This window comes from Cobetia sp. 2AS (genome assembly GCF_029846355.1).
Lineage (GTDB): Bacteria > Pseudomonadota > Gammaproteobacteria > Pseudomonadales > Halomonadaceae > Cobetia > Cobetia amphilecti.
Genome location: NZ_JARWKQ010000002.1, coordinates 173,015 through 230,685, shown reverse-complemented (window position 1 = coordinate 230,685; position 57,671 = coordinate 173,015). Strand labels below are relative to the sequence as shown.

48 protein-coding genes (2 of these 48 running past the window's edge) are annotated in these 57,671 nt (G+C 60.7%); 15 read left to right on the top strand and 33 right to left on the bottom strand.

Going from position 1 to position 57,671, the window contains the following annotated elements:
* The 3 genes from QD356_RS06170 to QD356_RS06160 form a co-directional block, all read left to right on the top strand.
* Window positions 1–544 carry the 3' portion of an MBL fold metallo-hydrolase gene (locus QD356_RS06170; protein WP_192838911.1) on the top strand. It extends 347 nt beyond the left edge of the window, so only the last 544 of its 891 coding nucleotides appear in the window; the start codon falls outside the window, past its left edge; its stop codon occupies window positions 542–544.
* Between the two features lie 106 nt (window positions 545–650).
* Complete coding sequence (locus QD356_RS06165; protein WP_192838910.1) at window positions 651–2,006, top strand: FAD/NAD(P)-binding oxidoreductase; 1,356 nt, start codon at window positions 651–653, stop codon at window positions 2,004–2,006.
* Complete coding sequence (locus QD356_RS06160; protein ID WP_192838909.1) at window positions 1,999–3,843, top strand: SulP family inorganic anion transporter; 1,845 nt, start codon at window positions 1,999–2,001, stop codon at window positions 3,841–3,843. Before QD356_RS06165 ends, QD356_RS06160 begins: the two co-directional genes overlap by 8 nt.
* 135 nt (window positions 3,844–3,978) lie before the next feature.
* Here QD356_RS06160 and QD356_RS06155 read toward each other — a convergent pair whose 3' ends face one another.
* The 4 genes from QD356_RS06155 to speB all read right to left on the bottom strand — a co-directional run bounded on the left by QD356_RS06155 (window position 3,979) and on the right by speB (window position 9,908).
* On the bottom strand, window positions 3,979–5,460 hold the full coding sequence (locus QD356_RS06155) for an aldehyde dehydrogenase family protein (protein ID WP_225996574.1): 1,482 nt from the start codon (window positions 5,458–5,460) through the stop codon (window positions 3,979–3,981).
* 79 nt (window positions 5,461–5,539) lie between these two features.
* Complete coding sequence (locus QD356_RS06150; RefSeq protein WP_192838908.1) at window positions 5,540–7,225, bottom strand: 5-guanidino-2-oxopentanoate decarboxylase; 1,686 nt, start codon at window positions 7,223–7,225, stop codon at window positions 5,540–5,542.
* A 75-nt stretch (window positions 7,226–7,300) separates the two neighbouring features.
* Complete coding sequence (locus QD356_RS06145; protein ID WP_192838907.1) at window positions 7,301–8,617, bottom strand: YjiH family protein; 1,317 nt, start codon at window positions 8,615–8,617, stop codon at window positions 7,301–7,303.
* A gap of 340 nt (window positions 8,618–8,957) precedes the next feature.
* Window positions 8,958–9,908 (bottom strand): agmatinase, encoded by a 951-nt coding sequence (speB, locus tag QD356_RS06140; RefSeq protein ID WP_054556970.1) that lies wholly within the window; start codon window positions 9,906–9,908, stop codon window positions 8,958–8,960.
* Window positions 9,909–10,335: 427 nt separating this feature from the next.
* Here speB and QD356_RS06135 point away from each other — a divergent pair, with 427 nt between their 5' ends.
* Genes QD356_RS06135 through QD356_RS06125 form a run of 3 tightly spaced genes read left to right on the top strand, consistent with a single transcriptional unit; the run spans window position 10,336 to window position 14,642 of the window.
* Window positions 10,336–11,991 carry a sigma 54-interacting transcriptional regulator gene (locus QD356_RS06135; RefSeq protein WP_225996573.1) on the top strand — a complete coding sequence of 552 codons (1,656 nt, stop codon included), beginning with the start codon at window positions 10,336–10,338 and terminating at the stop codon, window positions 11,989–11,991.
* Window position 11,992: 1 nt separating this feature from the next.
* Window positions 11,993–13,060 (top strand): hypothetical protein, encoded by a 1,068-nt coding sequence (locus QD356_RS06130; protein WP_192838906.1) that lies wholly within the window; start codon window positions 11,993–11,995, stop codon window positions 13,058–13,060.
* On the top strand, window positions 13,032–14,642 hold the full coding sequence (locus QD356_RS06125) for a hypothetical protein (protein WP_192838905.1): 1,611 nt from the start codon (window positions 13,032–13,034) through the stop codon (window positions 14,640–14,642). Before QD356_RS06130 ends, QD356_RS06125 begins: the two co-directional genes overlap by 29 nt.
* Window positions 14,643–14,759: 117 nt before the next feature.
* Here QD356_RS06125 and QD356_RS06120 read toward each other — a convergent pair whose 3' ends face one another.
* On the bottom strand, window positions 14,760–15,851 hold the full coding sequence (locus tag QD356_RS06120; protein WP_192838904.1) for a hypothetical protein: 1,092 nt from the start codon (window positions 15,849–15,851) through the stop codon (window positions 14,760–14,762).
* Window positions 15,852–16,010: 159 nt separating this feature from the next.
* Here QD356_RS06120 and QD356_RS06115 point away from each other — a divergent pair, with 159 nt between their 5' ends.
* Window positions 16,011–16,517, top strand: coding sequence for an OsmC family protein (locus QD356_RS06115; RefSeq protein WP_192838903.1), 507 nt, complete (start codon window positions 16,011–16,013; stop codon window positions 16,515–16,517).
* Window positions 16,518–16,672: 155 nt separating this feature from the next.
* On the opposite strand, the gene QD356_RS06110 is transcribed toward QD356_RS06115, so the two are convergent.
* The 5 genes from QD356_RS06110 to QD356_RS06090 all read right to left on the bottom strand — a co-directional run bounded on the left by QD356_RS06110 (window position 16,673) and on the right by QD356_RS06090 (window position 22,235).
* Window positions 16,673–17,341 (bottom strand): RraA family protein, encoded by a 669-nt coding sequence (locus QD356_RS06110; protein ID WP_225996572.1) that lies wholly within the window; start codon window positions 17,339–17,341, stop codon window positions 16,673–16,675.
* 22 nt (window positions 17,342–17,363) lie between these two features.
* On the bottom strand, window positions 17,364–18,668 hold the full coding sequence (locus QD356_RS06105) for a TRAP transporter large permease subunit (RefSeq protein ID WP_054556964.1): 1,305 nt from the start codon (window positions 18,666–18,668) through the stop codon (window positions 17,364–17,366).
* Window positions 18,669–18,671: 3 nt separating this feature from the next.
* On the bottom strand, window positions 18,672–19,193 hold the full coding sequence (locus tag QD356_RS06100) for a TRAP transporter small permease subunit (protein ID WP_192838902.1): 522 nt from the start codon (window positions 19,191–19,193) through the stop codon (window positions 18,672–18,674).
* A 10-nt stretch (window positions 19,194–19,203) separates the two neighbouring features.
* Window positions 19,204–20,193: a TRAP transporter substrate-binding protein DctP gene (gene dctP, locus QD356_RS06095; RefSeq protein ID WP_192838901.1), complete on the bottom strand. Its 990-nt coding sequence runs from the start codon at window positions 20,191–20,193 to the stop codon at window positions 19,204–19,206.
* A 614-nt stretch (window positions 20,194–20,807) separates the two neighbouring features.
* The gene (locus QD356_RS06090; RefSeq protein WP_192838900.1) at window positions 20,808–22,235 is read right to left on the bottom strand and encodes a sodium:solute symporter family protein; all 1,428 of its coding nucleotides are present in this window, start codon (window positions 22,233–22,235) and stop codon (window positions 20,808–20,810) included.
* Between the two features lie 187 nt (window positions 22,236–22,422).
* On the opposite strand from QD356_RS06090, the gene QD356_RS06085 reads away from it, so the two are divergent.
* On the top strand, window positions 22,423–23,520 hold the full coding sequence (locus QD356_RS06085; RefSeq protein WP_192838899.1) for a LysR family transcriptional regulator: 1,098 nt from the start codon (window positions 22,423–22,425) through the stop codon (window positions 23,518–23,520).
* A 109-nt stretch (window positions 23,521–23,629) separates the two neighbouring features.
* Here QD356_RS06085 and QD356_RS06080 read toward each other — a convergent pair whose 3' ends face one another.
* The 9 genes from QD356_RS06080 to QD356_RS06040 form a co-directional block, all read right to left on the bottom strand.
* Window positions 23,630–25,150: an aldehyde dehydrogenase gene (locus QD356_RS06080; protein ID WP_192838898.1), complete on the bottom strand. Its 1,521-nt coding sequence runs from the start codon at window positions 25,148–25,150 to the stop codon at window positions 23,630–23,632.
* Complete coding sequence (locus QD356_RS06075; protein WP_192838897.1) at window positions 25,147–26,517, bottom strand: Zn-dependent hydrolase; 1,371 nt, start codon at window positions 26,515–26,517, stop codon at window positions 25,147–25,149. The genes QD356_RS06080 and QD356_RS06075 overlap by 4 nt, the downstream gene beginning before the upstream one ends.
* A 140-nt stretch (window positions 26,518–26,657) precedes the next feature.
* On the bottom strand, window positions 26,658–28,385 hold the full coding sequence (locus QD356_RS06070) for a thiamine pyrophosphate-binding protein (protein ID WP_192838896.1): 1,728 nt from the start codon (window positions 28,383–28,385) through the stop codon (window positions 26,658–26,660).
* Between the two features lie 184 nt (window positions 28,386–28,569).
* Entirely contained in the window at window positions 28,570–29,367 is a 798-nt protein-coding gene (locus QD356_RS06065) for an aldolase/citrate lyase family protein (RefSeq protein ID WP_192838895.1), read from the bottom strand.
* A 3-nt stretch (window positions 29,368–29,370) separates the two neighbouring features.
* Window positions 29,371–30,660, bottom strand: a complete 1,290-nt coding sequence (locus QD356_RS06060; RefSeq protein WP_054556959.1) for a TRAP transporter large permease — start codon at window positions 30,658–30,660, stop codon at window positions 29,371–29,373.
* Window positions 30,657–31,238 carry a TRAP transporter small permease gene (locus QD356_RS06055; protein ID WP_225996571.1) on the bottom strand — a complete coding sequence of 194 codons (582 nt, stop codon included), beginning with the start codon at window positions 31,236–31,238 and terminating at the stop codon, window positions 30,657–30,659. The genes QD356_RS06060 and QD356_RS06055 overlap by 4 nt, the downstream gene beginning before the upstream one ends.
* Before the next feature lie 2 nt (window positions 31,239–31,240).
* Window positions 31,241–32,218, bottom strand: coding sequence for a DctP family TRAP transporter solute-binding subunit (locus QD356_RS06050; protein ID WP_043334979.1), 978 nt, complete (start codon window positions 32,216–32,218; stop codon window positions 31,241–31,243).
* A 344-nt stretch (window positions 32,219–32,562) separates the two neighbouring features.
* Entirely contained in the window at window positions 32,563–33,870 is a 1,308-nt protein-coding gene (locus QD356_RS06045) for an aminotransferase class I/II-fold pyridoxal phosphate-dependent enzyme (protein ID WP_192838969.1), read from the bottom strand.
* A gap of 209 nt (window positions 33,871–34,079) precedes the next feature.
* Complete coding sequence (locus tag QD356_RS06040) at window positions 34,080–34,985, bottom strand: AraC family transcriptional regulator (RefSeq protein WP_192838894.1); 906 nt, start codon at window positions 34,983–34,985, stop codon at window positions 34,080–34,082.
* A gap of 367 nt (window positions 34,986–35,352) precedes the next feature.
* Between QD356_RS06040 and QD356_RS06035 the strand changes: the two genes are divergently transcribed.
* From QD356_RS06035 to QD356_RS06025, 3 genes are all read left to right on the top strand, one after another.
* Window positions 35,353–37,515 (top strand): TonB-dependent siderophore receptor, encoded by a 2,163-nt coding sequence (locus QD356_RS06035; RefSeq protein WP_192838893.1) that lies wholly within the window; start codon window positions 35,353–35,355, stop codon window positions 37,513–37,515.
* 65 nt (window positions 37,516–37,580) lie between these two features.
* Window positions 37,581–38,471: an alpha/beta hydrolase-fold protein gene (locus tag QD356_RS06030; protein WP_192838892.1), complete on the top strand. Its 891-nt coding sequence runs from the start codon at window positions 37,581–37,583 to the stop codon at window positions 38,469–38,471.
* 335 nt (window positions 38,472–38,806) lie between these two features.
* Window positions 38,807–39,517 (top strand): hypothetical protein, encoded by a 711-nt coding sequence (locus QD356_RS06025; RefSeq protein ID WP_192838891.1) that lies wholly within the window; start codon window positions 38,807–38,809, stop codon window positions 39,515–39,517.
* 118 nt (window positions 39,518–39,635) lie between these two features.
* On the opposite strand, the gene madM is transcribed toward QD356_RS06025, so the two are convergent.
* The 4 genes from madM to QD356_RS06005 all read right to left on the bottom strand — a co-directional run bounded on the left by madM (window position 39,636) and on the right by QD356_RS06005 (window position 44,361).
* The gene (gene madM, locus QD356_RS06020; protein WP_054556957.1) at window positions 39,636–40,397 is read right to left on the bottom strand and encodes a malonate transporter subunit MadM; all 762 of its coding nucleotides are present in this window, start codon (window positions 40,395–40,397) and stop codon (window positions 39,636–39,638) included.
* Window positions 40,398–40,407: 10 nt separating this feature from the next.
* Window positions 40,408–40,890, bottom strand: a complete 483-nt coding sequence (gene madL / locus QD356_RS06015) for a malonate transporter subunit MadL (RefSeq protein WP_192838890.1) — start codon at window positions 40,888–40,890, stop codon at window positions 40,408–40,410.
* 260 nt (window positions 40,891–41,150) lie between these two features.
* Window positions 41,151–42,710 (bottom strand): malonyl-CoA synthase, encoded by a 1,560-nt coding sequence (locus tag QD356_RS06010; RefSeq protein ID WP_192838889.1) that lies wholly within the window; start codon window positions 42,708–42,710, stop codon window positions 41,151–41,153.
* A 166-nt stretch (window positions 42,711–42,876) separates the two neighbouring features.
* A complete protein-coding gene (locus QD356_RS06005; protein ID WP_225996570.1) occupies window positions 42,877–44,361 on the bottom strand; it encodes a malonyl-CoA decarboxylase in 1,485 nt (494 codons plus the stop codon).
* A 394-nt stretch (window positions 44,362–44,755) separates the two neighbouring features.
* On the opposite strand from QD356_RS06005, the gene QD356_RS06000 reads away from it, so the two are divergent.
* The 4 genes from QD356_RS06000 to QD356_RS05985 all read left to right on the top strand — a co-directional run bounded on the left by QD356_RS06000 (window position 44,756) and on the right by QD356_RS05985 (window position 47,171).
* On the top strand, window positions 44,756–45,421 hold the full coding sequence (locus tag QD356_RS06000) for a GntR family transcriptional regulator (RefSeq protein ID WP_107334695.1): 666 nt from the start codon (window positions 44,756–44,758) through the stop codon (window positions 45,419–45,421).
* A 20-nt stretch (window positions 45,422–45,441) separates the two neighbouring features.
* A complete protein-coding gene (locus tag QD356_RS05995; RefSeq protein WP_192838888.1) occupies window positions 45,442–46,311 on the top strand; it encodes a hypothetical protein in 870 nt (289 codons plus the stop codon).
* 164 nt (window positions 46,312–46,475) lie between these two features.
* On the top strand, window positions 46,476–46,871 hold the full coding sequence (locus tag QD356_RS05990) for a hypothetical protein (RefSeq protein ID WP_192838887.1): 396 nt from the start codon (window positions 46,476–46,478) through the stop codon (window positions 46,869–46,871).
* A 66-nt stretch (window positions 46,872–46,937) separates the two neighbouring features.
* Window positions 46,938–47,171, top strand: a complete 234-nt coding sequence (locus tag QD356_RS05985; protein ID WP_192838886.1) for a hypothetical protein — start codon at window positions 46,938–46,940, stop codon at window positions 47,169–47,171.
* A 295-nt stretch (window positions 47,172–47,466) separates the two neighbouring features.
* On the opposite strand, the gene QD356_RS05980 is transcribed toward QD356_RS05985, so the two are convergent.
* The 10 genes from QD356_RS05980 to QD356_RS05935 form a co-directional block, all read right to left on the bottom strand.
* Window positions 47,467–47,694 (bottom strand): glutaredoxin family protein, encoded by a 228-nt coding sequence (locus QD356_RS05980; protein ID WP_054556954.1) that lies wholly within the window; start codon window positions 47,692–47,694, stop codon window positions 47,467–47,469.
* Between the two features lie 141 nt (window positions 47,695–47,835).
* Window positions 47,836–49,533, bottom strand: coding sequence for a GMC oxidoreductase (locus QD356_RS05975; protein ID WP_192838885.1), 1,698 nt, complete (start codon window positions 49,531–49,533; stop codon window positions 47,836–47,838).
* 106 nt (window positions 49,534–49,639) lie between these two features.
* Window positions 49,640–50,581 (bottom strand): pyrimidine-specific ribonucleoside hydrolase RihA, encoded by a 942-nt coding sequence (rihA, locus tag QD356_RS05970; RefSeq protein ID WP_192838884.1) that lies wholly within the window; start codon window positions 50,579–50,581, stop codon window positions 49,640–49,642.
* 140 nt (window positions 50,582–50,721) lie between these two features.
* Window positions 50,722–51,375 carry a DsbA family oxidoreductase gene (locus tag QD356_RS05965; RefSeq protein ID WP_192838883.1) on the bottom strand — a complete coding sequence of 218 codons (654 nt, stop codon included), beginning with the start codon at window positions 51,373–51,375 and terminating at the stop codon, window positions 50,722–50,724.
* 253 nt (window positions 51,376–51,628) lie between these two features.
* Complete coding sequence (mmuM, locus tag QD356_RS05960) at window positions 51,629–52,621, bottom strand: homocysteine S-methyltransferase (RefSeq protein ID WP_192838882.1); 993 nt, start codon at window positions 52,619–52,621, stop codon at window positions 51,629–51,631.
* Window positions 52,611–54,035 (bottom strand): amino acid permease, encoded by a 1,425-nt coding sequence (locus QD356_RS05955; RefSeq protein WP_192838881.1) that lies wholly within the window; start codon window positions 54,033–54,035, stop codon window positions 52,611–52,613. Before QD356_RS05955 ends, mmuM begins: the two co-directional genes overlap by 11 nt.
* Window positions 54,028–54,150, bottom strand: a complete 123-nt coding sequence (locus QD356_RS05950) for a hypothetical protein (RefSeq protein ID WP_264158084.1) — start codon at window positions 54,148–54,150, stop codon at window positions 54,028–54,030. Before QD356_RS05950 ends, QD356_RS05955 begins: the two co-directional genes overlap by 8 nt.
* Window positions 54,151–54,504: 354 nt before the next feature.
* Entirely contained in the window at window positions 54,505–55,776 is a 1,272-nt protein-coding gene (gene gabT / locus QD356_RS05945) for a 4-aminobutyrate--2-oxoglutarate transaminase (protein ID WP_192838880.1), read from the bottom strand.
* Window positions 55,777–55,880: 104 nt separating this feature from the next.
* Entirely contained in the window at window positions 55,881–57,374 is a 1,494-nt protein-coding gene (locus QD356_RS05940; protein WP_192838879.1) for an NAD-dependent succinate-semialdehyde dehydrogenase, read from the bottom strand.
* Window positions 57,375–57,529: 155 nt separating this feature from the next.
* Window positions 57,530–57,671: the end of an APC family permease gene (locus QD356_RS05935; RefSeq protein ID WP_131432121.1), read on the bottom strand. The gene runs 1,283 nt beyond the window's last position; 142 of the gene's 1,425 nt are visible here — the last part of the coding sequence; the start codon falls outside the window, past its right edge; its stop codon occupies window positions 57,530–57,532.

Sequence of the window (57,671 nt, the reverse complement as noted above, 5' to 3'; positions counted from 1 at the left end):
GGGCTTCGCGCGTGATGGCCGCCAGTTCGATCGCTTGCTGGAAGAGGGCGACAGCCTGGCGATCGGGGGGCTTGAATGCCGCGTGCTGCATACGCCGGGTCATACGCCGGCCTGCGTCAGCTACGTGATCGGCGACGCCGTCTTCGTCGGCGATACCCTGTTCATGCCCGATTACGGCACCGCGCGCTGCGATTTCCCCGGCGGCGATGCGCGTACGCTGTATCGCTCGATTCACAAGGTGCTTTCGCTTCCGGGCAGCACGCGCATCTTCCTGTGCCATGATTATTCGGCCGAAGGGCGGGAAGGCTTCTGCTGTCAGACGTCGGTGGGTGAGCAGCGTGAGCACAATATTCATGTGCATGACGGCATCGATGAGCAGGCCTTCGTCGACATGCGTACCAAGCGTGATGCCGGGCTTGGCATGCCGCGTCTGATGCTGCCGGCGGTGCAGGTGAACATGCGTGCCGGCCAGATGCCGCCGGCGGAAGACAACGGTCGCGCCTATCTCAAGATTCCGCTCAACCTGCCGTTTGATCAGCTGTGATGGCTGCCATGCCGGCAGGGAGTATGTCCAGGCACTTTGCCTATGTAGCTTGCTTACGTAATTTTGTGACTCAAATGGACGAATTTCCGCGAAGGGAGCCTTATCGATGAGCCAGAGCACGCCACAGACCCCGCCAGTTTCGGATTCTGCAACGACGCCTTGTGACAACCAGGGGGCTGATTCGGCCTCGGAAGCGACCCGCGCCGCCAATCACCGCCTGGCACCCAACGCTCACAAGGTAGTGATCATCGGTGGCGGGGCCGGCGGTATCGCGGTGGCGGCCAGTCTGCTCAAGCGCCAGCCGGGCATGGACATCGCCATCGTCGAGCCCGCCGAGCAGCACAGCTATCAGCCGGGCTGGACGATGGTCGGTGGCGGCATCTTCACGCCGGAATTCACGCGCAAGCCGATGCACTCGGTGATGCCCAAGGGCGTGCACTGGTATCGCGATACGGCCACCGGCATCGATGCCGAGGCGCACGAAGTCACGCTCGGCAATGGCCATCGCCTGCGCTACGAGCGTCTGGTGATCGCCATCGGGCTGGAGCTGGACTGGGGCGCCATCGACGGGCTGGAGGAGACGCTGGGCGAAAATGGCGTCACCTCCAACTATCGCTATGATCTCGCGCCCTATACCTGGCAGCTGGTGCAGACCCTCAAGGGCGGCAAGGCGCTGTTTACCCAGCCGCCGATGCCCATCAAGTGCGCCGGTGCGCCGCAAAAGGCGATGTATCTGGCCTGCGATCACTGGCAGCGCGAGAACGTGCTGTCGCAGCTCGAGGTCAGCTTCCACAACGCCGGCGGCGTGATGTTCGGCGTGCCGGCCTACGTGCCAGCGCTGGAAGAGGCGGTCGCGGGCTACGGCATCGATGTCAGGTTCCATCAGCGGCTGGTCGCGGTGGATGGCAAGACGCAGACGGCACGCTTCGAGGTGCCGGCAGCCGAGGAGGGCGGCGAGCCACAGATCGTCGAGCAGCCCTTCGACATGCTGCATGTGGTGCCGCCGCAGAAGGCACCGGCGTTGATCGCACAATCCGGGCTGGCCAATGCCGCTGGCTGGCTGGATCTCGAGCCCGAGACCCTGCAGCACATGGGCCATCCCGACATCTTCGGGCTGGGCGATGTCAGCGGTACCTCGAATGCCAAGACCGCCGCGGCGGTGCGCAAGCAGTCCCCCGTGGTGGTCGAGAACCTGCTGGCCACGCTGACCGGTGGCGCGCTCACCGCAGGCTATCGGGGCTATGGCTCCTGCCCGCTGACGGTGGAGAACGGCCGTATCGTGCTGGCGGAATTCGGTTATGGCGGTGAACTGCAGCCCACCTTCCCCAAGTGGGTCAATGACGGCACGCGCCCGACTCGCCTGGCCTGGCAGCTCAAGGCGCGGGGGCTGCCGTTCATCTACTGGAACCTGATGCTCAAGGGCCACGAATGGCTGGCGCGTCCGGCGTCACGCGATGTCTGAGCCGGTTCGAGAGGCAAAGGGGACGTCGCTTGCCCGCTGGCTGCCGCTGGCGGGTTGGCTTGCCCACTATGACCGCCACAGTCTCGGGCGTGATCTGCTGGCGGCGGTGATCGTCAGCGTCATGCTGGTGCCTCAGGCGCTGGCCTATGCACTGCTGGCGGGGCTGCCGGCGCAGGTCGGCCTCTACGCCAGCATGTTGCCGCTGGTGCTGTATGCGCTGTTCGGCACCAGCAGCACCCTGGCGGTGGGGCCGGTGGCGATCATCTCGCTGATGACGGCCTCGGCGATCGCGGGCATGAGCGGCACCGATGGCGCGGCGCTCTCCACGCCCGAGATGCTGGCCACCGCGCTGCTGCTGGCCTTTCTCTCCGGCGCGATGCTGATCGCCATGGGGCTGTTGCGCCTGGGAGTGCTGGTGAATTTCATCAGCCACCCGGTGATCTCGGGCTTCATGACCGCCTCGGGCATCCTGATCATCGCCAGTCAGCTCGGACCCATCACTGGCCTGAGCCTGAGCGGCGGCAATCTGATCGCGATGGGCGAGTCGCTGTCGTCAGGCGCGCAAGAGCTGCACTGGCCGACACTCGCCATCGGGCTGGGCTGCCTGGCGTGGCTGATCCTGGCACGCCGCCATCTCAAGCAGGGCCTGATGGCCTTGCGGATGAGCGAGAGCGCGGCGGGCATGCTGTGCAAGACCACGCCGATCATCGCCGTCATCGTCTCCAGCCTGCTGGCCTGGGGCCTGAGTGATCCTCTCGTTCAGGGCGAACAACTTGAGCAGGGCGAGCGCGGCATGGCGCTGGTCGGTGCCGTGCCCGGCGGGCTGCCCGACCTCAGCCTGCCGAGCCTTGTCAGCCATGACTGGTCGGGTCTGCTGATCTCGGCACTCTTGATCAGCGTGGTCGGCTTCGTCGAATCGCTGGCGCTTGCCCAGACTCTCGCCGCGAGGCGCCGTCAGCGCATCGACCCCGACAAGGAGCTGATCGCGCTGGGTGTCTCCAACATGGGCGCAGGCGTCAGCGGTGGCATGCCGATCTCGGGCGGGCTGTCGCGCTCGGTGGTCAACTTCGATGCCGGCGCCGCTACGCCCTTGGCGGGGGCCTTCACCGCCATCGGCATTCTGCTCGCCAGCCTGTGGCTGACCGACTGGCTGGCGTGGCTGCCGCGCGCGACGCTGGCGGCGATCATCATCGTCGCCACCACCAGCCTGATCGATATCGCGGCGATCGAGCGCACCTTCCGCTACTCGAAGGGTGACGGTGCGGCGCTGATGATCACGCTGATCATCACCCTCGTGCATGGGGTGGAGAGCGGCATCATCGTCGGCATCGCCGTGTCGCTGGGGCTCTATCTCAAGCGCACCAGCCAGCCGCACAGTGCGCTGGTCGGGCGCGTGCCGGGCAGCGAGCACTTTCGCAATGTCGAGCGTCATGAGGTGGAGACCGACCCCGAACTGGCGATTCTGCGCATCGACGAGAGTCTGTATTTCGCCAATGCACGCTATCTGGAAGACACCGTGCTGGCGCTGATGGCCGAACGCCCCTCGCTCAAGCACCTGGTGCTGGCCTGTCAGGCGGTCAATCTGATCGACGCCTCGGCACTGGAAAGCCTGGAAGTCATCAATGAGCGCCTGAGCGCCGCTGGCGTGAAGCTGCATCTGAGTGAGGTGAAGGGCCCGGTGATGGACCGCCTCAAGTGCTCGGAGCTGCCGGCCAATCTCGGCGGCGACATCTATCTCAGCACCTTCGATGCCTGGCAGGCGCTGAGCATTCACGGCAGCCACTGCGGCCAGTCCTGCGCGCGGGACGGCATCAGCCAGACGGCGGCGGTCGGCTGATAGGAGAAGTAGGAGATGTAGCTGGTTTCCATAAAGAGCCGTAAACGAAAACGCCCCGCCTCGGTGATTGCCGAGGCGGGGCGTTTTGTCATCTGGTCACACAAGATGCTCAGTCAATACGTTCAGTCAATACGTTCACTCAAGTACCGGGCCGATGATGTGCTTGACCTCCAGATAGCCCGCCAGGCCCCAAGGTCCCAGCTCACGGCCGATGCCGCTGCGCTTGAAGCCCCCCCAGCTGGCTTGCACCAGCGGCAGCTGCTCGCTGTTGTACCACACCACCCCGGCACGCAGGCGACGGCCGAGCTGCTGGGCGCGGCGAGCGTCGCCGCTGACCACCGTGGCCACCAGCCCGAAATCGCAGTCATTGGCGAGGCGGATCGCCTCGGCTTCATCGGCCACGCGGCGCGAGCACAGCACCGGCCCGAAGATCTCCTCACGCCACAGACGGCTTTCTTCCGGCACATCGGTGTAAAGGGTCGGCGCCACGAAGTAGCCCTTGCCTGGCAGGCTGCGATGGGTGCCATCGCGCAGCGCCGTCAGGCCTTCCTCGCGCGCCACGTTCAGATAGCTCAGCACGGTGTCGCGCTGGCGGGCACTGGTCATCGGGCCCATCTGGGTCGCGGCGTCCAGCGGGTCACCCAGCACCAGTGCATCGATGCGGCTGGCAAGCGCGGCGTGCAGCTCATCGGCGATGGCCTCATGCACCAGCAGGCGCGAGGTGGCAGAGCAGATCTGACCGGCATTGAAGTAGATGCCCGCCATCACCCAGTCGGCGGCTTGCTCGACATCGGCATCGTCGAGCACGATGATCGGCGACTTGCCGCCAAGCTCGAGAGAGACGCCGCGCGTGCCGCAGGCCGCGGCCTGCATGACCTTCTCGCCGACCACATTGCTGCCGGTGAAGGAAATCTTGTCGATGCGCGGATGACGGGTCAGCGGCGCGCCGATGCCCTCGCCATCGCCGTGCAGCAGGTTGAATACGCCTGCCGGCAGACCGGCTTCCAGCGCGATCTCGGCCATCACCTGTTCCGGCAGCGGCGTCACTTCAGACGGCTTGATCACCAGGGTGCAGCCCGCGGCGAGCGCCGGCGCGACCTTCCAGGCGCTGGTGACCAGCGGGAAGTTCCACGGCGTGATCAGTCCCACCACGCCTGCCGGCTCGTGATAGGTGTGCGCGGCATAGCCTTCGACATCGTGCGCGACCTCCGCACCCTGACGCGCATCCAGCGCGCGTGCCTGGGCGGCGTAATAGCGGTAGCAGCCAATGGCATCATCGAGATCGATCTCGGCCTCGGCGCGAATCTTGCCGTTGTTGCGACACGACATCTCCACCAGCGCTTCCCGGCGTGACGTCAGCCCCTCGGCGAAGGCCTCCAGATAGACCGCACGCTCGGCGCCACTCAGTGCCTGCCAACCCTCGAAGGCATCGGCGGCGGCCGCGACGGCGGCCTGTACATCACGCGCATCACCCGCCGTCACCTCGGCGATGACGGTCTCCTCGAAGGGATTGGTGACCGCCAGACGACGCTCGCCGTGGGACTTGACCCACTCGTTGTTGATGAACTGATGATCGAGCTTGTGCATGGACATTGTTGGCTTGGTCATTTCTGGCATGAGAGTTCCTTGCCGCCTGCCACCTCAAGGGCACAGGCGGACATTGTTCAAGATAGTGGAGCGCTGCGCCTAGCCGGACTCAGCCGGCGATTGAGCGCTGCCACGCCGCCGCGTCGATTTCCACCAGCAGCGGGGCGCTTGCGTCGCGCTCGCTGATCGCTGTCGCCAGCTCATGGGGGGAGTCGATCGCCACGGCGGCGCAGCCGAAGCCCTGGGCGAGCAGCTGGAAGTCGGGGGCCTTGATGTCGACGCCCAGGCGCGTGACGCCGGCGTTGTCCATGAAGCGGCGGATCTCTTCATAGCCCTGGTTGTGCCACAGCACGATCACCACCGGCAGCTGTTCTTCCACTGCGCAGGCGAGTTCGGACAGCGTGAACATGATGCCGCCATCGCCGACCAGCGCGATCACCGGCAGGTCCGGGCGGCCCAGGGTCGCGCCCATCGCGGCGGGCAGGCCGTAGCCGAGCGTGCCGTAGCCTGTGGAGGCATTGAAGTAGCGGCGCGGTGCCGGCTGGCTGAGCAGATGATTGGCGGCGTAGACGGTCGCGCAGGAATCGCCGACCCAGATCGCATCCGGCAGTGCTTGCTGCAGGGTATCGAACAGCGGCACGTAGGGCGCGAAGGCCGGGTCAGTCGGCAGCGCGAGGGCCTCAAGCGTGGCAGCGGTAATCTGCGCGCCGCGTGTCTTGCCTGCCTCTGCGTCAGCCGTCTCAGCCGTCTTATCATAGGTTTCGCCCAAGCCGCCGGCGACACGCGCGGCGAGAGTCTCCAGCGCCAGGCCAGCATCGGCGACGATGGCGAGTGTCGCCTGCTGGTTGCGCGCCAGCTGTTCGGGGTCGATATCGATGCGGATCAGCTGACCGCCGATCACGAAGCCATCATCGAACACCACGTCATAGTCTGTCTCGCCAAGTTCGGTACCGATCGCCAGCACCACATCGGCGTCGCGCGCCAGTTCACGTACCGCAGGCAGCGCGGCATTGGCGCCGAGATCCAGCGGGTGGGCGCCGCCCAGCAGGCCCTTGGCATTGATGGTGGTGACGGTGGGGGCATCGAGCGCCTCCACCAGCTGGCGGGCCGCGTCGGGTGCGGTGACACAGCCCCCGCCCAGCAGCACCAGCGGACGCTCGGCGCCCTGCAGCAGGCTCAAGGCCTCAGCGAGCAGGGCCGGGTCCGGCGCGAGGCGGCCGATGCGCGGACGCGTGAAGTCATGCGTGGTGCGACCGGCGGGCGGTGGGATCTCGGCATTGAACAGGTCAATGGGAATCTCGATATGCACGGGGCCTGGGCGGGCACCCTCGAACAGCGCGAAGGCGCGGGCCAGCACTTCCGGCAGCGCGGACGGGTCGAGCAGGGTGTGGCTGAAGCGCGCCACGCCCGATACCAGTTGCTGCTGGCTGGGCAGTTCGTGCAGACGCCCCTGGCCACGGCCGAGGGTGTCGGTGCGATTGACGCTGGAGATCACCAGCATCGGGATGGAGTCGGCCAGCGCCTGGCCCATCGCGGTGGTGATGTTGGTCATCCCCGGGCCGGTGATGATAAAGCACACCCCGGGCTTGCCGGTGCTGCGGGCATAGCCATCGGCCATGAAGCCGGCGCCCTGTTCATGGCGCGGGGTGACGTGGCGAATGCTGCGCGCGGCGGGATCGGCATCCGGCTCCAGGCCACGGTAGAGCTCGACGGTATGCACGCCGGGAATACCGAAGACGGTGTCGACGCCGTAGGTGTCACGCAGCAGTCGGATCAGGAGTTCAGCACAAGTCATGGCAGGTTATTCCAATGACGGGAGCACCGTGGTGCTCCCGTATGAGATGAGAAACAAGTTGAGTGCCCGCTTGGCTCAGAACACGAACAGATGCGCGATACCGGCGATGATCGGCAGGGTGATCAGCGTGCGCAGCACGAAGATGGCCACCAGTTCCCAGATCTTGAGCGGAATCTTCGACTTGAGCAGCAGGGCACCGATCTCGGACATGTAGATCAACTGGGTCAGCGACAGGCAGGCGATCACGAAGCGGGTCAGTTCGCTGTCGATGTCCTTGGCCAGCACCGCCGGCAGGAACATGTCGGCAAAGCCGACCAGCGTCGCTGGGGCTGCCTCTGCCGCGTGGGGAATCTGCAGCAGTTCCAGCAGCGGGATCATCGGGTAGGAGAGCCAGGTGAAGACCGGCGTGAACTCGGCCAGCATCAGCGCCACGGTGCCGATGGCGATCACCACCGGCAGCAGGCCGAGGAAGATGTCCGCCACGTTGAAGCCGGCCGATTTCACCAGCTTGAGCGGGCCCGGCGCATGCTCGGCGCGCGCGACCGCCATGCCGAGTGAGTAGCGCAGCACGCCACAGTCGCTCTGGTTCTCTTCACTGATCTGACAGCCGACCGGCTCGTGGTAGTCATCACGCTTGCGCGACAGCGGCGGCAGACGCGGCACGATGACGGCGGCGATCAGGCCCGCGATGACGACGGTCAGATAGAAGGGCACGAACAGGTGGTTGATGTTCATGAAGCTGGTGACCAGCAACGCGAAGGCGATCGAGACCACCGAGAAGTTGGTGGCGATCACCGCCGCTTCACGCTTGCTGTAGAAGCCCTGCTCGTACTGCTGGGTGGTGATCAGCACGCCGACGGTGCCGGAACCCATCCACGAGGCGGTGGCATCGATGGCGCTGCGCCCGGGCAGATTGAAGATGGCGCGGAACGGACGACGCACCAGGCTGCCGATGAATTCCATGAAGCCGAAGTCGACCAGCAGCGGCAGCAGAATGGCCGCGAAGAAGAAGAAGGTCAGCAGCACCGGCGCGAGATCATTGAGCATCACGCCGCCGGTGAAGGCCGCGGTGATCTGGGTCGGCCCCCACTGGAAGTAGGTCATCAACGCGAAGATGGCGCCGAGGGCGCGCATGGCGAACCACACCGGCGAGACATCGAACAGCTCATGCGCCGCGCCCTGACGTGCCCAGGCGGGCTTGGCGAGCTTGACGAAGCCGGTGAGGATTACCGACAGGCACAGCACCGCGACGGCGATGGCGGGCAAGGCGCTGCCGAGCGTGGCCTTGAGCCAATCGGCCATCAGGCCCATGCCGATATTGATGGTGTCGCCGACACTGAACGGCACCAAAAAGAAGCTGATGCCGAGCAGTGACGGCACCAGGAATTTCATCAGTCCCCTGGCTGTCAGCGGCACGGGACGGGTGGCGATGAGGTCTTTCTGCGCCTTCTGTGGCTTGGCGGTCTCAGGCTGTTCAGCACCAGAGCCAGAACTTGATACGGAACTTGAGACAGAGTCGGAAATAGCGCGGGGCGGCGTATGGTCCGCCGCGGAGTCGATGCTGGTTGTCATTCGGGTCACCTAGATCTTGTTGTAATGGTCAGGCTCTAGCCGAGCATTGTGTGATGCATCATGCCGTATCGTCTCGGGTGATTCTGTGTGCGCCGAGGGCGGGACGGGCCTCCGGCGCGGGTACAGCAGGACAGCGGGTCATTCGTGGGTCGTTCGTGGATCAGTCGCGCTGTTGCACGCCCGGCAGTACGCACAGCATCTCGTAGAGCAGGGTCGCGCCCATCAGCGCGGTGTTGCCGCTGGTGTCGTAGGGCGGGGAGACTTCCATCAAGTCACCGCCGACGATGTTGAGGCCACGCGCGCCGCGCACGATTTCCATGCCCTGCGGCATGGTCAGGCCGCCGGCTTCCACGGTGCCGGTGCCGGGGGCGACGGAGGGGTCCAGGCCATCGATGTCGAAGGTGATGTACACCGGGCGGTCGCCCATCATGTCGCGCACTTCGGCCATCAGCGGGGCGAGTGACTTGAACCAGCACATCTCGGCGGTCTCGACACGGAAGCCCTGCTGGCGGCACCAGTCGAAGTCATCGGCGGAGTAGCCGGTGCCACGCAGGCCGATCTGCACCACGCGATTGCTGTCGAGCAGGCCTTCTTCCTGGGCGCGGCGAATCGGCGTGCCGTGGGCGATGGGCTCGCCGAACATGTGGTCGTTGACGTCGGCGTGGGCATCGATGTGGATCAGGCCGACCGGACCGTGCTTCTTGGCGATGGCACGCAGCACCGGCAGGGTGACGGTGTGATCGCCGCCCAGTGTCAGCGGTACGCAGTCGTGGCGCAGCACCTCATCGTAGAACTGCTCGATGATGTCCATGCTCTTGGGCAGGTGGAAGGTGTTGATCGGCACATCGCCGATGTCCGCCACCTGCAGGCTATCGAAGGGCGCGGCGCGGGTGGCCATGTTGTAGGGGCGCAGCATGCGCGATTCATCGCGGATCTGACGCGGGCCGAGACGTGCGCCCGGACGGTTGGAGGTACCGATGTCCAGCGGAATGCCGATGAATGCGGCGTCCAGGCCTTCCGCGGTTTCCTGAGCCGGCAGACGCATCATGGTGGCCGGGCCGCCGAAACGTGGCATGTCGTTGCCGCCCAGCGGCTGATTGAACTCGCTCATCTGTCTCTCCAGGGTCTTGAGTCGCTCGCGCTAACGTGACGGCGAGCGGGGTATTGTGATTGTTCGCCTGATCGCCTGCCGGACTGTGGCATGAAAGCTGGCGATTTTCCTTGGCGCATACCCCAGCATTGCAGTAACCATGCCAATTTTTAGTCGATTGATTTTATTGATTTTTATTTGAGGGCGGTCGCAGAGTGATTCATTTGTGGATCGCTCGTGCGTCATTAATGATTCAAAAATGGATCACTGATTCATTTGTGGATCACATTCGGGCATCATCGAGAGTGTCTTCAAGCGCAGTGCGAGAAGGCCAGCAGGAAAGAACTGCTGGAAAGAACTGATAGAAAGAAGCGCTGGAAAGAAGCTATAGAAAGACCTGCTGGAAAGCCCCGCCCCGATTCACAGGCTCGACCATGAGGTACCCGCCATGTCAGAGCTCGACCGTCAGATTCTCAAGACCATCATCGACACCGCTCACGATCACTACTTCGTGGTCAATGCGGATGGGCAGGTGATGGATGTCAGCCCCGGCGCTGCGGCGGTCTATGGCATGACCCGCGAGGAGTTGTGTGCCGCCAACGTGCATGAGCTGGAAGCCAGTGGCGTGCTCAAGCCCTCCATCAGCCTGGAGGTGCTGCGCACGGGGCGCACGCTGCAGATGATGCAGCTCACCGCCACCGGGCGGCGGGTGGTGGCGCAGGCGCATCCGGTGTTCGTCGCGGGCAAGCTCGAGTGCGTGGTCAGCCGCTCAATGGATCTCACCGATATCCAGCTGTTGCAGCAGGAGTACGCGGTGCTTCAGCAGCGCTTCAGTGATCACCTGCGTCGTAACTCGCGTGGCGGTGAGCTGGGTGGCGTCAGTCAGGCAGAGGGTGATTGGGCAATGGCGGGGGCAGGGCAATCAGTCCAGGCCACGGAGCAATATGCACAGAGCCAGGCTGAACAGCGGCAACGTGAACAATCAGCGCGCAAGCAGGCCGAGTGCGAAGACGCCGCGCTGGAGCTGGGCGAGCTGCAGGTCAGAAGCCCGGTGATGCGCGAGATAGCACTGCTGCTCAAGCGGGTCGCGCCCACCAACGCCACGGTGTTGATGCTGGGCGAATCCGGGGTCGGCAAGACGGCCTTCGCCCATCAACTGCATCGCTGGAGCCAACGTGCCGACGGCCCCTTCATCGAGGTGAACTGCGGCGCCATCCCCGAGAGCCTGTTCGAGTCCGAGATGTTCGGCTATCAGGCCGGTGCCTTCACCGGCGCGGGCAACCGTGGCAAGGCGGGCCTGATGGAGCAGGCCGAAGGCGGCACCCTGTTCCTCGATGAAATCGGTGAGCTGCCGCTGGCCACCCAGACCAAGCTGCTCAAGGTGATTCAGGACGGGATGATCACCCGCCTGGGCGACACCACCACCCGCCGCGCCGACTTCCGCCTGGTCGTCGCCACCAATCAAGACCTCGCCGCCCGCGTGGAGCAGGGCCAGTTCCGCCTCGACCTCTACTACCGCATCAATGTGCTCCCCGTCAGCCTGCCGCCGCTGCGTGAACGCCGCGAAGACATTCCCGCCCTGATCGAGCAACACCTCTCCCGCCTCAATCAACGTCACGGTCGCCGCAAACTCCTCGACGCCTCGTTATGGCCCATCCTCATGCGCCAGGACTGGCTCGGCAATATCCGCGAACTGGAAAACTGGCTGGAACGCGCCTGGCTCAGCGCCCCCAGTGATGTCATCGACAGCGACTCAGTGAAAACACTGCTCAACACTTGTTCCACGAATAACGCTAAGGGACTAGGCAATTCATTTGGCTTCAGTAATGACAAATCTAATGGAATAGGCGTTACTGAAAGTTTTACCACTGCCGATAACTCTCATAGTCCCAATTCCCTCTCAGAGTCTGACGCTGAGGGGGCGGTAGCCATGCCAATACCCAAACTCGGCCCCAACGAAACGCTCAAGGAAGGCCTGGCACGCATCGAAGCACAATGGTTACGCGAGATGGCAGCCGAATTGCCCAGCACCTATGCGATAGCCAAGAGGGCAGGGATCAGTCAGCCGTCGGTGGTTCGGAAGCTGAAAAATAGTCGAGGATGACGTGTATATCTTTAAAAACACAGAAATAACAACTAAAAAAGCATCAGATTTTGAGACAAAGTCTATGCTTTTTTTAATAGGCATGAGAGCTGATAGCAATGAAATAGAAACCATTGCTGTTGATTGCTTTAATGATGTAACAGGCTTAAATGCAAACTTTGATAGATTGTGGGATGTACAAAGTAAAAACCATAGAACCATGTATCCAAGTAAGATTGGAGAAAGTTTGTTTACTTTATATAAGAATTATGTATCATCGTTTGGTTTTTTTTATGAGTTCATATTGTTCGTGCCCAAGCTGAATCGTAATTATTTAATCGATAAAGGGGTTAATGTATATACTTACTCAAATATAAATAAGAAGCAAAAGCGAGGTATAGAGAAAAAGCTTAAAGAGGTTATATTGGATTCTTGTTGTAAACTTGAATATAATAAAAATCCTTGTAGTTTCAGAAAATTTTTAGACAAGGTTATATTTGTCGAAGATAATAATACTGAAGCAGAATATATAAAGGGGATTTCTAATTTTAAGAATAAAAGAGCTATTTCAAATGATATTTATGAAAGTATTTTTTATGAGATTAGAGATAAGCAGTCCTCACTTAAAAACTCCTTTATAGAAGGTGAGCAGGTCACTCATCCATCTCAGGTTATAGCTTATAAAAGACATCTTCAACGGAGTGATATCAATGTCTTGCTTATAAGTCGCCTCGTTGGGGTTGATGTTTTTACTTATGCTGGTGTCCCACCCCCTTTTATGTCGACTGTTTTAAAATTAGCGCCCACAATGGATGGTGAAGATGTTTCAGATATTATTCAAGAATGTAATTCAAGTTTAAGTCGCGCATTTTTCGATAAAAACAAAGCCAAGCTTTTCTGGTCAATTGTTGAGTCTATTGTTAATAACTTAAAAGCAAGGCCATCAAAAGGTATTCAGATTTGCTATGAGGAAGTAATTTCTGAAAATTCTGATTTTATAGGTTATCTTGATCAATTGTCTTTTCTTTATCTTATTTCAATGATTAAATCAGGGGTTGATAATGCTGATCAAAAAAATTGCATTTGGTGATGCAAATGAATCATTTATTGAGGGTAGATTAGCTGAAGGTTTAAATATTATATTTAGCAATGACAATAACAGGGGTAAAACTTTAGTAATACAAGGCCTGATGTTTTCATTAGGATACGACTCTATTTTTCCAAGCTCTTTTGACTATAAAAACAAATTATTTTATTCTGAGATAGCAATAGATGGGAGAGATTATAAGTTTCTAAGGAAGAATAATACCATTACAATAATCTATAATGATACTATTCAGATCTGTAACTCGATAGCTGAAGCTAAAGGTTTTATTGATCGAAATATAATTAATATCCCTAAAATATATAAAGATAAACATCTTGTATATGTTGATTTAAGCCTTTTTTACGAAATCTTTTTTGTGGGGCAAGATTGTAGATCCTCAGCTGGGCTGATTAGAAAAGGGAGGTTTAATAAACAAGATTTTATAGAAATGATATATAGCTTTTGCAAAGTATCAGCTATTCCTTCTAACAACGAAGATGAGGCGTCCTTACGAAATAGCATCACTAGGCTGAAGCAAGAAATAAAAGATTTAAAAAAGAAAATCAGCATAATAGGTCAAAGTTCAAATGTTGCAAGTATAACATCGGCTTCGTTTGATACAGAAGTTATTGAAATGAAGTCAAAGGTTATTGATGATTTAAATAAAAGAATTTCTTCATCAATGCGGGCTAGACAGAGAGAGATGAATCGGCTGTCGAAGCTTCAGTATCTCATTAGTGAGTTGAACTCTCTTAATAAAGAGTTAAGTGAAGGTGGGGTGTCCTGTAATGATTGTGGTAGTAAAAATATAGTCTACTCTAATGATGATTTAGTCTTCAATGTGAGTGATACGAGTGTTAGAAATCAAATTTTGAACTCCATTAGGGAAAGCATTAACAATAAAGAAATACAGATTGAAGAGCATGATTTGGATATAAGGCATATGAAGAGTAAGTTGTCAAAAGAGCTTGAAGATACACCAGTAAATTTTCAGCAAATAGTTTTATATCAAGAATATATTACTTCTGATTATAGTTATGACTTGCGATTAGCTGAGTTGGAAAAAAACCTTAAAGCTCATAAGAATAAAAAATCGGTTATAAGTCGGAAAGAGAAAAATACAAAGGCGGAGCGTAGCGACATCTACCGTAATATTGTTCATGAAATGAATAGAATTTATCATTATATAGATCCTCATGGCAATATGAGATTTACTGATATTTTTACTAAGCAAGATCAGAACTACTCTGGAAGCGAAGAGCAAGAATACTATTTCTGTAAAACATTGGCGTTAGCTAATGTGATGAATCATAACTTTCCGATTGTGGTTGATTCTTTTAGAGATGGAGAAATATCTACTGCTAAAGAAGAAAAAATGTTGTCGTTATATGGAGAAAGTAAAAGGCAAGTGATAGTCACATCTACTTTGAAAGATGAGGAATATATTAATTTTAAATACCTAGATCTTATGAATGCCAATTTAATAGATTACAGCGGCCATGGAGATAGCAAAATATTGACTAAAGATCACATGGATGAGTTTAAGGGTTTAATTGAGCAATTTGGCATTTTGTTGTTAGAGTGATACAGAACTTGTGTTTGCATATATGTAATTAAAGCTAAGTCTCGGAGATTTTTTGATGTATTAGGGAGTGTTAAGTCTTTTAATTTGTTCTTGAATTTGCTTTTATTACATGGGTAATTAACTGTTTCCCATCACCACCAAACTTCCCATCACCCCTTCACATAGCGGCTTGATCTCGCTGAAGCCGTCATCGACGGCGAGGTCTGTCTTGGCTTTGGCGTAGGTGGTGCCGTCGGCGGTGGGGTGGTAGCTGGTGCAGTGCAGGCGGATCAGCTTGTCGTCGAGGAATAGGCCGTATTCGCGGGTCTGCGAGGTGATGGGCATGCCTTGGTGTCGCTGTGTCATGGCGATATCGAACCAGTAGACCTGACGGTGATTCACTCGGGTCAGGCCGGAGTCGAGCATCTGACTGTTGATGGGGGCCCATTGCGCCAGTTGGTCCGTGGCGGCCATTACCTTGAGCTGCGCGTCGCTGACAGTCTCGCCATGCAGATCATAGATCTCGAGGATGATCATGTCGGTGCCGGTGCCCGCCTGACTCTGCCATTTCTGCACGATATGCGGCAGGCGACCCTCGGCGGCAGACCACGAGGCGGGCAGGTGCAGCGCCAGGTTGATGCCCTGCGACTTGGCATGGCCCTTGGTGTGGAATTCCTGAAAATAGCCATCGTACAGCTCGTACACCGGCTCGATCTGATACTTGGTCGCCAGCAGGAATTCCTTGAACGGCGAGGGCAGGTATTCCCCCTGGGCGCGCAGATGAATGGCCTCGATGAAGCGGGCCGCGAAGTCGCTGGTCAGCTTGTCGCTGGTGAGCTGCGAATCCAGCTCCTTCTTTATCTGACGGCGAATGCCATCCAGCACTTCGCGTGCGTGGTCCTTGCCCATCAGGGTGGCGAGGTTTTCCGCCAGACGATGGGTGATATTCGGGAAGGCATTCTTGAAGTAGGCGGAGGCCAGCTCCGCATCCGGCGCGAGGCCGGGATACTCATCGGCAATGCGTGACAGCGTGATGTCCTGGGCGATGACGAAGCCGTAGGTACTGCTCAGCGTATTGATGACCTTGGGCGTGGGGCGAAACTGTGCGGCTTCGGCGCGTGCCGAGGCACCGGGGGTAATGAGACATAAGCCCAGGCCCAGTCCGAGCGTCAGGGCGGCGACAGCCAGCCCGGGAATTGCCCCAAAGGAGCGTGTTACGGCAAACGCCATGCGTGACATCCTGTCAGAGTGCGATCGATTCAATCCTATCATCGGCCTACGGTGACTTCTTGCGTGCTGACGCTGTTCAGATGCCTAATCAGGCAGAAGTATCAGACTGCGCGTCATGCGGCGCACGCGGTTTCACTTGTGAGAGAGCAGCAGACAACGATGTCCAGACGACACCAGTATTCGGTTGAACTTGAGTGGACCGGCAATCGCGGTGATGGCACCCGCCATTACACCGCCTATGAGCGTGATTTCGTGGCCCGTGTCAGTGGCAAGCCGAGTCTTGAAGGCTCCGCCGACCCCGCCTTTCGGGGCGACGCTGGCCGCTGGAATCCAGAAGACATGCTGGTGGCCTCCGTCTCTGCCTGCCACAAGCTGTGGTATCTGCACCTGTGTGCTGAGGCCGGCATTCGTGTCATGAGCTATCACGACCGCGCCGAGGGCACGATGCAGGAAGGCGCGGCCGCCGCCGATGACAAGACTCAGACAGAGAGCCAGGGCGAGGCGGGACGCTTCACCTCCATCGTGCTGCGCCCCGAGATCACGCTGGCCGCCGGTGACGATATCGCGCTCGCCCATGAGTTGCACCACCGGGCGCATGCGCTGTGCTTCATCGCCAATTCGCTGAATTTTCCGGTCAGCTGTGAGGCGGTGATCACTCATCAGTGATGGGCAGCCCTCAGCCCGCGTCGGACTGACCGTGTCCGACCGACCGTGTCAAACTGACCGTGTCATACAGACCGTGTCAGAACCCAAAAGGCCACCAGAGCAATCTGGTGGCCTTTTCTGGTTTCAGCGTCTTGCAAGCGCATCAAGCGGGGTGATCAACCGCGTGCGTTCACTTCCTCGATCAGCTTGCTGGAGCCGGTGAGGTCCGGCAGGCAGGCGCCGTCGGCAATCTTCGCCAGCAGCACTTCTTCCGCTTCTTGTACCTCGATGGCGTGAGTGGCGATGGCCGAGACTTCCTCGGGCGCCATGACGATGACGCCGCTTTCATCGGCGAGGATGGCATCGCCCGGATTGACGACGACACCGCCGATGCTGACCGGCACGTTGAGCGCGCCGCCGATACCGGCGAAGCGGGTGGTCAGCGAGGCGACACCGCGACTCCAGACCGGAAACTGCTTGTCGCGAATGGTCAGTGCATCGGTGGCCATGCCGTCGATCACCACACCCGCCACGCCGAGGCGTGAGGCGACTTCCGTCATCACGCCGCCCCAGCAGGCGCGGTGGCGATCGCCCTGACGATGCACGATCAGCACATCGCCCGGACGCACCAGGCGCATCAGGTGGTTGAGCAGGGTGCCATCTTCCGGCGGCAGCGAGACGGTGACGGCGGTACCGGCGATGCACACCTCGGGCAGCATGCTGGCAATCGCCGGTTCGATGAAGCCGTGGGTGTGGAAGTGGCCGATGGTGGCCGTCTCGCACTGCTTGAGCTGTTCCAGCCGTTCAGGCGCGACCTGCGCTGGCATGTCATTGAGTTGGTACATGGAAGTCTCTCGTCGTGGTCGGTCAGATCAGGCTGGGCAGGAAGGTCGTCAGCCACGGAGCCCAGTAGAGCATCAGCATCGCGAACAGGAAGCAGATGACGATCGGCCAGGCCGCGGCGTAGATGGTCTGCATCGGCGTCGCCGGGGCGGCGCCTTTCACCGCGAATAGGTTGTAGCCGAAGGGCGGGGTCAGACTGCCCACCGAGATGTTGATCAGGAACAGTGTCCAGAACCACACCGGATCAAAGCCATACAGCTTGACCAGCGGCGCGTAGATGGGAATCACCACCATCATGAAGGCGATCTGATCGATGAACATGCAGGCGATCAGCGGAATCAGCATCAGGATCAGCAGCATCCACACCGGGTCGAGATCCAGCCCGGTCACGCTGCTCACCAGACCGCTGGTGGCGCCGGTGAAGCTCAACAGCTGCGAGAACAGCTTCGAACACGCCAGGATCAGGATGATCATGGTGCTGACCTTGAGCGAGGACATCACCGCCTCGCCGGCCATCTTGAACGAGAACTTGCGGTAGTAGGCCGCGACTACCAGCGAGCCCAGCACGCCGGTGGCGGCGGATTCGGACGGCGTGGCGATGCCGAGCAGAATCAGGCCGAGCACGGCGAAGATGATGATGGTGAACGGCAGCATGTTGATCACGGCGCGGCGCTTTTCCTGGGCCGTGCCGCCACCGCTTTCATCGACGGGCGGCGCGCGACGTGGGTCCAGCGTGATACGCACCTTCACATAGAGGATGAACAACGCGGCCAGCAGGATACCGGGCAGGATACCCGCGATCAGAAGGCGTGCGATGGAGACATCCACCATCGAGCCGATGATGATCACCAAGAGGCTCGGCGGGATGATCGGCGCGAGACTCGCGCCACCCAGAATCAGGCCGATGGAGAGTCTGTCGTCATAGCCGCGCTCCTGCATGGTCGGCAGCGCCGAGCGACTGAGCATGGCGGTCACGGCCAGCGCCGAGCCGGACAGGGCACCGAACAGCGTCGAGAGGGCGACGACGAAGAAGTAGAGGCGACCCTTCATGCGGCCCATCAGGGCATCCAGCGAGTCGAAGATCACATCGATGGAGCCGGAGCGGAACAGCAGTTCCCCCATCAGCACGAACAGCGCGATGGTGGTCAGCGTCTCCGAGGTCATGCTGTCGTAGACACTGTTGGCGAACATGCCGAAACCGGCGGTGCCCATCAACCACAGCGTGCCGAGCACGTTGATGGTCAGGAAGGCGGCGAAGACGGGAATGCCGAGGGCAAACAGGCCCATCAGCAAGGCGATGGCCAGGCCCAGAGAGGTATACCATTCCATGACTCAGGGTCCTTTTCTGGCGGCGGTAGCCGGGGGCGTCGCGCGGCTAGTCGAGCGGCTAAAGGCGTGGCGCAGGAAGTACAGGGCGGCGCTGATCATCGCGTAGGCGATGAAGCTGGAGACCCAGTACTTGGGAATGTCGAGGCCCATGGCGGTGGTGGTGTGGTAATTGAACTGACGCAGGCTTTCCTGCACGCAGATCCAACCGGCCACGGCGCAGACGGCGCCGGTCACCAGGGCGAGGAGACGATCATAGAAGGCGCGCGCGGCAGGGCCGAGGCGCTCCGGCAGCACGGTGATGGCGATATGGCCATGGGTGCGTGCCAGTTCCGGCGTTGCCAGCGAAATCGAGAGGCATAGCAGGTAAGCCACCATCGCGCCGGACCACAGGGTGGGAGAGTTGAAGAAGTAGCGCGCGATGACTTCCAGCCAGAAGCACAGGACGATGCCACACAAGGTGACACCGCCCAGAAGGAAGCCTGCTCGCGTCACGCCGTCATGCACACGTGCAAGCAGGGTTAGCATGGTGGATTCCTTACTCGCTGACGGTGGTCAGGTTCTTCTCGATCGCCAGTTCACGCATGGCGGTCACCGTGTCCGGGGTCTTGTCGATGCCCAGCTGCCAGATACCGTCGGTGACGAGGGCATCCAGACGCTCGGCGTCTTCCGGTGCGAATTCGGTGGCCTGCATGCCGGCTTCGTCGAGCGCCTTCCACTCTTCGACTGCCAGCTCATCCAGGATCGGGACGATCTCGGTTTCCAGCTCACGGCCTTCGTCGAGCAGCACTTGCTGCTGTTCCGGCGACAGGGTGTTGAAGGCGTTCAGGTTCATCAGCACGAAGTTGTAGGTCTGACCGAAGGTCGGCTTGGAGTAGTAGCCGGCGACTTCCTGCCAGCCCATGTCCTTGACGCCATTCAGGCCCCAGGCCGCGCCGTCGATCACACCACGGTCCATCGCGGAATAGACATCGCCACTGGACATCAGCACCGGCGTACCGCCCAGGCCCTTGGTGACGTTGGTATAGGTGGGGCTGCCGCGAAGACGACGGCCATCCAGACCCGGCGTACCGGTGATCGGCTCCTTCAGCACGTACTGGAAGCCGTGGCTGCCCAGCGGCGGAATCGCGATCAGCTTGAGGCCCAGGCCGTTGTAGTGCTCATCGACCATGTCCCACAGGCCGGATTCACGCGTCTGTTCCGGATTCACCGCCACGCCATCCATCGCGGCGCCGACGCCGGTGGTGTTGGTGTGGTAAGCGGCGTGGGTATAAAGCAGCTGGAAGACACCGGCCGCGACAGGCTGCAGCTGCTCGAAGGGCGGCACCACATCCGGGCCGGTCAGCTTGATGGTGAGGTCGGCGGCCTTGTTGGCTTCGACTTCCTTGATGAAGCGCTGGGCAATCTCGCGGGAGTAGGCAGTGGTCTGGTCGTAACTGGACAGCATGCGCAATTCGGTGGCCATGGACTGGGTGGCCGGGAGGAGGGCGAGCAGCGGGAGCAACAGAGCGGGCTTGAGGGTTTTCATAGCAGTATCCACGTTATCGTTATTGTGAGCGGGGCAGTGCATGCGGGACTTCTCGTGACCATGATGCTGCGTCCGGGAGATGCATGCGGTACCTGTCCCTGCTTCTTGTTGTGATGGTACGCCTTCAATCTATGAGGCCCTCCCTTCGCGGTCAACGAATCATCAGCCTTTTGGGCTTTCAAATTTCAATACGCAGTATTTGCCAAATTTATGTAAGAAAATATGTGTGTATTGTGCGGTGACAACATGCGGGGATTGCGATGAGAAATTGGCCGATCGATGGCAGAAAAGACCGGCAAGTCGTCGCAAGGATAGTGGGCAGTCGAACGCGACAAAACCTGCCTGAAGCCATCTGCTCGGCCAGTAGAATGGTCAAAAGAATAGCCATCATGGTGGCCAGCAGAATGGCTATCAGAATGGCTATCAGAGTGGCGAGCAAGAAACCGCAGAGCGATGGATCCTGAACACGGGAAAGCCCCCGTTGTCGATGCTCTCAAGAGGTCATCGGCAACGGGGGCTTTCGGGTGGTACATCACTGCCTGATGCGCACTGAGCGCAACTGTTCTCTCAGTCAGTCAGCTCGGCCAGTCAGTGCGCCAAGTCAGCTCGGTCAGTCAGCGCGCCGCGGACTCGGTCGAGAGGCTCAGGCTCGGCTTGCGCAGCGCCAGCGGCATCAGCGCCAGCGAGACCGGCAGGCCGATCATCACCGGGTGCAGGCCGAAGGGATGGCCCAGCACCTGCCACAGCACGGCGGTAGCCAGCCCGCCCCACATCATGATCACCCCGCCACGCGGGTCTGGCGTGCGACGGCACAGCGCGACCACCGTCGGCACCAGCACACCGCAGACCAGCATCGCGCTGCCGAGAATCCAGATATCGAGCAGACGCGGGGCATAGAGCGCCAGGCCCAGCGAAATCAAGGACATGGCGACCACCGAGTGGCGGCTCATGCGCAGCATGAAGGCATCATCGCGGCCCTTCATGCGCGGCTTGATGATGTCATTGGCGATGGAGGACGCACCGGCGATGAAGAACGAATCCGCGCACGAGATGATGGTCGCCAGCAGCACGACGACCATGCTGACCATCAGCGGCAACGGCAGGGTGGCCTTGATGATGGCGTAGAAGGACAGGTCCGGATTGGCGACCGCGATATCCAGCCCCAGCTTGGCGAAGGCGCCGATCAGGACCACGGCACCGCCGACCAGCAGCGTGAAGACGATGGCGACGGCGTAGCCGGTGCGTGCCGCCTTGAGGCTGCGCGCGGCCCAGAAGCGCTGCCACAGGTCCTGGCGCACGAACTGATAGGCGCCGATGGTCAGCATGTAGACCGCCAGTTCATGGCCGGAAATGCCGGTCAGGCTCAGGAAGTCAGGGTTGCCTTCGGGCATGGGTGCCGCGCTGATGAATTCCCAGCTGCCGCTGGCGTAGTAGACGGTGACCAGCAGGAAGAAGATGCCCAGGGTCTGCAGGGTGCCCAGGATGGCGTCTGACCAGATGACCGCCATCAGGCCGCCCAGCCATGTCTTGGCGGTCAGCAGTGCCCAGGTCAGCAGGATGCCCACCGGCAGTGCCAGGCCGAACACCAGCTTGAGCACCGTGGCCACGGCCACGAACTGCATGCCGGTGATGGCCGCGTAGGCACACAGGATACTGAGCAGGGTCGGCACCCTGACGCCTTCGCCAAAGCGGCTGACCAGGAAGTCGGCCAGGGTCACCATGTTGAGGCGCTCGCCTTCGGCGTGGATCTTGCCGATGAAGAAGTACAGCGCAATGCCCGCGAAGGTCATGCCCACCGGCAGCCACAGCTGGCCCATGCCGAAGGTGTAGCCCTTGGAGACGAAGCCCAGCAGGGTAGAACCGCCGACGGCGGTACCGATCAGCGTACAGATCAGCGGGAAGGTCGAGGTGGAACGGCCTGCGACATTGTAATCATCATAGGTCTTGATGCGGCGGAAGAAATAGAGCGAAAGCCCCATCAGAAATACGCCACATGCTATGATCATGATCGAGAGAATGAAGGTTTCTCGGGTATCGAACATCGTCGTGTTTTCCGCTTTATTGATATTGTATTGATCGTCATTAGTGTCTTGAGCGAGGAGGAATATATCACTCGAGGGCAGACGTTGGTGACGCGGTGCTGACTTTATTACCATCTGGCGTACCACCGGGAGTGCGTTTCATTGCGCTCTTGCCGGTCGCGCCACTTTCGGGACAGGAACAATCGCCATGCGACCCATACATGACACGCTGGACTGGAACCTGCTGAGAACATTCATCGTCATCGTCCAGGAGGAAAGCGTCAGTCGGGCCGCGGCGCGTCTCTACCTGTCACAGCCAGCGGTGAGTCTGTCACTCAAGCGCCTGGAAGAGCGCCTGGGGCAGCGTCTGATCGAACGGGACAGTCATAGCTTCCGCGTGACCGGGGCGGGGCAGGTGGTCTATCGCGAGGCGGTGGAGATCTACGCCAACGTGGCGCGTCTCGCCTCTGAGGTGGGCAATAGTCATACGGAGATTTCCGGACATGTCTCGCTCCTGTTCATCACCGGCATTGAATGCCGTTTCCTTGATAGCGTGTTCGCACGCTTTCACCGCTGTTTCCCCCAGGTCACCTTCTCGATCCAGGAAATGTCCAGTCACGAGGTGCAGCAGGGCTTGCTGCAGCGCCAGGGGGCCTTGGGTATCTGTCTGGCCCAGCAGACGCCTGAACAGCTGATGTCCCAGGTGCTGGCGCGCCAGAATTACCGCTACTTCTGTGGTCGCATGCATCCGTTGTTCGGTCAGCAGAACCTGCCGATGGATGCGCTGCGCAATGAACGCTATGTCTCCTTTGGCAGTGAGCAGCTCGATGGCGTGCTGTCACCGCTGGCGATGTTCCGTGCCCGCGAAGGCGTGCAGGGTCCGGTGATCGGTCAGTCCAGCAGCCTGCAGGAAATCCGCCGCATGGTGCTGGCCGGTTGGGGCATCGGCTGCATGCCCGAGCACATCGTGCGCCGTGAAGTCGCGGAAGGAGAGTTGTGGCCCCTGCCGCCCTACGGTGGCGTGGCCGATATCGACCTGCACCTGATGTGGCACCGCGAGGCGCGTTTCAGTGCCGCCGAATCCACCTTCGTCAACTTCATGCACAACGCGCTGGCCAAGGTGCCGCTGGAAGAGCGTCTGCATCGCGGGCTGGAACTGCAGCCCGCCGCGGCCTCTACCGCAGCCGACGGCGTGCCGGCCAGTCGCGACCCGCTTGCCGCCGTGCATGCTGATCCTGATGCGGCCCAGCCGGGTGCGGCCCAGCCCGAGTCCGGCGATGATAAGAGCACGGGCGAGACTCACTAGACCGAATGTCAGTTTCAAGCCCCATTTCTCGACTACCACCATCGGCACCGCTGCCATCCTGCAATATCGGATGACAGCGGTGCCTTGGGTGGGTGGGTCGTCACAGGCCTCAGTAGGCGAGATTGATCCAGGTGGTCTTCAGGTCGGAGTACTTGTCCAGTGCGTGCAGTGACTTGTCACGCCCGAAACCGGACTGCTTGACGCCACCGAAGGGCACGCTGATATCGCCATCGGCGTAGCAGTTGACCCACACCAGCCCCGCCTTGAGACGCCGCGAGACACGATGGGCACGCGCCAGATCGCGGGTCCACAGGCCAGCGCCCAGCCCGTAGATGGAATCATTGGCCAGTTCGATGGCTTCTTCCTCGCCGCTGAAGCGGGTCACGCCGAGCACCGGGCCGAAGATTTCCTCGCGCATCACGGTGCTGTTCTGGCCGCCTTCCACGATGGTCGGCTCCAGATACCAGCCGCCGGCGGTGGCATCGCTGGGCGCGATCGCCTGGCCGCCCTGGTGCAGCGTCATGCCTTCCGAGAGCGCCGTCTCGACGAAGCCGAGCACCTTTTCGTGGTGGTCCGCGCTGACCAGTGCGCCCATGCGCGTGGCCGGGTCGAGCGGGTCACCGGCCGGCATGGCGCGGGCGCATGCGATCAGACGCGGCATGAAGTCATCGAAGATGGCCTCATCGACATACAGGCGCGAACCGGCGATGCAGACTTCGCCCTGATTGATGAAGATGGCATCGGCGGCGGCACGTGCGGCCTGGTCCAGGTCCGGGCAATCGGCGAACACGATATGCGGCGACTTGCCGCCACACTCCAGCCACACACGTTTGAGGTTGGAGTCGCTTGAGTAGCGCATGAAGCGCTTGCCGGTCGCGGTGGAGCCGGTGAAGGCCAGCGCATCGACTTCCATGTGCAGGCCGAGCGCCTGACCCGCCACCGCGCCCAGGCCCGGCGTGACGTTGAACACGCCCGCCGGAATGCCGGCTTCATCGGCCAGTGCCGCCAGACGCAGCGCACTCAGGCTTGAGGCTTCGGCCGGCTTGAGCACCACGCTGTTGCCCAGCGCCAGCGCCGGCGCGAACTTCCAGGAAGCGATCATCAGCGGGAAGTTCCACGGCACCACCGCCGCGACCACGCCCAGCGCTTCACGGGTGATGGTGGCGTGCACGTTCTCGCCGGTGGGCGCGATCTCGTCGTAATGCTTGTCGATGGCCTCGGCGTACCAGGCCACCGAGCGCGCGGTTTCCGACAGATCAAAGCCCAGGCTGTCGCCGATCGGCTTGCCCATTTCCAGTGTCTGCAGCAGGGCCAGTTCTTCGGCATTGTCGCTGATCAGCTGGGCAAAGCGCTGCAGCACGGCCTTGCGGGCCTGGGGGGACTGACGCGACCAGACACCGGATTCGAAGGCACGACGCGCGGCCATCACGGCGCGGTCGATGTCCTGCTCGGTGCAGGCGGTGATATGCGCCAGCACTTCGCCGGTGGCCGGATTGTAGGCCGGGAAGGTGTCGCAGCCGGTGCTTTCGGTATAGGCGCCGTCAATGAAGGCACGCGTCTCGAAGGTCAGCGCGGCGGCGCGTTGCTGCCAGTCGGCATGCGTCAGCGGGGCGGATGTGGCAGTGCTCATTGGGCGTTCTCCGCGGTGTTGTGGGTCGCCTTGGCGTCGTCAGGGTTGGTGCTGACGATGCCGGCACGCTTGAGCATCGCCAGCAGCAGGACGTTGGCGCCATCCTCGAGATCGGACGGTTCGGCGTTCTCGCTCTCGTTGTGGCTGATGCCGTCTTCGCAGGGCACGAAGATCATCGCCACCGGATTGATGCCGGCGATCTGCACGGCGTCGTGACCGGCGCCGGTTTCCATGTCGCGGTAGCTGAGTTCCAGCTCTTGACTTGCGCTGCGCACCATCTCGATCAGTTCCGGCGCGAAGGGCGTCGGCGGTATGTGCTGGACCTCGATCAGCTCGATGTCCACGCGCTGCCTGTCGCTCTGGTTGGCGGCGTGATGCTTGAGGCACAGCGCCTTGAGCTGGTCGTGCATCTCGGCGAGCACTGCCGGTTCCAGGTGACGCAGGTCGACGCTGAAGCGCACCTGGCCCGGAATCACGTTGCGCGAGTTAGGATGCACATTGAATTCGCCACAGGTGACGCGACCGTTGGGCTGGTAGGCATCGGCCAGCGTCAGGATGTCGCTGACCAGCGCGCAGGCGGTCTTGAGCGCATCGCGGCGGTAGGGCATCGGCGTCGGGCCGGCGTGGGCTTCCTGACCGCTGACCACCACGTCGAACCAGTGCAGGCCCAGCGAGCCGGTGACGGCACCGATGGTGATCTCTTCCTGCTCCAGCACCGGGCCCTGCTCGATATGCGCCTCGAAATAGGCGCCGAAATCATGGCTGCCCACCGGCACGTCGCCGGCATAGCCGGTGCGCGCCAGTGACGCGGCAACGCTGTCGCCGTCACGGTCGGTGGCGGCCAGGGCCTTCTCAAGCGGGATCAAGCCCGCATGCACGCCGGACCCCATCATCACCGGCACGAAGCGGCTGCCTTCCTCGTTGGTCCAGATCACCACTTCCAGCGGGGCTTCGGTCTCGATGCCGCGCTCATCCAGCACGCGCATGACTTCCAGGCCGGCCAGCACGCCGTAGCAACCGTCGAACTTGCCGCCGGTGGGCTGGGTGTCGATGTGGCTGCCGGTGGCGACCGGCGGCAGGTTGTCATTGCGGCCCGGGCGACGGGCGAAGATGTTGCCGATCTCGTCGACGCGCAGTGTCAGGCCAGCGGCCTCGAGCCAGCCGGTGACCAGCTCGCGGCCGGCGCGGTCTTCTTCGGTCAGGGCCAGACGGCAGTTGCCGCCCTTGGGCGTCGCGCCGATCTCGGCCAATGTCATCAGCGCGTCCCACAGGCGCTTGCCATCGACGCGCAGGGCGAGGCTATCCAGAATCTGCTGGGTCTGTGCGGCGTTGGCAGAGGGAGCTGAAGGGGTAGTGGTAGTGGACATGTTGTTGTATGACTCCTGTCGTCGCGCTCTGGCGGCATGGTTCAACTGTTCTGACGGTTCAACTGTTCTGACTGGCGACCTTCCCGCCTTCGGGCGACGGGAAGGTCGTCCGAAGGCGGGAAGGAGCGCCTCCCTGTGACTTACTCGGCCGCGTTACGCGTGAGGGCATCTTCACGGATGCCGCTGAGCAGCTTGCCCGGGGCGATGCCGTCCGGGTCATAGCGCAGCTCGATCAGGGCCGGCAGACGCTCGCGGTCGGCGAATTCCAGGGCGCGCTTGAAGCTTTCCTCGAAATCCTCGTCCTTCTCCACCACCTGACCCAGGCCGCCGTAGGCGGTGACCAGCGCGGCGAAGTCCGGGTTGGTGAAGGTCAGCGCGATCTCGCGGCCCGGGAAGTCGTTTTCCTGGTGGGCGCGGATGGTGCCCCACATGCCGTTGTTGAACACCAGTACCACGACGCCGAGGCGGTACTGCAGTGCCACGCCCAGTTCCTGCAGGTTCATCTGGAAGCAGCCATCACCGGCGTAGCAGACGGCGGGGCGTTCCGGGAATTCCAGCTTGCTGGAGATGGCGGCGGGCAGGCCGTACCCCATGGAACCGACGGTCGGGGCCAGCGAGCTGCCCAGGCCACGGAAGCGCACGTAGCGGTGTGCGTAGAGCGCATAGTTGCCGGCGCCGACGCTGATGCAGCCCTTGCCATCGAGAATACGGTCGACGGTCAGGCTGACCTTGTCCAGGCTCAGCGGGCCCGGCGACGGCTGCTCTTCCAGCGTGGCCAGATAGGCGGCGCGCGCCTCGCGGGTAATGCCGGACCAGCGCGGCGCGCTATCCGGGGACAGGGTGGAGAGCGCCAGTGCGAAGCCGTTGACGTCGGTATTGATGGCCAGCGTCGGCTGATAGACACGGCCCAGCTCTTCCGGGTCTGCGTAGATGTGCACCAGCTTCTGGGTCGGTACCGGCGACTGGATCCAGCTGTAGCCTTCGCTGGTGGCTTCGCCGATACGGGTACCGACGGCGATCACCAGATCACTCTCGACCAGCTGCTGGCGCAGTGCGTCATGCATGCCCATGCCGACGTGACCGGCGAATTGCGGCAGTTCGGCATCGACGCACTCCAGACGGCGCCAGGCGACACCGGTGGGGATATCGAAGCGCTCGGCGAAGCCTTCCAGCGCGACCTGGGCATCGCGGGTCCAGCCGCTGCCACCGACCAGCAGGAAGGGGCGCTCGGCAGTCGCGAGCAGGCGCTTGAGCTCATCCAGCTGCGGCTGACCCGGGTAGGTGGCCAGACGCGGATGCGGCTTGACGTCCGCGACCTGGGCTTCGCCCCACAGGGTGTCTTCGGGCAGCGCCAGCACCACCGGCCCCGGACGGCCGCTGCGCGCCACCTGATAGGCACGTGCGATGTATTCCGGAATGCGTGAGGTGTCGTCGATCTGCGCGACCCACTTGGTCATCTCGCCGAACATGCGGCGGTAATCGATTTCCTGGAAGGCTTCGCGCTCGATGAAGTCGCCCCCGACCTGACCGATGAACAGGATCATCGGCGTGGAATCCTGATAGGCGGTGTGTACGGCGATGGAGGCGTTGGTGGCGCCCGGGCCACGGGTGACGAAGCACACGCCCGGCTCGTTGGTCAGCTTGCCGTAGGCTTCGGCCATGTAGCCTGCGCCGCTTTCCTGGCGGCAGACGATGGGCTCGATGGCGCCCTTGTGCTCATTGAGCGCATCGATGCATGGCAGGTAGCTTTCGCCCGGCACCAGGAAGACACGCTTGGTGCCGTGCAGACGGATCTGGTCGACGAGGATCTGCCCGCCATTGCGCAGCGGCAGAGTGGAAGCGGAGGAGGTGTTCGCGGCCTGAGTCATGGGAGTGCTCTCGTTGTTGTTGAGAATTCGCTGTTGAGAAATCAGTGTTGAGAATTCGGATGTTGAGAAATCGATGTTGAGAAATCGGTATTGAGAAGACGGTACTTTTGAAGCGGTAATGAATTCGGTGCGGCGCTCGGCAGGGCAGCCTTTCAGAACTGAGGCGCGGTGCTGTCGACGGGCATCAGGTCAGCGCTCCACCAGCGGGCATCGGGTCAGCGCCGCGAGCGGGCATGAGGTCATAGAGCGCCTCGAGCTGTTCGGGGTAGATGACGCAACGCGCCTGCAGCCCCTGCTGATTGGCCCAGTGCTGGTCGGTGCCCAGGCCGTGCTTCCAGCGCCACGGGCCATCGATGGCCAGCCGGCGATGGGTCTTGCAGGCCTGCGCCAACCGCTGACGCCACGGCTTGAGCGTCTCGGTGATGGTGGCGGCGGGCTGGTCGGGCATCAGACCCAGATCCGTGGCCAGGTCCCCGGTACCGATCAGCGCTCCCAGCAGGCGTGGCGTGTCATCGCCCACGGCGAGCAGTTCCTCGGCGGCCAGCAGTCCGGCCTGGCTTTCCAGCGTCGCGACGCTCTTCAGACTGCCCCGTGGCAGACCATGCAGGGCTTCCTGCTCGGCGAGGGCGTCATCCAGCGCGGCCAGCTGGGCGCGTTGCACGACGGCAGGCAGGAAGATGGCGGCGGGAGTGCCAGTGAGATCGCCCAGGGTGGTGCCGATCAGCTCTGCCAGTTCGTCGCGACCGCCGTGCTCCAGCAGGTTGAGGCGCACGGCCGGCCACACCTTCAGGGCACGGGCGCGTCTGGCGAAGTCGGCGAAGCGACTGATGGCGAGCTTGCGACCGGCGGCCGGGGTGAACTCTTCGAGATCGACCACGATGGCATCGGCGCCGCTGGTGAGGGCGGCCTGCAGACGGGCGGCGTCGTCACCCGGCACGAACAGCCAGCGCTGGGGAAGCTTGTGGTCCATGGCGGTGGTCATCACTCAGCCCTCCATCAGGTTGGGCAGGAACAGCACGAGTTCCGGAATGAAGGTGATCAGCATCAGCACGGTCAGCATCGCGCCCAGCATCAGGCCCAGCGGGCGCAGCGAGTCGCTGACGTTGATGCCGGCGATGCGACAGGCGGCCATCAGGTCGATCCCCAGCGGCGGCGTATTGGCGCCGATGGCCAGATTGACGGTCAGCAGTACCCCGAAGTGCACCGGGCTGATGCCGTATTGCGCCAGCAGCGGCATCACGATGGGCGTCACGATGATGATGATCGCCACGCTTTCCATGAAGGACCCCAGCACCAGCAGCACGGCGGTCAGCAGCAGCAGGACGCTGATGCGGCTGTCGGTGAATTCGCCGATCAGCTGGGCGATGGCCTGCGGCACCTGCTCGTAGGTCAGGCCCCAGGCGAACATGCCGGCCGCACCGATGATCAGCAGGATGGCGCCGGTGGTCTCGGCGGTTGCGCGGACGCTGTCCAGGAAGCCGCGCCAGGTCAGGCTGCGATAGACACAGGTGCCGATGATGATGGCGTAGAGAATCGCGGAGGCGGCGGCTTCGGTGGGCGTGAAGACCCCGAAGCGGATCCCGCCGATGATCATCACCGGCACCATCAGGGCCGGCATGGCGCTGAGCAGGGCGCGGCGACGCTCGCCGGGCACACGGGCCGCGACACCACCCGACCAGCCATGCTTGCGTGACATGTAGAGGGCGACGCCGACCAGCGCGACGGTCAGCATCAGGCCGGGGATGATGCCGCCCATGAACAGCTGGCCCACCGAGGTATTGGAGGTGGTGCCATAGACGATCATCACGATGCTGGGCGGAATCACGGTGCCGATGGAGCTGGCGGTACCGACCAGCGCACTGCTGAAGCCCTTGTCATAGCCGTTGCGGGCCATGGTGGGCAGCAGCATGCTGCCGATGGCTATCACGTCCGCCACGCCGGAACCGGACAGCGCGCCGAACATCATGCAGGCGAGCACCGCGACCACTGCCAGGCCGCCGCGGATATCACCGACCATCGCCATGCACAGGCGTACCAGGCGTTCGGTCAGACCGGCGCGATTCATCAACTGGGCGGCGAGCACGAACAGCGGGATCGCCAGCAGGGTGAAGCTTTCCATCCCGGCCACGAATTGCTGCGCCGAGACCATCATGGGCGCGGCACCGAAGGCCAGCAGGTAGAAGAGGGCCGACATCAACAGCGCGAAGGCGATGGGAATGTCGATGAGGATGCCGAGCGCGAATACGCCGAGCAGAGCCAGGGCGCCGAGAGTCATGAGGCATCTCCTTGGCGTGGGGATGACGGGGCGTCATCGGCCAGGGTGTCACGGGAGGTTGTGGTCGGCGTCAGCAGATGCTCCAGCTGTACCAGTGCCATCGCGGTGCAGCACAGCGGCACGGACAGATAGACGATACCGGCCGGAATCTGCAGCGCGGTGGTGGTCTGACGCATGGTGATGGCGGTCAGGTCCATGCCTGCCTTGGCCAGCAACAGCAGCATGATCAGGATCATGGCGTCAGTGATGCGTCCGGTGATGCGCTGGATACGCACCGAGCGCACCAGCAGCGGCAGCAGACCCGCACTCAGGTGAGTGCGGTTGCGGGTGCAGGACACCGCGGCCAGCAGGGTGGTCCATACCAGCACCAGTTGCGGCAACTCTTCTGCCCAGTGCGGCGGCTGACCCATGACCCAACGCATGAAGACGGTCCAGATCACCAGTGCCGACAGCGCGGCGACTCCGCTGGCAGCCAGGGCCAGACAGCCCCGGCAGCTCCAACGTGAGAGGGTGATCATCAAGGTACGCACGGCACACAACACGGCCAGCGGCTTGACGGAGGGAGAGGCGGAAGACATCGTTACTCGCCCTTGCGGTATTGCTCGACCAGGCCCATCAGCTCAGGCCCGAAGACGTCGGTGTACTCGGCCCACACACCCTGCACCTTGGCATTGAAGGGCGCGGTGTCGACCTCGTTGACCTGCATGCCTGCCTCTTCCAGCTTGGCGACCAGCTCGGCGTCATCCTTCTGGGTCATCGCGCGCTGCTTGTCACGCCATTCGTCGGCGCTCTTCTGCACTGCGGCCTGATCCTGCTCGGAGAGCTGGTTCCAGGTGAAGTTGGAGATGGTCAGACATGCCGGTGCCCAGACGTGACCGGTGAGAGAGACGTAGTCCTGCACTTCGCTGAACGAAGAGGAATAGATGATGGCCAGCGGGTTTTCCTGGGCATCGAACACGCCCTGCTGCAGCGCGGAGTAGAGCTCACCGAAGGACAGCGGCGCCGGGCTGGAACCCAGTGCGGTGAAGGTGTCCAGACGCATCTTGTCTGGCGTGACGCGAATCTTGAGGCCCGCGAGGTCTTCCGGGGTGGTGATGGGGCCACGGTTGTTGGTGACGTGACGGAAGCCGTTTTCCCACCACGACAGGATCTTCATGTTGTGCTCGTCGGCGACTTCCTCGAGCGCATCGCCCAGCTTGCCATCGTAGGCGGCGTAGGCGTGTTCGCGGTCCGGCCAGGAGTAGGGCAGCTCGACGATGCCGAAGCGGGCATCCAGCGGCTGGAAGGAGCCACAGCCGATCACGCCAGCCGGCACGCTGCCGATCTGCATGCCTTCCACGACCGTCTTCTCGTTGCCGAGCTGTCCGCTGGGGAAGACCTGGAAATTGACGCGGCCATCAGTGGCCTCGGCGACATCCTTGGCAAAACCTTCCGCAGCGATGTTCCAGCTATGGGTGGGCGCCAGCACGTGGCCGAGCTTGATATCCTGGGCCTGAGCGGCGCTCAGCGGCAGGATAGCGGTAGCGGCAATTGCAGCGGTCAGCAGGGTACGCTTCATCGGGACACCTCTTGGAGTTGTTATCGTTGTGACAGGCGCCTCTGTGTGCGCCTTGATCCAAGAGTGTGTTCTGTTCGTGTATTTCGGTAGTTTCGATTTTTTATTCTTGGTATTAACCAGATTTATGCTGGGTTTCGATGGCTCGCCAATCCTGTAGTCCAGTCCTTTTATATACCGTTATCTTGCTTTGTAGCCCATTGTGGTTCTGGCAGGGCTGGGCGAAGCAGCAGTCATCGGGTCACGCAACACAAGGCGCCCGCGAAGAGGGGTGTCTTCGCGGGCGCTGAGATATCACTGAGACAGCCTGGTTGGCGCCTCAATGTCGTTTGGGAGCCGCTCTCGCGTCACGCCACCGCCTTGTCCAGCGCCTGGCTGACATCGGCGATGATGTCGTCGATGTGCTCGATCCCCACCGAGATGCGCACCAGATCCGCCGAGACGCCGGCCTTGGCCAGTTCTTCCTCGTTGAGCTGGCGGTGAGTGGTGGAGGCCGGGTGGCATGCCAGCGACTTGGCATCGCCGATATTGACCAGGCGCAGAATCATCTGCAGCGCATCGATGAACTTGCCGCCGGCGATGCGTCCGGCTTCGGCCTTGTCGTCACCTGTCGCGTCCGTCTTGATGCCGAAGCTCACGATGCCGGAGGCCTTGCCGCCGGTGATCTTCTGGCAGGTAGCGTGATAGGGACTGTCCGGCAGCGCGCCGTAGTTGACCCAGCTGACGCTCGGGTGCTGCTGAAGATACTCGGCCAGCGTGAGCGCATTGCTGCAGTGGCGCTCCATGCGCAGGCTGAGGGTTTCCAGGCCTTGCAGCAGCAGGAAGGCGCTCTGCGGTGACAGCGCCGCGCCGGTATTGCGCAGCGGCACCACACGGCAACGCCCGATATAGGCGGCCGGACCGAAGGCCTCGGTGTAGACGACGCCGTGGTAGGAGGGGTCCGGCTCGTTGAGAATCGGGAAGCGCTCCTTGTTGGCGACCCAGTCGAACTTGCCGGAATCGATGATGATGCCACCCACGGTGGTGCCGTGGCCGCCGATGTACTTCGTCAGCGAGTGGATCACGATATCGGCGCCGTGATCGAAGGCGTGGCACAGCACTGGTGTAGCGACGGTGTTGTCGACGATCAGCGGCACGCCATGCTGGTGGGCGATCTCGGCCAGGCGCGCGAGATCGACGATGTTGCCGGCAGGATTGCCGATGGACTCGCAGAAGACGGCGCGGGTCTTGTCATCGATCAGCGCTTCGAGGCCGGTGAAATCATCGAAGGCCGCCATGCGCACCTCGACCCCCTGACGCGGCAGACTATGGGCGAACAGATTATAGGTGCCGCCATACAGCTGGCTGGTGCTGACGATGTTGTCGCCGACCTGCACCAGCGCCTGGATGGCATAGGTGATCGCCGCCATGCCGGAAGCCACCGCCAGCGCCGCGATACCGCCTTCGACGGCGGCCATGCGCTGCTCCAGCACGTCATTGGTCGGGTTCATGATGCGGGTGTAGATGTTGCCCGGCACCTTGAGATCGAAGAGGTCCGCGCCGTGCTGGGTATCATCGAAGGTGTAGGAGGTGGTCTGGTAGATCGGTACCGCCGCCGCCTTGGTGGTGGCTTCCGAGGTATAGCCGTGATGCAGGGCGAGGGATTCCAGCTTCATGTTGTCAACCGACATGACAGTGTCCTTGTGCGAGAGCGTGGCGAGATCTTGTTGTGTCGTGCTGTTCTTCGTGATGTTCAGTTCGTGCTGTTTTTGCGTGCTGTGGTCGTTCGTCCGTATGCGGCTGCATTCCGCCTTCACCGCCAGCAGAGCGCATGCCGTGACGACGCTCAACATTAGCAACGGGTCATCGCCAAGTCCAAGCGTCGCTACGCGGGCACTACCGGCCGCTGACTGGGCGGCACGCCGAACTGGCGACGAAAGGCGGTGGCGAAGTTGGCCGCGCTGCGATAGCCCGCCAATTCGGCTGCGGCTTCTATCGTCAACTTGCGGTCCTGCAGCAGGTGCGCCACTCGGGTCAGTTGTCGGCGGCGCAGGTCCTGCGCCAGGGTCTGGCCGTAGGCGTCGCGATAGCGGCGCTGCAACTGGCGCACGCTCATGCCCAGCCGCGCCGCCATCTCCGCCTGACTCAGATAGGCGGCTTCCCCGCTGTGAATCCAGTCTTCCAACCTTGCCGCCCAGTGCTCGCCAAGCCCTTCGGGAGTCGGATGAGAAAGAGAGGTGGAGGCCGCCAGACATTCGCTGATCACTTCCAGCGCCAGTGACTCGATGCCGAGACGCAACGCCAGCGTCCCCGGCCGTTGGCGGCTGAACTCCTCCAATCGCTCGATCAGACGCGCGGACGGCTGCCAGGCGTAATGGGCCAGATGCCGCGCCTCGGGCATCAGCTGGCTGGCGCGTGATACCCCCAGATGCAGTTTCAGCCATGCCGGCGTCAGCGACAGGATGGCGCTGTGCTCCTGCGTGCCTTTCACGCTCTTGAGCGCGAATTCCGTCACTTCATCGAGGGCGATGCATAGCGCACGCCCCGGTGCCAGTGCATGGCTGTCCGGGCCGAAACTGACCTTCGGCTCCCCGCGCCATACCACGGCGATCTTGAGGGACGGCTCGATACGGGAGCGAATCATCAGATCGGCACGTTTGCGCACGCGGTTGAGGCGCATGAACAACCCCGGCTGAGCCTCATGCAGATGCATGTTGCCGATCAGCGCGCCATCGCCCGACTGGCCCTCGGCAGGCTCGCACTGGTGGTCGCTGGTCAGGGCGCGCGCCATGCGGTGGACGTGCTCAAGCTCGATGATCCTGGGCCTTGCGCTCTCACTTGAGGGCGAGGAGGAGGCTCTGGAGAACGCAGTGGAGGAGAAAGCAGAGGGGAAAGAAGAGGAGGGCATAGAGGAAGGAATAGAGGGCGAAGCGGAAAGCCCATCAGCGGTCGTCGTGGCACCGCCAGCGCAGCCGGAAAGGGAGGTAAGGCTCATCTTGTCGCACCTGCAAACATCACGGAGGGTTCCGCAAAGGTTTTTGTCGTCGTGGAGTGCCAAAATGCCCCGTCAATGCATCAAATACAAATAATTATCATTAGTGGCGACAGGCAGTGAGCACAACACAATGAGCACGAGGCAAGGGGACACGATGATGAAGATGAAGATTCGCGGAGGCGTGCTGTGTGGGGCAGGGACGCGTCGTTTGCTGCTCGGGGCGGGCGTGGTGCTGGTCAGTCTGCCGGTGCAGGCGGATGACTCGACGCTGGTGCTGGATACGCAGCGGGTCACTGGCCTGCGCCTGTATGACATGGCCTCCAGTGAGGAGAGCGGTGGCTACAGCGTGGATGCCGCCACGGTGGGTTCCAAGGTGCCGGCCTCGCTGCGCGACATTCCGCAGTCGGTCAGCGTCGTGACCCATGACGCCATCGAGGACCAGAACTTCATCACCCTGGATCAGCTGGCGGCGCGTACACCGGGCGTGCGGGTGCTGAACAACGACAGTGGCCGCTCGTCCATCTTTGCGCGTGGCTATGAGTACGATGCCTACAGCATCGATGGCCTGTCCGCGCCGATGTCGAGCCTGACGGGCTCGGTGCCTTCGCTGACCGCCATCGATCGGGTCGAGGTCATGCGCGGGCCGTCGGGGCTCTTCAACAGCACCAGTGAGCTGGGCGGCGTCATCAATCTGGTGCGCAAGCGTCCGACCGATACCTTCCAGGGCTCCATCAGCGGGAGTGTCGGTACACTGGATGACAGAAGCGTCAGCGTCGATATCTCAGGGCCCATCGATGAGCAGGGCCGTATCCGCGGGCGCCTGGTGACCCGCTCCACGGAGCAGGCGCAGTGGGTCGATGACAACGACAACACGCTGAATGATTTCTATGGCGCGCTGGATATCGATCTTGACGAGAACACCGAGCTGTCACTGGGCGTGATCCACAACACCAAGGACATCACCGTCAATCAGGGGCAGCCGGTGGGCAGCGATGGCGACTTCACCTACGGACGTAGTTCGGCTTTCTATGGCGCGGACTGGAACAGCTTCGAGAGCGACTCCACCGACGTCATCGCCGAGCTGACGCACCACTTCAGCTCGCGCGGCTATGGACGTCTGGCGGCGCGTTACAGTGATCGCAGTGCCGATTACGAGTACGCCTACAGTGGCTCCGCGCTCAGTGACAGCGGCGAGATGAGCAGTGTCGCGGGCTATGCCGGTTTCACCGATGAGACCTCGGTGAGCGTGGATGCCAGCTACACCCAGGGCTTCGATGCCTTCGGCAACCAGAACGAATTCGTGGTCGGGGTCGACTACAAGACCTCAGAAGCGGACACCACCGCGGCGCGCACCAGCGACCTGACCGGCTCCAGCGCCAGCATCAGCGAGCTGAACAACCTGGCCTATGTCGACATTCTCGGCAACGCGCGTGACGGCGTCAGTGGCTACAGCCTGTCGCGCACCAAGACCACCCTCGAAGAACAGGGCCTGTACGGCAAGGTGACGCTGCGTCCCGTGGCGCCGCTGGCCGTGATACTGGGCGCGCGGGTCAGCCATTTCTCGGTCGACTCCGAAGACAGGATCAATGGCGGCAGCAGCGACATGCAGGACACGGCTGTCACGCCCTACGGCGGACTCGTGTACGACCTGGACGCCGATCACTCCGTCTATGCCAGCTACTCCAAGGTCTTCGAGCCGCAGACCAGCGAAGGCGAGGACGGGGACCTGATCGACCCGCGGGAAGGCGAGCAATACGAGATCGGCATCAAGGGCAGCTATCTGGATGGCGCCCTCAATGCGCGCATCAGTGGCTTCCAGCTGACCGACAGCCACCGCGCGGCATCCTCCACCGACAGCAGCGTCGATTACTCGGTGGATTCCGGCAAGATGCGCATCACCGGTGCGGAGCTGGAGCTTGCCGGCAACATCACGCCGCAGTGGGATGTCATCTTCGGCTACACCTACATGGACTCCGAGGTGCTGGAGGCCGGCAGCTCCGATACCTTGCTGATGCTGATGCCCAACAACATGGTCAATCTGTGGACCCAGTATCGCTTCGAAGGCAACCTGCTGGACGGCGTATCCGTCGGTGCCGGCATGACGGCGCTGAGTGACTTCGACAGCACCCAGGGCACCATTCATGCCCCGGGCTATGCGGTATTCGATGCCATGCTCGGTTACCAGTTCACGCCGAGACTCAGCGGCCAGCTGAACCTCTACAACCTGTTCGACCGCGAATATTACGTGCGCGCCGGTTCTGCCAGTGTCTTCAACTTCGTCGGGCGCCCGGCCAGCGCCGTCGCGACCATGAAGTATGAGTTCTGATGATGAGTCTCGGTTTGCGTGCACGCATGAGGCTATTCGCCCGGCTACAGGCATGGGGGCTCATCATGCTGACATCCGCTACTGTCAGCGTGCCGGCCCTTGCCATGACTCACGCCGCTGATGATGCGCTGCCAGGCACCACGACCTCCTTCATCCAGCATTCGCGTCTCACGGGGCACGATTATCTGATCCAGGTGGCATTGCCCAAAGTTGCGCCGCCTCCGGGAGGTTATCCCGTGCTGCTGGTACTGGACGGCAATCGCCATCTCGATCTGTTCACGGCGGCGCGAGATGTGCTGGGTCGCAGTGGCTTTGACAAGGCACCGGCGAATCTCGCCATCGTCGCGGTCGGCTACGCGGGCAGTGACGAGCAGGCAGCGGCGACGCGCGCCACCGTCACGACACTGCGCTACAAGGATTTCACGCCACCGCTCACCAGCGGCACCGCACCTGCGGGCACCGGTGGTGGGGCGCAGTTTCTGGCCTATCTGACGCAATCCCTGCCGCCTGAACTGGCCTCACGTTATCCGCTCGATCTCGAACGTCCAGCGTTGGTCGGTCACTCACTCGGCGGCCTGTTTGCACTCCATGCCCAGCAGCAACAGCCAGAAGCGTTCGGCGCCATCTTCGCGATCAGCCCCTCGCTGTGGTGGCTGCAGGAGAATGACCAGGCCAACTGGCCGCTGCGTCTTGCCTGCTCCGAGGCGGCGGGCCCAGTATTGATTGCCGCTGGCGGACGCGAGCAATCGCCGCAGCCACAGCGCAATGACCCAAAGCGGGACAGGATGCGTGTCCAGCGCGCGATGATCGACAACGCCCATGCCTATGCGCGCCAGTTGGGCGAGCGCTGCCCGCAGACCCAGGTGCAATGGCGGCGTTATGCAGGCGAAGACCACGGCAGCGTGATGTGGCCCGCGGCGCGCTCGGTGATGGAAATGTTGTTGGGGGCACGCTGATCAGGCTTGCCTGCGTGAGAGCGTGCATGTGAAAGGAAGCAGTTAGAAAGTAAAAACACGACGGCGGCATCAGTGTGGGACATATCTTGCCCTGGCTGATGCCGCCGTCGTCGTCTTGTTTCAGCGCCGCTTTATATCCTCGTGCTCGTCGTAAAATAAAGGAGCTTCATATATGGGAATAGATGTTTTTGAGTATTCTTCTAGCTTTTTCCTATCAGAATGTGCTTAAGTGATATTTCTATAAGTTTTAATATAGATTGCCTTGCAGGAATTTATTTTTACGTTAAAGTAAATTGACATCTAAGATAATAAAATTTAGCTAAGGAGACATTTGCATGGATGATTTATGCCATTATGACACGATCGTACAGCAGCTTAGAAGTGATTATAAAAAGGCAATAGAACGACAAGACATTTCAGCAATATATTCTGTTGATAACGATAATATATCAGGGGTATTCTTATCGAAACCTTCTGAAGAGTATTTTAATGTAAGTCCTAGAATAATGGTGGTAGGGCAAGAGCCAAGAGGTTGGCGTGATAAAGCATGTAAGGTAAAGAATAATCTTGAGATAGATGAGGTTGATCTACAAGAATCAATGAATAAGACATTAGAGTTTGCACGCAGCGGAGGAAAAACCAGTAAGTTTTTCCAATTTTACCGTAAAGTCGCTAAGGAGGTACATCTAGCGAATAAAGATGCGATCATATGGTCTAACCAGTTCTGTGTCAGTAGTAACAAGAAGAGCCCTGTTAAGACCGGTAAAGATAAATTTGCAATAATAAAGGATCTTTCTAACGATCTTATTAAGGCTCAAATTAATAACTTGAGGCCAGATGTTGTAATCTTTACCACAGGCCCCTCTAGAGATAAGTATATAAAAGAGTGCTTTCCTGAGCTCGAAACTATTGAAGTCATTGTGCCTAGGCGTTTATGGCACTTTAAGGTTGGCAGCGTTCACTGCTTTAGAATTACTCACCCGAGATATCTGCGAGGTAATAAGATGTGGGGGCAGGTTATCGAGCACGTCAAGGAAGTATGCTGATTATTAGCAATGGATAAGCTTGTCTATGCCAAGATATATTCTAATACGACTATAGAGGCCAGCGCCTCTATAGTCGTGATTGTTGACAATCAACTGATAAAAGATATCTAGCCTAAAACTACATCACCGCACGCACCGCCAGGAACAGCACCGTCGGGGCGAGCAGAATGCCCAGGCCGGTGTAGAAGGTGGCCGTCATCGCGCCGTAGGGCACCAGGCGGGCATCGGTGGCGGCGAGACCGGCCGCGACGCCGCTGGTGGTGCCGATCAGGCCGCCGAAGATCATCGCGGAGCGGGGATTGTCGAGCCCGATCAGGCGCGCTGTCATCGGCGTGGCGACCATGGTCAGAATCGATTTCACCAATCCGGCGGCGATCGACAGCGCGACCACTTCGGAGCTTGCCCCCAGGGTGGCACCGGTGACCGGGCCGACGATGTAGGTGACCGCGCCCGCGCCGATGGTGGTGATATCGACCGGGTCGGTATAGCCGAAGGCGATGGCGACACCGCCACCGGCGATGAAGGAGATCAGCACGCCGACGAACAGCGCCACGACCCCACGAAAGCCGGTCTGGCGGATTTCCTTGAGGTTGACCCCGTAGGCGGTGGCGATGATCGCGAGATCACGCAGCATGCCGCCGCCCATCAGGCCAAGCCCCGAGAACAGCGTGACATCCGAGAGCCCCTTGCTGCCGCCGGTGGTCGCGCCGCCCACATAGGCCAGCACCAGGCCGAGGATGATGGCGATGGCGGAGCCGTGCAGCTTGCCGTGGGTCAGGTTGTTGCTGATCCAGTAGGCGACATACATCGCCAGGCCGATCACGGCGAAGGCGGCGACCAGATGATACTTGTCGAACAGTTGGACGAGTGACTCGATCATGGTTCAGCCCTCAGTGTTTATGCGCAGGAGTGGAGGAGGTGTGGCGGCTGCGGTCCAGCACCGGCGCACCCGTCGTCACTGAGGTTCTGGTCGGCGTATAGCGGGTCTCGCCGGCGAGCGGGTCATCTTCCAGCACATTCTCGGGGCGCTTGCCGGTCAGCAGCGGCACGAGGGCCAGCCCCAGCACCACGGCCAGCACGCCCGCGACCAGTGCGACCATACCGCCACTGAAGGCCGCGACCACGTTCTGGCTGGCGGCCATCGCGACCACGATGGGGATGTACATCGCGTTCCAGAAATTGATGCCGCTGGCGGTGCTGTCGGCCATCTTGCCGCGGTCCTTCAGCACGCCGGTGATGAAGATGAGCAGCAGCATCGCGATGCCGACGCCGCCGAGATTGGAATCGATATTGAGCATTTCTCCGAGCAGATCACCGATCACGAGACCGGCCATCATGCACCCTGCGAGCAGGGCAACTCCGTAGATCACCATGGCGTAATACCTTCTTGTTGTTGTGGTGAAGTGGTGGTGAATCAGTGTGACGTCTTGTCGTCTATCTGATGTATCTAACTTATCTCTTTCTCCAGGTTGGCTAGCCTGGCTTTACGTGTCTTGTGTCTGACTATTGCGCGTCCTTTACCTGTCATTTGTCTGGCCTTTGCAGGGCTCGAGGGTGAGTGAACCCACCGGCATGACGTGATGGCGTCACGCCATGCCGATGGCACGAAGGTGTCAGGTCTGGCAGGGGTGACTCAGCCGTGTGAACGGACCGGTTCAGGTGCGAACAGCTCGGCATACTCCTCGCGCAGCTGTTTCTTCTGCACCTTGCCCATCACGTTGCGTGGCAGGCTATCGATGAAGAACACGCGCTTGGGCTGCTTGTAGCGGGCCAGCTTGTCGCTGAGGGCGACCAGCACCGCCGCTTCATCGAGACTGTCCTGGTGGCCGGGCTGCATCACCACCACCGCACAGACGCCTTCTCCGAAGTCCGGGTGGGGCACCCCGAACACCGCCGATTCGTTGACGCCGGGCATGTCATCGATCAGCAGCTCCACCTCCTTCGGGTAGATGTTGTAGCCGCCGGAGATGATCAGGTCCTTGTCGCGGCCGCTGATGCACAGATAGCCATCGGCATCGATATGGCCGAGATCGCCGGTGATGAAGAACCCATCCTCGCGGAATTCGCTGGCGGTCTTCTCCGGCATCTTCCAGTAGCCCTTGAAGACGTTCGACCCACGCACCTCGATCAGGCCGGTCTCGCCGCGCGGCAAAATGGCGCCTGTCTCGCGGTCGGTGACGCGCACCTCGCTGCCGGGCAGGGCCATGCCCACCGTGCCCGGACGACGCTCGCCGTCGTAGGGATTGGAGGTGTTCATGTTGGTCTCGGTCATGCCGTAGCGTTCGAGAATCGCATGGCCGGTACGTGCGCTGAATTCGCTGTGGGTCTCGCTGAGCAGCGGCGCGGAACCGGAGACGAACAGGCGCATGCTGGCGGTCGTCTCGCGATTGAGGCGCTCGGATTCCAGCAGGCGCGTGTAGAAGGTCGGCACGCCCATCAGCACGCTGGAGCGTGGCATCAGGTCGAGAATCTGCTCGGCATCGAACTTGGGCAGGAAGGTCATCGAGGCGCCGACGGTCAGCACGATATTGCAGGCCACGAACAGGCCGTGGGTATGGAAGATGGGCAGGGCGTGGATCAGATGATCGTCCGCGCTGAATCGCCAGGTCTCGGCCAGTGCCTGGCAGTTGGAGGCCAGGTTGGCGTGGGTCAGCATCGCGCCCTTGCTGCGGCCGGTGGTGCCGGAGGTATAGAGAATGGCGGCGAGATCATCGGCGGCGCGTGGCTCGACCTCATGGCTCGCGCTGCACTGGCGCGCCTGCTCCATCAGGCTGCCGTCCTGCTCGGTACCGAGGCTCTCGACGCGCGGCACGCCGCATTGCTTGCCGAGTTCGCGTGCCGTCTCCAGCGCCTTGGGCTGGCAGACATACAGGTGCGGGCCGGCGTCGCCCAGGAAGTAGCGGATCTCCTCGCCGGTGTAGGCGGTGTTCAGCGGCAGATAGACCGCCCCGACCTGCAGGCAGGCCAGATACAGGATGATGGTCTCGCAGCTCTTGTCGATCTGCACCGCGACGCGGTCGCCCGGTGCCACGCCCAGCTCGCGCAGGGCACTGGCCATCTGGCTGGCGGCGGTGCGCGTCTGGGCGAAGGTGTAGCCGTGGCCTTCGACGGTATCGAGGAAGGTGGCATCCGGGCGCTCATCGAAGTTGCGCGCGAATTGCAGATAGAGGTTGTCGTGGTTGGCGTGAGACATCATTGGCTCCAATGGCGTTGTTTTTGTAGTGAGGCGTTGTCTTGTCATGAGGCGTCATTGACGCAAAGAGACGTGGGGGGTAGGCGTGCTCCGGCAGGCGGCGTGCCTGCCGAGCGACTCATTCTTCGAGCGGCTTATACATCGAGCGGCTCATTCTTCAAGCGGTTTATTCTTCGAGAGACTCAGGCGCTTGCTTGCTGTCATTGTCATCAGCAGCCGGTTTCGGTGCTGGCGGCTGTTCGGCTGTTTTTGAGGGCAGAGGTGAACTGGACAGGGAATCGCTTTCCTTCCTGGCCTCGCGCTTGGGGGCCTTGGCCAGTTCCTTGTTGGCTTTCGACTCCTTCTTGACCTCGCTGCTGCACACCACGCTGTCGTTGCGGCTGAAGGCCTCGTGGTTCTGCTCGATGCGGTGCGGCTCGTAGAGGTAATTCACCATCAGGCCGTGGGCCTGCTGGCGGCCATTGGGCGAGGTGTCGCCGGGCCAGTTGAGGCGATGCAGGCTGGCACCGTTGCCGAGGTGGAAGCGCGCGACCGGGTCCATCGGCTGACCGCTGCGATGCTTGACGTTGACCAGATAGTGGGCGGCGAGGGCACGCAGCTCCGGTGCCATCTTCTGCTGGGCTTCCTCGTCATTCATCCAGTCATCGTGCTGCAGGTGATGGGCCAGCAGGTCGGAGACTTCCAGGCCTTCCTCGTCACGTGCACGTTCGAGCCACTGGCTGAAACCGGGCACCGGCGAGAGGGTGACGAAGCGGCTGAGATTGGGCAGTTCGCGTTGCAGCTCCTGCACCACCTGCTTGATCAGGAAGTTGCCGAACGAGATGCCTTTCAGGCCCTTCTGGCAATTGCTGATGCTGTAGAAGACGGCGGTATCCGCCTCGCGCTCGGTGGTCTGGCCGCTGTTGGCGAGCAGATGCTGGATGTTGTTGGGCACGCCCTTGCACAGTGCCACCTCGACGAAGATCAGCGGCTCATCGCCGATGGCCGGGTGGAAGAAGGCGTAGCAGCGGCGGTCCTCGGGGTCGAGACGCCCGCGCAGGTCGCTCCAGTCCTGGATGGCATGCACCGCCTCATAGCGGATGATCTTCTCCAGCACCGCCGCGGGGGTGTTCCAGTCGATGGCCTCCAGCATCAAAAAGCCGCGATTGAACCAGGAGGCGAACAGGTGCGCGAAGTCGGCGTCCAGCGGTTTGAGCTCCGGGTGCTGCTTGATGAGCTTGAGCAGGTCGGCGCGCATGCGCACGATTTCATAGGTGCCGCCGGGGCACAGGTTCAGACGGCGCAGCAGCGATTGGCGCCTGGGTTCGCTGGCGGCGAACAGCGTGCTCAGGTTGGCGTTGTCCGGGGATTCACGATAGGCCGCGTAGGCGGCGTGGATACGCGCTTCATCGGCGGCGTAGCGCTCGGCCAGCACATGGAAGAAGGCGAGGCGCTGCTCGTGGTCCAGCTGTTGATAATCCTCCAGCGCCCGCTGGGCCATCATGATGCGCGAGGCTTCACCGCTGCTCTCGGTGAGGTTGTGGCAGCTCTCGGTCAGGCGGGCGAGGGCGGTGTCTTCATTGCCGGCGCCTGGCGAGAGGCCGACCTGCTGGCGGGCACGCTGGCCGACATGGGTCAGCAGATCCTGCAGAAAACTCAGATTGATGTTCATGGCGGTCTTCCTCAAGGCGCGAGACGCGAAGCTGTGGTGGCTGGTGCATATCCATTGCTCAGTATGGCGTCTGAGGAATGAATATTTGGCTTCGTCTTGTTGTATACAACAGATAGGCGTCTGGTGTGTTAGCGTCAAGTCCTGGCATGCCAGACACGACTAAAGTCAGTTTCCTGCGCGGCCACTTCCCCTGTTCAATGAAGGCAAGGGGACGAGGCAGCGACTGGCCTCATGGCCGGTTGGCATGTCTGTGAGGGGATTGAGGCAAGGGCGGCAGGAATTGGCGCCATCGTCACCGCAACATGGCCGCAAGGCATCAGCACCAGTGCTCAGCATCAGCACTCAGCATCAGCACTCAGCATCAGCACTCAGCAGCAGTACAAGGACGCCGCAGATGATCAAGATGTCCCACACCCAGCGCCTTCGCGATCTGCTCGAAGATGCCATCGTCGAAGGGCGTTTCCCGCCGGGGACCAAGCTCGATCCCGAGGCCCTGGGGCGCGAGTACCAATGTTCACGCACGCCGATCCGTGAGGCGCTGCAGCAGTTGGCCGCCTCCGGCATGGTGAAGGTGGTGCCCAAGCGCGGCACCTTCGTGACGCAGCTGGGCGTCTCGGAGCTGGTGGAACGCTTTGAAGTCATGGCGGAACTGGAAGCCATGTGTGGTCGACTCGCCGCGCGGCGCATCACCACGCAGGAGCTTTCTGAACTCAAGGACGCCCACGCCGCCTGCCGTGAACGTCTGGAAGCCGACGACGCCAATGGCTACTACTACGAGAACGGCCTCTTTCATCACTGTCTCTACCGCGCCAGCCACAACGCCTTCCTCACCGAAGAAGCCACGCGCCTGCACGCCATCCTCAAGCCTTACCGCCGTCTGCAACTCCACGTCCGCCACCGCATGCACAGCTCCTACGCTGAACACGAAGCCATCGTCGCCGCCATTGAAGCCGGCGACGCTGCTGCTGCCGAACAGGCGCTGAAGGATCATGTGCATATCCAGGGGGAGAGATTTACGGATCTGGTGGCGAATATTGAGAGGTTGCATGAGGTGGGATAATTAAATTTTAAGGTTTTAATATGATATTCAATAATAGCTCTGAAGCGAAAGAGTACGTCGTTCTAAAGACAAATAGGTTGCTGAATAAAAATGAACTTGATGATGTGATAAATGACTGTGAAGGAAAAATCATTGATGCTTATTCTGAAGAGTCTAAAGAGTTATGGATTGAGGAACTCACAAAGTATAAAGAATTAAGTGTTAATCAAGATTTTATTGATGGTCTTCTTCCGCAAGGGATCGATGAACTGATAATTGAAATGATTGAATGGAGATCAATGATATATGCCTTCCAGAAAATAGAAACTAAAAGGAATGCTTTTGAAGAAAGTGCTTTCTTCGCGCAATGGTACCTAGGTGCTATTTACGGTGTGTTTTCTATTTTTGGGAAATTACTAAGTAAGGATTCTCGAGATAATTCATTAAGAAAGCTATGGGAGTTGATTTCTCCAATTATGCTTAAGGATGGGGCATGTTTGAAGCATGAGGTCCATTATATCAATGAATGCTTGAATGTTAAGAAAGGGTTGTTTACCAACAATAACTCTAAGGCTATGTTGTTTCGTAATAAATTTGTGTCACATAATGAGGCTGCTCCAAAGATTGTTTGGGAAGATATAGATAATGATATTTCAGTAATAATACGAATGTGGTCTTTATTAGTGTCTTGGAGTTCTTTTGGAATAGTTCAACCTTTCCGTGGTGATCGCTATATATTTCGAGGTACTGAAGCCATGTTTGATGATGTTGAGGTAAAGTCATTGCTAAGGGCCAGGCAAGACTACTTGGACATGGTTGCTGCATGGTCAAAGACTTATGTACATTCAGGGGAGGTAGACAAAGGTAGAGGAGCATTTGTAAATTTCAAAGTCGAAATTAAGGTCAGGTAATAGAGTTAGCTAAGTGTCGCGTTTTAGTTTAGTTTTATAATGTGTTACTTTTTTACCAAAGGATAATCAATTTTATTGGTATTAAAATAGTACTACGCAACAATAAAATTAGGCTATCATTGTTATATAAATAGTTGGTTTACCTTAATTAGGATAGGTTAGCGATGAACCAGAAAGAAGTCGAGTTATTGCTTTTAGCTATTGCAGTACTTGTGTCCATTTTTTCAGCTATGCATGCCCGCCGGTCTGCAAGACTAAGCTTACATATATCCAAAAGGCAGCATGTCATTGACCTACACAATATTTGGCTAGAGGTGACAGATTTTGATATAGACGATCCTGGAGATATTGGAATGGCATATAAGGCTGCTTATGCAATGAATCTAACTGCTGCTTGTATGAAACATGAAATTATTGACAAGGAAATAATAAAAGAAATTTTTAGCGAGAGGTTTAAAGAGGTTTACGATAAACTTAACACTGTATCATATATTCCAGATTCAACGAAAGAATATAAAACATTGATTTCGGAAAACACCAAAAAATACATTGGCGGTTAGGTTTCAGAAGATGCTTTCCTTGTTTTGTTGTCTAGATTGCAAGAATAACTAGAGGAGGGGTTTATTATGTCTCAAATTTCAAAAGAGGATTGTGTAGCAATGCTGGAGGGTCTTGTGGAAAAATTAAATAATGAAAATAATGAGGGCTTGGTCGATAGTTCTTCTTTTCAAGAAGAACTCAATAAAGTGTATATTAAAGTTATGGAGATGGGGGCCTTAGCACCCAAAGTCACACTTGGGGATCATAATGCTATAAAATGTTCTTGTGGCAAGACGATCCAGGTAAGTTTTGTAGATTGACTCCAATTGGAGTACCTTTTTAGTTCACCCTTGAAAAGTCAATATTATATAAGTTACCTGCTCAGCTCGTGCATTATAGATTAGCTTACTGACCCTAAGACTAATATCTGCCCTTGAGTTGGAAGGTAATATAGAGAAGTCATAAAGTAATCGGGTATATACTGATAGAAGTAATGCAGGTTTTGCGTTGATAAAGATAACTCGTTTTAGTGTATATGTATGTGGCGCTTATACGCTTGGGGAGTAAATTATAGGTATGTATTTTGGGATTATAGTCTCACTGTGAACGACTCATTCAATCCTTATACAACTGATTGAAGCCTTTGACGCTGAAACCCTTCAAGAACTGATCGCCAATTTTCAGGACAGGCACGCTGCGAAAGCCGGTCTTGGCGAATTCCTTCTGACCCGCGGGGGATCGGACATCCACCAGGCGGAAGCCGATCTTCTGCTGCTCCAGATACTGCTTGGCTGTCTTGCAGTGCGGGCAGTTTGCCATGGTGAAGAGTGATACCCGTTTCATTGCTGTGCTCCCGTGTTGATCGATCCCGCGCGTTTTACGCACATCGCCTGAGAATGCTGGCGGGCAATGATACCAGCCGTCGTTCTCTCTCTACACCATCACTTCATGCACCAGCACTTTCCACACCGGGCGTAGTGAAGGTCAGTCCTTGCGCGGAATATGGCTCATCGCATGTTCAGCCAGGGCGGTGATGGTCAGGCTGGGATTGACGCCCAGGTTGGCGGCGAGCATCGAGCTGTCACAGATCAGCATGTTGCGGTAATGGAAGACACGATTTTGCCCATCGCAGACGCCGTCCTCGGGGGAGGCCGCCATGGCCGCGCCGCCCATGCAGTGCGCCGTGGTGGGAATGTTGAAGAGTATCTCGGGGATGCTGCTGCCGGGGATGGCGCCGATGGCCTCTGCGCCACGCGTGACGAAATCATTCGCCTCGGGGATGAAGGTCGGGATGCGCTTGCCCTCGGTGACCAGTGCCTTGCGCAGCGGCCAGTACCACAGGCGTTTGAGCGTCATGTTGAGGTGGCCATCCGCCGTCTGCATGCACAGAAAGATGATCGTCTCCTTCGCGAAGCCCCACGGCAGCTGGAATTTCAGCGCGCGGCGCGGATTGGCCGCCACCACCTTCGCCATTGCCTTGAGCCATGAGAAGGGTCGTGTCCAGCCAGGCTTGCCCCTGGCCATCGCGGTGAACAACAGCCCCATGAAATCGGAGCCCGCCGGATAGCGCGTGGCTTCGATATGGGTGTGCTCATCGATATGAATGCCGGAGCCGATGGCGATGCCCTTGGACATGTCGTCGTGGCTGTCCGGCATGCGACAGCTGATCAACGACTCCGCATTGGTACGCACCCGCTTGCCCAGCGCGTTCGAGATGTTCGGCAATGAGCCCTTGTCCCTGAGGTGGAACAGCAACTCCTGGGTGCCGAGCGATGAGCCAGCGAAGACGATGGACTGACAGGTGACACGACGCTTGCCCAGCCCAAGATAGAGTCCGGCGAAGGTGGAGGGCACCGTCGTCACCACATAGCCATCGGCCCCATCCGCCTTGCCATTGAGTGGCACGACATCGATCACCTTGGTCTCGGCGTGTACCTGGGCGCCGTGCTTCTCGGCCAGATACAGATAGTTCTTGTCGAGGCTGTTCTTGGCGCCATGTCGGCAGCCCATCATGCAGCCACCGCAGCCGATGCAGCTGTGTCTTTCAGGGCCTTCGCCAGCGAAATAGGGGTCTGCATGCGCGCTACCGGCGGCTGGCGTGCCGCTTTCTCCCTCGGGGCCGAAGAAGATGCCAACCTCGGTGGGGTACCAGGTGTCTTCGCAGCCGGCGACTTCCGCCATGCGTTTCAAGTGGTGATCGGCTGGCGCGATGATCTGATTGGTCGTCACGCCGAGCATCTGCTTCCCCGTGGCGTAATGCGTCGGCATCACCGCATGCCAGTCATTGAGCCCCGCCCACTGGCCGTTGTCCCACACCCTGTCGGGCGGCACCAGCAGCGTCTGCGCATAGGTGATGGAGCCGCCGCCCACCGCGTTGCCATGCAGCACGATGACATGGCGGAAAAAGCTCATGGTGAAGAAGCCGCGCAGCCCCAGCATTGGCCGCCACAACCAGCGACGCAGCCGCCAGTTGGAACGGGGCATGTTGTCCGGTGTCCAGCGTTTGCCCTGTTCCATGACCGCCACGCGATAGCCTTTCTCGGTCAGGCGATGCGCGCACACCGAGCCGCCAAAGCCAGAGCCCACGATGAGGTAGTCGTGGTCATGCTCGTGTTTATGGGCGTGCTTATGGACGTGCGCCTGCTGCGCGGTGTCACTGGCATGGCGATCGGTCTCTGACATGGCGGCTCTCTTCAGGAAAGCGCTGCTCTCAGCAGGAAAGACCCCCTCGTATGGCGCTGGCGGGGCGACTGCCTTCTGGATGCTGGCGAGGGGGCTAGCGAGGGGGCTAGCGAGGGAAATACTGCGCCAGCTGCCGGACGATCAGATCGACGAAGCCCTGACGGTCGATCTCGAACAGCACCCTGGCGTTGTGCGGCTTGCCGGTGAGCTGATAGCGGTCCACCACCGTCATGCCCTGGGTGTGCTCGCCCTGTGTCTCGACGCCGACCCAGCACTCCACCGTGGTGAACAGCTCCGGCGCCAGCAGCCAGGCGATGGTGCAGGGATCATGCAACGGCGCGCCGTTGAAGCCCCACTTCGGATCGCGATGGTAGATCATGAAGAAGTCGAGCAGCTCGGCGACACACTGGGCGACGGGATTGTCGATGGCGCGGATGCGCTCGATGTCCTCATCCATGATCTGCGCCTGATGGGTGACGTCCAGCCCGCACATCTCGATGGGCAGGCCGGACTTGAACACCATGTCGGCGGCTTCGGGGTCGACGAAGATGTTGAACTCGGCGGCGGGCGTCCAGTTGCCGACACCGGCCGCGCCGCCCATCAGCACGATGCTGTCGATGCGTGGGTGCAGCTCAGGGTAGGCTGAGAGAAACAGCGCGATATTGGTCAGCGGGCCGGAGGGCACCAGCGTGACCTTCTGCTCACAGGCGCGAACCTTCTCGGCTATCAGCTCGATGGCGCTCTGGGTGACGGGGGCAAAGCCGGGCTCTGGCAGTTCAGGGCCATCCAGGCCACTTTCGCCATGCACGTTGTCGGCGATGATCAGCTCGCGCGCCAAGGGCTTGGGCGCACCGCCCGCCACCGGAATATCGTGGCGGCCCAGCAGGGTGAGAACCCGCAGTGCATTGTTGAGCGTCTTGTCGGGCGTCTGATTGCCGGCGCTGGTGGTGACGGCCAGGACATCGAGCGCATCTGAGCTGAGGGCCAGAATCAGCGAGATGGCGTCGTCGTGGCCGGGATCGCAATCGAGAATGATGGGGCGCGGCATGCGGCAGTCCTTGTCGTGAGTCGTCTTGTTGTCGTGGCTTGCCTCTATAAGCTTTTCCTTTATGCCTGAACGCAAAACGACACGCCATCCTTGCGAAGGGCGTGTCGTCTGTCAGGGCATTCGCGGCAATGCGGGGCGGATCAGTCCGCCTGCTGGGCACGCGCCTCATTGAGCATCTGCACCAGCACTTCCACCGGCTGCGCGCCGGGCACGTAGTACTGGCCGACGATGGTGCTGGGAACCGACTGGATACCGGCGTTGCGCAGCGCCTCCTGCTGGGCGGCGACTTCCTGCTCGCCCGCGTCGGAATCAAGGAAGGCCAGCGCCTGCTCGATGCTCAGGTCGTCATCGTGCTGGCTTGCGATCTCGGCCAGCACCTGCCGGTCACCCACGTCCTTGCCATCGTGGAAGTAGGCGCTGAACAGGGCTTCCAGCAGCGGGCGCTCCGCCAGGCCCCTGGATTGCTGGCGCCAGACGATGCGCTGGGCATCGGTGGAGTTGGGCGTGCGCTCCATCAGGGCATGGCGGAAGGTGACGCCACTCTGCGCGCCGGCCTGGGCCACCTGGGCATCCAGCTCCGCGCCGCGCTCGACACTGCCGAACTTCTGCGCGCGGTAGTCGGCCCGCATCATGCCTTCACGTGGCACCCACGGATTGAGCTGGAAGGGCAGGTAGTTCACGCGCACCTCATCCTTGAAGTCGAGTTGCGCGATGGCGTCATCGAGATGACGCTTGCCGATCCAGCACCAGGGGCAGACCACGTCGTAGGCGACCTGGATATCGAGCTGTGACATGGGGATTCTCCTGCTGATCTCTCATGCGCTCTTCACTACAGCGTGAAGGGCGCTGTAAGAGCACGTCGATAAAGTGTACGTCGAAACAAGCACGTCGAAATGATTTTGAGCAATCGCTCAACAGTGTCCTGTCATCCTAGAGATTCTGGACGCGGGACGCTAGCGAAAACGCCCTGACCGATCATGTGTGATGACCGGACAGGGCGTTCGGGTTCAGCGCTGCGTATTCACTGCACCGAGCTCAGCATCTCAATCAACTCAGCGCCTTGCGCAGATCCGCCAGGGCGCGGATGTCGTCCGGGCCGGTGCGGCAGCAGCCACCGATGGCCGTGGCGCCGGCGGCCAGCCAGCGCGGTGTCCAGCCGGCGAGGTCATGGTCGTGTTCATAGCCGTGGCCATCGGCATCTGAGACGGCGCAGGCGGCAGACCAGGTCTTGGTGACCGGGTCATAGACCTCGCCGGAGTTCGGGTAGATGACGATGTCCTTGTCCGTCTCGCCGCGAATCTCGCGCACCAGCGATTCGATGTGCTCAAGCGCGGTGCAGTTGACGCCGATGGCGACCACCTGCTCGCAGTCGGCGATGGCGCGCACGGCGTCACGGATCGGCGTGCCGTCGCTCAATTCGTTGGCGTTGCGCGCGCTGAAGGCGATCCAGGCACGCGCCGTCGGGAAGTCATCGCGCAGCAGATCACACACCGCCAGGGCTTCCTCGGCGCAGGGGAGTGTCTCGACGGCGAGCACGTCCGGCTTGGCATCGAGCAGCGTGGCGAGGCGGGCACGGTGGAAGTCGCGCAGGCCGGCGCGGTCCAGCGCGTAGCCGCCACGGTATTCGCTGCCATCGGCGAGCCAGGCGCCATAGGGGCCGACGGAGGCCGCGACCAGCGGCGGGCAGTCCAGGCGCTCCGGGTGCGCGGCCAGATAGTCGCTACGGGCCTGCGCCGCCAGGGTCACGGAGCGCTGGATCAGCGCGCTGGCCTGGGTCTCGCTCAGGCTGCGTGCCATCAGGCCTTCGAGTGTTGCCTGGTAGCTGGCCGTGGTGGCGACATCGGCACCGGCCTCGAAGTAGGCGCGGTGGACATCGACGATCGCCTGGGGATCATCGGCGAGCACCTTGGCCGACCACAGCGAGTCGTTGAGATCGAACCCGGCACGCTCAAGCTCGGTGGCCAGGGCGCCATCGACGATCATGAAGGGCTGGCGCGCGGTGATGGCGCTCAGCGGATTGCGGGTGGCATCAGCGGGCATCGAGGGCCTCCTGCGGGGTCGGGTTTACAGATTTCGCGGCGTCACCAGACGTGCGATGGGTCAGATAGTGCACCAGATAGCACAGCGCCACGAAGGGCACGCCGAAGTAGAGCGCGATGCGCTGGTTGGGATCGAAAGCGATACCGATGCAGGCCAGCGCGCAGAACAGGAAGGCGGCAATCGGCACGACGGGATACAGAGGCGCGCGGTAGGTCAGCTCGCTGGCGCTATGGCCGGCCTTCAGCCACTGGCGGCGGAAGCTGAACTGACTGGCGGCGATCGCCATCCACACCAGCACCACGGCAAGTCCGGAAATCGACACCAGCGCCAGATAGAGGGTGTCCTCGGCATACACGCTGGAGAGCAGCGACAGCAGGCCGCCGAGCATGGTGATCAGCAGTGCGGGCACCGGAATGCCGCGCTGATTGACGCGACTGAATACGCGCGGCAGCGTCTTCTGGTCCGCCAGGGTCCACAGCATGCGCGAGGCGGCGTAGAGCCCGGAATTGGCCGCCGACAGCAGCGCGGTGATGATCACGAAGTTCATGATATCCGCCGCGTAGGGAATGCCGGTGAGCTGGAAGACCGCCACGAAGGGGCTTTCCTTGAGGCCGGCGCTGTCCTGCGGCAACAGGGCGGCGATGACGATGATGGTGCCGATGAAGAAGATGATCAGGCGCCACAGGGTCGCGCGGATCGCCAGGGGCACGTTCTTCTCGGGGTTCTCGCTTTCGCCGGCGGCGATGCCGATCAGCTCGGTGCCGGAGAAGGCGAAGCTGACGGCCAGCAGCGTCATCAGAATCGGCATCACGCCGTGATCGAACACGCCTTCCTGCAGGATACGCGTGACGCCCGGCGCCTCGACGTTACCCGCCAGGGGCGTGAAGCCGAACATGGCGGCGGCGCCCACCGCGATGAAGACGATCACCGCGGCGACCTTGATCAGCGACAGCCAGAATTCGGATTCGGCGAAGAAGCGCGCCGAGACGATGTTCATGCCGAACACGATCAGCGAGAAGATGCCGCACCAGATCCACGGTTCGATACCGGGGAACCAGCGCCCCATGAACACGGCGGAGGCGGTGAATTCCGACCCCAGCGCCACCGCCCAGGTCAGCCAGTAGAGCCAGGCCACGGTATAGCCGGTGGCAGGGCCCAGATAACGGGTGGCGTGGGCGCTGAAGGCACCGGGTTCCGGGTGATGCACGGCCAGTTCGCCGAGGCACATCATCACCAGATAGACCACCAGGCCGCCGATCAGGTAGGCGAGTACCGCACCCGCCGGGCCCGCCTGCTGGATGGTATAGCCGGAGCTGAGAAACAGGCCGGTGCCGATGACACCGCCCAGTGACAACATCACCAGATGGCGCTGCTGCATGCTGCGTTTGAAGTCGGTGGCGTTGCTGTCAGACATGGCGGGTATCACTCGTGGAGCTGATGATCTGACTCTCGCTCAGGCTGGCGATCAGAGCGTGCTCGTGCAGGCAGTGCTCGTGCGGGCAGTGCGGATGGATGGACACATATGGCATGGCAGAAACCGGCTGGAGGTGGGAGGGAAACAGGCCGGATATGATAAATGAGCTATAAAGTCTATCCCAACGAATCATCAAGCCGATTGGCTATATATTTAGATGGGCAACTAACGGTGAGGTGCGCGATTGGTGGTTGAAGAACCCCGCAGTGGCAGGGCTTGGCGTGATAATTCATCTCACGCCTTGAAACAGGGTCGTGGCGCATATCGCCAGCCTTTTCACAATGATGGCGCCGCCTTTTCTCGTGTCATGTTGTGCGATGGCAGGTTGCAGAAAACGCAAAACGGCCACCCGAAGGTGGCCGCTGTCTTTCTGCATGCCTGCGCTAGACGTTCTGCGCCAGGCAAGCGATCAGGCGAGGCTTTCCAGCGCCTGCTCGATGATGGCGAGACCTTCCTCGAGCACTTCCGGCTCGACGGTCAGCGGCACCAGGATACGAATGGTGTTGGAGTAGAAGCCACAGGACAGCAGGATCAGCCCCAGCTCCTTGGCCTTGGCACATACGGCGGCGGTCGCGGCGGCGTCCGGCTGGCCATTGGCATCCACCAGCTCGAAGGCGGCCATGGAGCCCTGGTTGCGCGGGTGAGCGACATGCGCGAAGCGCTCTTCCCACTTGGCGAAGCGTGCGGCCAGCAGCTCGCCCATCTGGGTGCTGCGCTCGAGGATGTTCTCTTCACGGATGACGTCGATGACGGCCAGCGCCGCGGCGCAGGACAGGGCGTTGCCGCCGTAGGTGCCGCCCAGTGAGCCCGGGCCGGAGGCATCCATCACCTCGGCGGTACCGACCACTGCAGACAGCGGCATGCCGTTGGCCAGGCTCTTGGCCATGGTCATGATGTCGGCTTCGACACCGCTGTGCTCCATGGCGAACAGCTTGCCGGTACGCGCGAAGCCGGACTGCACTTCATCGGCGATCAGCAGGATGCCGTGCTCGTCACACAGTTCACGCAGCGCGGTCAGGAAGCTCGGCGAGGCGATGTAGAATCCGCCTTCGCCCTGCACCGGCTCCAGAATGATGGCAGCGGTGCGGCTGGCCGGGATGTCGGTCTTGAACAGGGTGCGGATCGCGTTCAGGGACTGCTCTTCGCTGATGCCGTGCTTCTCGTTCGGGTAGGGCGCGCGGTAGACGTCACCCGGCATCGGGCCGAAATCGCCCTTGTACGGTACGACCTTGCCGGTGAGGGCCATGGTCATCATGGTGCGGCCGTGGAAGGCGCCGTCGAAGGTGATGACGCCGCTGCGGCCAGTGGCGGCACGCGCGATCTTGATGGCGTTCTCGACCGCTTCCGCGCCGGAGTTCATCAGCAGTGCCTTGCGCTCGGGGCCACGCACCGGCGTCAGTTCACACAGCTTCTGGCTCAGTTCGACGTACAGCGGGTGGGACATCACGCCAGCGGCGGTGTGCATCAGCTTGTCGAGCTGTGCCTTGACGGCAGCGACGATCTTCGGGTGACGGTGGCCCAGGTTGAGCACGCCGATACCACCGGCGAAGTCGATCCAGCGGGTGCCATCCGCGTCCCAGATTTCCGCGTTCAGCGCGGTGTCGGCGGACTGCGGGGTGGCGGTGGCGGCACCACGTGCAACGTACTTCTTCTTGAGGGTTTCGAGTTGAGCGTTGTTCATCTTGTTCTCCGTACGGATTTCATCGGCCTGCACTGTGCAGGCCTGTCACTGTTCGGGGCCCGCACGCCGAGGCGTGCGGGAGTCTTGTCGAGAGTTGCCGTGCCTCAGAGGCCGCCGATGCAGACGTACTTGAGCTCGGTGAACTCTTCCAGGCCGTGGTGTGAGCCTTCGCGACCCAGGCCGGATTCCTTGATGCCACCGAAGGGGGCGAGTTCGGTGGAGATCAGGCCTTCATTGACGCCGACCATGCCGTATTCCAGCGCTTCCAGCGTGTGCCAGATGCGGCGGTAATCGTTGGCGTAGAAATACGCAGCCAGCCCGAACGGGGTGTCGTTGGCCATCGCGATGGCTTCCTCGTCCTTGCCAAAGCGGAACACCGGCGCCAGCGGGCCGAAGGTTTCCTCATCCGCGACGACCATGTCGGTAGTGACATCGGCCAGCACGGTCGGCTCGAAGAAGCTGTGACCGAGAACGTGCTTCTTGCCGCCGGTGACCAGGCGCGCGCCCTTGCTGACGGCATCATCGACGTGGCTCTGCACCTTGTTGACCGCCGCATCGTTGATCAGCGGGCCGATGGTGTTGCCTTCGACCAGGCCATCACCGACCTGCATGCTCTCGACACGTGCCGCGAGCTTGGCGACGAAGGCGTCGTAGACACCGTCCTGAACGAGGAAGCGGTTGGTGCACACGCAGGTCTGGCCGGCGTTGCGGAACTTGGAGGCGATGGCGCCATCGACGGCTGCATCCAGGTCAGCATCGTCGAAGACGATGAAGGGTGCGTTGCCGCCCAGCTCCATCGCGGTCTTCTTGACGGTGGAGGCACACTGCGCCATCAACGTCTTGCCCACTGGCGTGGAGCCGGTGAAGGACACCTTGCGGATGCGCGGATCGGTGGTCAGCACTTCCCCGATGGCGATCGGCTTCATGGCGGTGACGACACTGATCAGGCCCTTCGGCAGGCCGGCTTCCAGCGCCAGGTCCGCCAATGCCAATGCGGTCAGCGGCGTGGCTTCGGCCGGCTTGATGACTACCGCACAACCTGCGGCGATCGCCGGGGCGCACTTGCGGGTGATCATCGCCAGCGGGAAGTTCCACGGCGTGATCGCGGCCACCACGCCGATCGGCTCGCGCAGCACCATCAGGCGCTTGTCGGCGCCATGGGACGGCAGGGTCTCACCGGCCATGCGCTTGGCTTCTTCGGCGAAGAATTCGATGAAGGAGGCACCGTAGGTCACCTCGCCACGCGACTCCGCCATCGGCTTGCCCTGTTCCAGCGTCATCAGCTGGGCGAGGTCTTCCCGGTGCGCCAGCACCAGATCGAACCAGCGACGCAGCAGTGCGGAACGCTCCTTGACCGGCACCTTCTTCCAGGCGTTGCCGGCGATCTCGGCCGCGGCGACGGCGTCACGGGTGTCATCGGCGCTGACCTCGGCGACACGCGCCAGCTGCTCGCCGGTGGCCGGATTGGTCACGTTGAAGGTGGTGCCGGTCTCGCGGTGCTCGGTACCGATGAGCGCCGGGACGAAGACGTCGCTGCTGGTTTCCGAGTTGACGTAGCGCTTCAGGAAGTCGCTGATCGGGAGGGCGGAACGGGACATGTGAAGCTCCTCTGGCGTTCTGGCGTGCAGTTCATTCATGGAGTGAGCAGCATGTCGCAAGAGGCTTCTGCTGCTCTCGAGTCGGCTCGAATATGATTGAGTCGAGATGGCTGGGCAGGCGGAACAGACTGCCCAGCGGTGTAGGTATTGCGTGTTTACTGCGCCGTGAAAGCCGGGGCCATGACACGGTCGCTATAGGCTCGGCCGAATTGCTTCAGGGCGATGACATACATCACCAGACCCAGAGCCATCCAGGCGCCGAAGATCAGCCATTCGGTACCGGTCAGCGCGGAAGGG

Bases quoted from the DNA above. Each gene is read 5' to 3' on its own strand.
- QD356_RS06065 (WP_192838895.1), bottom strand. From the start codon at position 29,367: ATGACCACCGCCATGGACCACAAGCTTCCCCAGCGCTGGCTGTTCGTG.
- QD356_RS06025 (WP_192838891.1), top strand. From the start codon at position 38,807: ATGGATGATTTATGCCATTATGACACGATCGTACAGCAGCTTAGAAGT.
- QD356_RS05975 (WP_192838885.1), bottom strand. From the start codon at position 49,533: ATGTCAGAGACCGATCGCCATGCCAGTGACACCGCGCAGCAGGCGCAC.
- QD356_RS05955 (WP_192838881.1), bottom strand. From the start codon at position 54,035: ATGTCTGACAGCAACGCCACCGACTTCAAACGCAGCATGCAGCAGCGC.
- QD356_RS05965 (WP_192838883.1), bottom strand. From the start codon at position 51,375: ATGTCACAGCTCGATATCCAGGTCGCCTACGACGTGGTCTGCCCCTGG.
- QD356_RS06120 (WP_192838904.1), bottom strand. From the start codon at position 15,851: ATGGCGTTTGCCGTAACACGCTCCTTTGGGGCAATTCCCGGGCTGGCT.
- QD356_RS06115 (WP_192838903.1), top strand. From the start codon at position 16,011: ATGTCCAGACGACACCAGTATTCGGTTGAACTTGAGTGGACCGGCAAT.
- QD356_RS05990 (WP_192838887.1), top strand. From the start codon at position 46,476: ATGAACCAGAAAGAAGTCGAGTTATTGCTTTTAGCTATTGCAGTACTT.
- QD356_RS06090 (WP_192838900.1), bottom strand. From the start codon at position 22,235: ATGTTCGATACCCGAGAAACCTTCATTCTCTCGATCATGATCATAGCA.
- madM (WP_054556957.1), bottom strand. From the start codon at position 40,397: ATGATCGAGTCACTCGTCCAACTGTTCGACAAGTATCATCTGGTCGCC.
- QD356_RS06070 (WP_192838896.1), bottom strand. From the start codon at position 28,385: ATGACTCAGGCCGCGAACACCTCCTCCGCTTCCACTCTGCCGCTGCGC.
- QD356_RS06110 (WP_225996572.1), bottom strand. From the start codon at position 17,341: ATGTACCAACTCAATGACATGCCAGCGCAGGTCGCGCCTGAACGGCTG.
- QD356_RS06145 (WP_192838907.1), bottom strand. From the start codon at position 8,617: ATGAAATTCCTGGTGCCGTCACTGCTCGGCATCAGCTTCTTTTTGGTG.
- QD356_RS06035 (WP_192838893.1), top strand. From the start codon at position 35,353: ATGAAGATTCGCGGAGGCGTGCTGTGTGGGGCAGGGACGCGTCGTTTG.
- dctP (WP_192838901.1), bottom strand. From the start codon at position 20,193: ATGAAAACCCTCAAGCCCGCTCTGTTGCTCCCGCTGCTCGCCCTCCTC.
- QD356_RS06160 (WP_192838909.1), top strand. From the start codon at position 1,999: ATGTCTGAGCCGGTTCGAGAGGCAAAGGGGACGTCGCTTGCCCGCTGG.
- QD356_RS06075 (WP_192838897.1), bottom strand. From the start codon at position 26,517: ATGTCCACTACCACTACCCCTTCAGCTCCCTCTGCCAACGCCGCACAG.
- gabT (WP_192838880.1), bottom strand. From the start codon at position 55,776: ATGAACAACGCTCAACTCGAAACCCTCAAGAAGAAGTACGTTGCACGT.
- QD356_RS06000 (WP_107334695.1), top strand. From the start codon at position 44,756: ATGATCAAGATGTCCCACACCCAGCGCCTTCGCGATCTGCTCGAAGAT.
- QD356_RS06100 (WP_192838902.1), bottom strand. From the start codon at position 19,193: ATGCTAACCCTGCTTGCACGTGTGCATGACGGCGTGACGCGAGCAGGC.
- QD356_RS05980 (WP_054556954.1), bottom strand. From the start codon at position 47,694: ATGAAACGGGTATCACTCTTCACCATGGCAAACTGCCCGCACTGCAAG.
- rihA (WP_192838884.1), bottom strand. From the start codon at position 50,581: ATGCCGCGCCCCATCATTCTCGATTGCGATCCCGGCCACGACGACGCC.
- madL (WP_192838890.1), bottom strand. From the start codon at position 40,890: ATGGTGATCTACGGAGTTGCCCTGCTCGCAGGGTGCATGATGGCCGGT.
- QD356_RS06010 (WP_192838889.1), bottom strand. From the start codon at position 42,710: ATGTCTCACGCCAACCACGACAACCTCTATCTGCAATTCGCGCGCAAC.
- QD356_RS05995 (WP_192838888.1), top strand. From the start codon at position 45,442: ATGATATTCAATAATAGCTCTGAAGCGAAAGAGTACGTCGTTCTAAAG.
- QD356_RS06105 (WP_054556964.1), bottom strand. From the start codon at position 18,668: ATGGAATGGTATACCTCTCTGGGCCTGGCCATCGCCTTGCTGATGGGC.
- QD356_RS06060 (WP_054556959.1), bottom strand. From the start codon at position 30,660: ATGACTCTCGGCGCCCTGGCTCTGCTCGGCGTATTCGCGCTCGGCATC.
- QD356_RS06005 (WP_225996570.1), bottom strand. From the start codon at position 44,361: ATGAACATCAATCTGAGTTTTCTGCAGGATCTGCTGACCCATGTCGGC.
- QD356_RS05985 (WP_192838886.1), top strand. From the start codon at position 46,938: ATGTCTCAAATTTCAAAAGAGGATTGTGTAGCAATGCTGGAGGGTCTT.
- QD356_RS06030 (WP_192838892.1), top strand. From the start codon at position 37,581: ATGCTGACATCCGCTACTGTCAGCGTGCCGGCCCTTGCCATGACTCAC.
- QD356_RS06165 (WP_192838910.1), top strand. From the start codon at position 651: ATGAGCCAGAGCACGCCACAGACCCCGCCAGTTTCGGATTCTGCAACG.
- QD356_RS06055 (WP_225996571.1), bottom strand. From the start codon at position 31,238: ATGTCTTCCGCCTCTCCCTCCGTCAAGCCGCTGGCCGTGTTGTGTGCC.
- QD356_RS06050 (WP_043334979.1), bottom strand. From the start codon at position 32,218: ATGAAGCGTACCCTGCTGACCGCTGCAATTGCCGCTACCGCTATCCTG.
- mmuM (WP_192838882.1), bottom strand. From the start codon at position 52,621: ATGCCCGCTGATGCCACCCGCAATCCGCTGAGCGCCATCACCGCGCGC.
- QD356_RS06125 (WP_192838905.1), top strand. From the start codon at position 13,032: ATGCTGATCAAAAAAATTGCATTTGGTGATGCAAATGAATCATTTATT.
- QD356_RS06150 (WP_192838908.1), bottom strand. From the start codon at position 7,225: ATGACTTGTGCTGAACTCCTGATCCGACTGCTGCGTGACACCTACGGC.
- QD356_RS06045 (WP_192838969.1), bottom strand. From the start codon at position 33,870: ATGAAGCTGGAATCCCTCGCCCTGCATCACGGCTATACCTCGGAAGCC.
- QD356_RS06085 (WP_192838899.1), top strand. From the start codon at position 22,423: ATGCGACCCATACATGACACGCTGGACTGGAACCTGCTGAGAACATTC.
- QD356_RS05950 (WP_264158084.1), bottom strand. From the start codon at position 54,150: ATGCCATATGTGTCCATCCATCCGCACTGCCCGCACGAGCACTGCCTG.
- QD356_RS06080 (WP_192838898.1), bottom strand. From the start codon at position 25,150: ATGAGCACTGCCACATCCGCCCCGCTGACGCATGCCGACTGGCAGCAA.
- QD356_RS06135 (WP_225996573.1), top strand. From the start codon at position 10,336: ATGTCAGAGCTCGACCGTCAGATTCTCAAGACCATCATCGACACCGCT.
- speB (WP_054556970.1), bottom strand. From the start codon at position 9,908: ATGAGCGAGTTCAATCAGCCGCTGGGCGGCAACGACATGCCACGTTTC.
- QD356_RS05940 (WP_192838879.1), bottom strand. From the start codon at position 57,374: ATGTCCCGTTCCGCCCTCCCGATCAGCGACTTCCTGAAGCGCTACGTC.
- QD356_RS06155 (WP_225996574.1), bottom strand. From the start codon at position 5,460: ATGCCAGAAATGACCAAGCCAACAATGTCCATGCACAAGCTCGATCAT.
- QD356_RS06040 (WP_192838894.1), bottom strand. From the start codon at position 34,985: ATGGCGCGCGCCCTGACCAGCGACCACCAGTGCGAGCCTGCCGAGGGC.